This window comes from Leucobacter sp. (assembly GCF_053528595.1).
On the sequence record NZ_JAIVPF010000056.1, the window covers coordinates 1 to 56205 of the forward strand.

53 protein-coding genes, 2 tRNA genes and 1 pseudogene (1 of these 56 only partly in view) are annotated in these 56205 nt (G+C 69.9%); 16 read left to right on the top strand and 40 right to left on the bottom strand.

The features are described from left to right. Positions 1-338 (top strand): TrkA C-terminal domain-containing protein (locus ACWKZU_RS11400; protein ID WP_449282446.1); only part of this gene is annotated, 338 nt, incomplete at its 5' end. Between the two features lie 198 nt (positions 339-536). On the opposite strand, the gene ACWKZU_RS11405 is transcribed toward ACWKZU_RS11400, so the two are convergent. Continuing rightward, entirely contained in the window at positions 537-3509 is a 2973-nt protein-coding gene (locus ACWKZU_RS11405; RefSeq protein WP_449282447.1) for a cytochrome P450, read from the bottom strand. Positions 3510-3695: 186 nt separating this feature from the next. Between ACWKZU_RS11405 and ACWKZU_RS11410 the strand changes: the two genes are divergently transcribed. Together ACWKZU_RS11410 and ACWKZU_RS11415 are read left to right on the top strand one after the other, a co-directional pair. Further along, the gene (locus ACWKZU_RS11410) at positions 3696-4619 is read left to right on the top strand and encodes a LysR family transcriptional regulator (protein ID WP_449282448.1); all 924 of its coding nucleotides are present in this window, start codon (positions 3696-3698) and stop codon (positions 4617-4619) included. Between the two features lie 177 nt (positions 4620-4796). Then, positions 4797-6176, top strand: a complete 1380-nt coding sequence (locus ACWKZU_RS11415) for an MFS transporter (protein WP_449282449.1) — start codon at positions 4797-4799, stop codon at positions 6174-6176. Positions 6177-6290: 114 nt separating this feature from the next. Here the strand turns inward: ACWKZU_RS11415 and ACWKZU_RS11420 are convergent, their stop codons facing one another. From ACWKZU_RS11420 to ACWKZU_RS11465, 10 genes are all read right to left on the bottom strand, one after another. After that, entirely contained in the window at positions 6291-7715 is a 1425-nt protein-coding gene (locus ACWKZU_RS11420) for an aldehyde dehydrogenase family protein (protein ID WP_449282450.1), read from the bottom strand. A gap of 67 nt (positions 7716-7782) precedes the next feature. Next, positions 7783-8988: an ABC transporter substrate-binding protein gene (locus ACWKZU_RS11425; RefSeq protein WP_449282451.1), complete on the bottom strand. Its 1206-nt coding sequence runs from the start codon at positions 8986-8988 to the stop codon at positions 7783-7785. Next, entirely contained in the window at positions 8985-10052 is a 1068-nt protein-coding gene (locus ACWKZU_RS11430; RefSeq protein WP_449282452.1) for a branched-chain amino acid ABC transporter permease, read from the bottom strand. Before ACWKZU_RS11430 ends, ACWKZU_RS11425 begins: the two co-directional genes overlap by 4 nt. Next, positions 10052-10906: a branched-chain amino acid ABC transporter permease gene (locus ACWKZU_RS11435; protein WP_449282453.1), complete on the bottom strand. Its 855-nt coding sequence runs from the start codon at positions 10904-10906 to the stop codon at positions 10052-10054. Before ACWKZU_RS11435 ends, ACWKZU_RS11430 begins: the two co-directional genes overlap by 1 nt. A 2-nt stretch (positions 10907-10908) precedes the next feature. Further along, complete coding sequence (locus ACWKZU_RS11440; RefSeq protein WP_449282454.1) at positions 10909-11580, bottom strand: ABC transporter ATP-binding protein; 672 nt, start codon at positions 11578-11580, stop codon at positions 10909-10911. Further along, the gene (locus ACWKZU_RS11445; RefSeq protein WP_449282455.1) at positions 11577-12338 is read right to left on the bottom strand and encodes an ABC transporter ATP-binding protein; all 762 of its coding nucleotides are present in this window, start codon (positions 12336-12338) and stop codon (positions 11577-11579) included. Before ACWKZU_RS11445 ends, ACWKZU_RS11440 begins: the two co-directional genes overlap by 4 nt. 153 nt (positions 12339-12491) lie before the next feature. Next, positions 12492-13955, bottom strand: coding sequence for an aldehyde dehydrogenase family protein (locus ACWKZU_RS11450; RefSeq protein ID WP_449282456.1), 1464 nt, complete (start codon positions 13953-13955; stop codon positions 12492-12494). Continuing rightward, positions 13955-15508, bottom strand: coding sequence for a GMC family oxidoreductase (locus ACWKZU_RS11455; RefSeq protein WP_449282457.1), 1554 nt, complete (start codon positions 15506-15508; stop codon positions 13955-13957). Before ACWKZU_RS11455 ends, ACWKZU_RS11450 begins: the two co-directional genes overlap by 1 nt. Continuing rightward, positions 15505-16407: an NAD(P)-dependent oxidoreductase gene (locus tag ACWKZU_RS11460; RefSeq protein WP_449282458.1), complete on the bottom strand. Its 903-nt coding sequence runs from the start codon at positions 16405-16407 to the stop codon at positions 15505-15507. Before ACWKZU_RS11460 ends, ACWKZU_RS11455 begins: the two co-directional genes overlap by 4 nt. Further along, positions 16404-16802, bottom strand: a complete 399-nt coding sequence (locus ACWKZU_RS11465) for a carboxymuconolactone decarboxylase family protein (RefSeq protein WP_449282459.1) — start codon at positions 16800-16802, stop codon at positions 16404-16406. Before ACWKZU_RS11465 ends, ACWKZU_RS11460 begins: the two co-directional genes overlap by 4 nt. Before the next feature lie 155 nt (positions 16803-16957). Here ACWKZU_RS11465 and ACWKZU_RS11470 point away from each other — a divergent pair, with 155 nt between their 5' ends. Next, positions 16958-17974 (top strand): AraC-like ligand-binding domain-containing protein, encoded by a 1017-nt coding sequence (locus ACWKZU_RS11470; RefSeq protein WP_449282460.1) that lies wholly within the window; start codon positions 16958-16960, stop codon positions 17972-17974. 10 nt (positions 17975-17984) lie between these two features. Here ACWKZU_RS11470 and dctP read toward each other — a convergent pair whose 3' ends face one another. The 5 genes from dctP to ACWKZU_RS11495 all read right to left on the bottom strand — a co-directional run bounded on the left by dctP (position 17985) and on the right by ACWKZU_RS11495 (position 22670). Continuing rightward, on the bottom strand, positions 17985-19145 hold the full coding sequence (gene dctP, locus ACWKZU_RS11475; protein ID WP_449282461.1) for a TRAP transporter substrate-binding protein DctP: 1161 nt from the start codon (positions 19143-19145) through the stop codon (positions 17985-17987). Positions 19146-19265: 120 nt separating this feature from the next. Further along, positions 19266-20747 (bottom strand): TRAP transporter large permease, encoded by a 1482-nt coding sequence (locus ACWKZU_RS11480; protein ID WP_449282462.1) that lies wholly within the window; start codon positions 20745-20747, stop codon positions 19266-19268. Between the two features lie 39 nt (positions 20748-20786). Further along, complete coding sequence (locus ACWKZU_RS11485; protein ID WP_449282463.1) at positions 20787-21332, bottom strand: TRAP transporter small permease; 546 nt, start codon at positions 21330-21332, stop codon at positions 20787-20789. A gap of 8 nt (positions 21333-21340) precedes the next feature. Beyond that, positions 21341-22228, bottom strand: a complete 888-nt coding sequence (locus ACWKZU_RS11490) for an NAD(P)-dependent oxidoreductase (RefSeq protein WP_449282464.1) — start codon at positions 22226-22228, stop codon at positions 21341-21343. A 4-nt stretch (positions 22229-22232) separates the two neighbouring features. Next, entirely contained in the window at positions 22233-22670 is a 438-nt protein-coding gene (locus ACWKZU_RS11495; RefSeq protein WP_449282465.1) for a carboxymuconolactone decarboxylase family protein, read from the bottom strand. Positions 22671-22887: 217 nt separating this feature from the next. Between ACWKZU_RS11495 and ACWKZU_RS11500 the strand changes: the two genes are divergently transcribed. Further along, positions 22888-23838: an AraC-like ligand-binding domain-containing protein gene (locus ACWKZU_RS11500; RefSeq protein ID WP_449282466.1), complete on the top strand. Its 951-nt coding sequence runs from the start codon at positions 22888-22890 to the stop codon at positions 23836-23838. A gap of 78 nt (positions 23839-23916) precedes the next feature. Here the strand turns inward: ACWKZU_RS11500 and proC are convergent, their stop codons facing one another. After that, positions 23917-24780, bottom strand: coding sequence for a pyrroline-5-carboxylate reductase (gene proC / locus ACWKZU_RS11505; protein WP_449282467.1), 864 nt, complete (start codon positions 24778-24780; stop codon positions 23917-23919). Positions 24781-24858: 78 nt separating this feature from the next. On the opposite strand from proC, the gene ACWKZU_RS11510 reads away from it, so the two are divergent. Continuing rightward, positions 24859-25161: a hypothetical protein gene (locus ACWKZU_RS11510; RefSeq protein WP_449282468.1), complete on the top strand. Its 303-nt coding sequence runs from the start codon at positions 24859-24861 to the stop codon at positions 25159-25161. A gap of 135 nt (positions 25162-25296) precedes the next feature. Here the strand turns inward: ACWKZU_RS11510 and ACWKZU_RS11515 are convergent, their stop codons facing one another. Then, entirely contained in the window at positions 25297-25731 is a 435-nt protein-coding gene (locus ACWKZU_RS11515; RefSeq protein ID WP_449282498.1) for a nucleoside deaminase, read from the bottom strand. Between the two features lie 56 nt (positions 25732-25787). On the opposite strand from ACWKZU_RS11515, the gene upp reads away from it, so the two are divergent. After that, positions 25788-26426, top strand: a complete 639-nt coding sequence (gene upp / locus ACWKZU_RS11520; protein WP_449282469.1) for a uracil phosphoribosyltransferase — start codon at positions 25788-25790, stop codon at positions 26424-26426. A gap of 161 nt (positions 26427-26587) precedes the next feature. Here the strand turns inward: upp and ACWKZU_RS11525 are convergent, their stop codons facing one another. Then, on the bottom strand, positions 26588-27061 hold the full coding sequence (locus tag ACWKZU_RS11525) for a hypothetical protein (protein ID WP_449282470.1): 474 nt from the start codon (positions 27059-27061) through the stop codon (positions 26588-26590). A 124-nt stretch (positions 27062-27185) separates the two neighbouring features. Between ACWKZU_RS11525 and ACWKZU_RS11530 the strand changes: the two genes are divergently transcribed. From ACWKZU_RS11530 to ACWKZU_RS11540, 3 genes are all read left to right on the top strand, one after another. Beyond that, a tRNA-Thr gene (locus tag ACWKZU_RS11530) sits at positions 27186-27257 on the top strand. A gap of 28 nt (positions 27258-27285) precedes the next feature. After that, positions 27286-27362: transfer RNA gene (locus tag ACWKZU_RS11535), tRNA-Met, on the top strand. 201 nt (positions 27363-27563) lie between these two features. After that, complete coding sequence (locus ACWKZU_RS11540; protein ID WP_449282471.1) at positions 27564-28433, top strand: hypothetical protein; 870 nt, start codon at positions 27564-27566, stop codon at positions 28431-28433. Between the two features lie 823 nt (positions 28434-29256). On the opposite strand, the gene ACWKZU_RS11545 is transcribed toward ACWKZU_RS11540, so the two are convergent. Continuing rightward, a complete protein-coding gene (locus ACWKZU_RS11545) occupies positions 29257-29979 on the bottom strand; it encodes a hypothetical protein (protein WP_449282472.1) in 723 nt (240 codons plus the stop codon). A 227-nt stretch (positions 29980-30206) separates the two neighbouring features. Here ACWKZU_RS11545 and ACWKZU_RS11550 point away from each other — a divergent pair, with 227 nt between their 5' ends. Both ACWKZU_RS11550 and ACWKZU_RS11555 read left to right on the top strand, forming a co-directional pair. Beyond that, positions 30207-30764, top strand: coding sequence for a hypothetical protein (locus tag ACWKZU_RS11550; protein ID WP_449282473.1), 558 nt, complete (start codon positions 30207-30209; stop codon positions 30762-30764). A 132-nt stretch (positions 30765-30896) separates the two neighbouring features. Further along, positions 30897-31739 (top strand): DUF1684 domain-containing protein, encoded by an 843-nt coding sequence (locus tag ACWKZU_RS11555; protein WP_449282474.1) that lies wholly within the window; start codon positions 30897-30899, stop codon positions 31737-31739. Here the strand turns inward: ACWKZU_RS11555 and ACWKZU_RS11560 are convergent. The 10 genes and pseudogenes from ACWKZU_RS11560 to ACWKZU_RS11605 form a co-directional block, all read right to left on the bottom strand. Next, positions 31708-33425, bottom strand: a pseudogene (locus ACWKZU_RS11560) (amidase). The gene ACWKZU_RS11555 and the pseudogene ACWKZU_RS11560 overlap by 32 nt on opposite strands. Continuing rightward, positions 33422-34444: an agmatine deiminase family protein gene (locus tag ACWKZU_RS11565; protein WP_449282475.1), complete on the bottom strand. Its 1023-nt coding sequence runs from the start codon at positions 34442-34444 to the stop codon at positions 33422-33424. Before ACWKZU_RS11565 ends, ACWKZU_RS11560 begins: the two are co-directional and overlap by 4 nt. Further along, on the bottom strand, positions 34441-35469 hold the full coding sequence (locus ACWKZU_RS11570) for an agmatine deiminase family protein (protein WP_449282476.1): 1029 nt from the start codon (positions 35467-35469) through the stop codon (positions 34441-34443). The genes ACWKZU_RS11565 and ACWKZU_RS11570 overlap by 4 nt, the downstream gene beginning before the upstream one ends. A gap of 75 nt (positions 35470-35544) precedes the next feature. Beyond that, positions 35545-36156, bottom strand: coding sequence for a TetR/AcrR family transcriptional regulator (locus ACWKZU_RS11575; protein WP_449282477.1), 612 nt, complete (start codon positions 36154-36156; stop codon positions 35545-35547). A 49-nt stretch (positions 36157-36205) separates the two neighbouring features. Further along, positions 36206-36964 (bottom strand): ATP-binding cassette domain-containing protein, encoded by a 759-nt coding sequence (locus ACWKZU_RS11580; protein WP_449282478.1) that lies wholly within the window; start codon positions 36962-36964, stop codon positions 36206-36208. Beyond that, positions 36961-37926, bottom strand: coding sequence for an ABC transporter ATP-binding protein (locus ACWKZU_RS11585; RefSeq protein ID WP_449282479.1), 966 nt, complete (start codon positions 37924-37926; stop codon positions 36961-36963). Before ACWKZU_RS11585 ends, ACWKZU_RS11580 begins: the two co-directional genes overlap by 4 nt. Beyond that, positions 37911-38765 (bottom strand): ABC transporter permease, encoded by an 855-nt coding sequence (locus tag ACWKZU_RS11590; RefSeq protein ID WP_449282480.1) that lies wholly within the window; start codon positions 38763-38765, stop codon positions 37911-37913. Before ACWKZU_RS11590 ends, ACWKZU_RS11585 begins: the two co-directional genes overlap by 16 nt. Then, on the bottom strand, positions 38762-39709 hold the full coding sequence (locus ACWKZU_RS11595; RefSeq protein ID WP_449282481.1) for an ABC transporter permease: 948 nt from the start codon (positions 39707-39709) through the stop codon (positions 38762-38764). Before ACWKZU_RS11595 ends, ACWKZU_RS11590 begins: the two co-directional genes overlap by 4 nt. Before the next feature lie 2 nt (positions 39710-39711). Then, complete coding sequence (locus ACWKZU_RS11600; protein ID WP_449282482.1) at positions 39712-41208, bottom strand: ABC transporter substrate-binding protein; 1497 nt, start codon at positions 41206-41208, stop codon at positions 39712-39714. A 195-nt stretch (positions 41209-41403) separates the two neighbouring features. After that, the gene (locus ACWKZU_RS11605) at positions 41404-42618 is read right to left on the bottom strand and encodes a pyridoxal phosphate-dependent aminotransferase (RefSeq protein ID WP_449282483.1); all 1215 of its coding nucleotides are present in this window, start codon (positions 42616-42618) and stop codon (positions 41404-41406) included. 68 nt (positions 42619-42686) lie between these two features. Here ACWKZU_RS11605 and ACWKZU_RS11610 point away from each other — a divergent pair, with 68 nt between their 5' ends. Then, positions 42687-43058, top strand: coding sequence for a TIGR02611 family protein (locus ACWKZU_RS11610; protein WP_449282484.1), 372 nt, complete (start codon positions 42687-42689; stop codon positions 43056-43058). A gap of 50 nt (positions 43059-43108) precedes the next feature. Here ACWKZU_RS11610 and ACWKZU_RS11615 read toward each other — a convergent pair whose 3' ends face one another. From ACWKZU_RS11615 to yiaA, 4 genes are all read right to left on the bottom strand, one after another. Further along, a complete protein-coding gene (locus tag ACWKZU_RS11615) occupies positions 43109-43693 on the bottom strand; it encodes a DUF4870 domain-containing protein (protein WP_449282485.1) in 585 nt (194 codons plus the stop codon). A gap of 113 nt (positions 43694-43806) precedes the next feature. After that, a complete protein-coding gene (locus tag ACWKZU_RS11620) occupies positions 43807-44502 on the bottom strand; it encodes a winged helix-turn-helix domain-containing protein (protein ID WP_449282486.1) in 696 nt (231 codons plus the stop codon). A gap of 405 nt (positions 44503-44907) precedes the next feature. Next, positions 44908-45462 carry an orotate phosphoribosyltransferase gene (pyrE, locus tag ACWKZU_RS11625; RefSeq protein WP_449282487.1) on the bottom strand — a complete coding sequence of 185 codons (555 nt, stop codon included), beginning with the start codon at positions 45460-45462 and terminating at the stop codon, positions 44908-44910. Positions 45463-45472: 10 nt separating this feature from the next. Then, positions 45473-45961, bottom strand: coding sequence for an inner membrane protein YiaA (yiaA, locus tag ACWKZU_RS11630; RefSeq protein ID WP_449282488.1), 489 nt, complete (start codon positions 45959-45961; stop codon positions 45473-45475). Between the two features lie 179 nt (positions 45962-46140). On the opposite strand from yiaA, the gene ACWKZU_RS11635 reads away from it, so the two are divergent. Continuing rightward, positions 46141-46977, top strand: coding sequence for a Sir2 family NAD-dependent protein deacetylase (locus tag ACWKZU_RS11635; RefSeq protein WP_449282489.1), 837 nt, complete (start codon positions 46141-46143; stop codon positions 46975-46977). Positions 46978-47152: 175 nt separating this feature from the next. Here the strand turns inward: ACWKZU_RS11635 and ACWKZU_RS11640 are convergent, their stop codons facing one another. Genes ACWKZU_RS11640 through lysA form a run of 4 tightly spaced genes read right to left on the bottom strand, consistent with a single transcriptional unit; the run spans position 47153 to position 51252 of the window. Further along, the gene (locus ACWKZU_RS11640) at positions 47153-47953 is read right to left on the bottom strand and encodes an amino acid ABC transporter ATP-binding protein (protein WP_449282490.1); all 801 of its coding nucleotides are present in this window, start codon (positions 47951-47953) and stop codon (positions 47153-47155) included. Then, positions 47950-48939, bottom strand: a complete 990-nt coding sequence (locus ACWKZU_RS11645) for an amino acid ABC transporter permease (protein ID WP_449282491.1) — start codon at positions 48937-48939, stop codon at positions 47950-47952. Before ACWKZU_RS11645 ends, ACWKZU_RS11640 begins: the two co-directional genes overlap by 4 nt. Next, the gene (locus ACWKZU_RS11650) at positions 48936-49871 is read right to left on the bottom strand and encodes an ABC transporter substrate-binding protein (RefSeq protein WP_449282492.1); all 936 of its coding nucleotides are present in this window, start codon (positions 49869-49871) and stop codon (positions 48936-48938) included. Before ACWKZU_RS11650 ends, ACWKZU_RS11645 begins: the two co-directional genes overlap by 4 nt. 52 nt (positions 49872-49923) lie before the next feature. Continuing rightward, on the bottom strand, positions 49924-51252 hold the full coding sequence (lysA, locus tag ACWKZU_RS11655; RefSeq protein WP_449282493.1) for a diaminopimelate decarboxylase: 1329 nt from the start codon (positions 51250-51252) through the stop codon (positions 49924-49926). An 85-nt stretch (positions 51253-51337) separates the two neighbouring features. Between lysA and ACWKZU_RS11660 the strand changes: the two genes are divergently transcribed. Continuing rightward, entirely contained in the window at positions 51338-52969 is a 1632-nt protein-coding gene (locus tag ACWKZU_RS11660) for a PucR family transcriptional regulator (protein ID WP_449282494.1), read from the top strand. Positions 52970-53269: 300 nt separating this feature from the next. Here the strand turns inward: ACWKZU_RS11660 and ACWKZU_RS11665 are convergent, their stop codons facing one another. Then, positions 53270-54619 (bottom strand): APC family permease, encoded by a 1350-nt coding sequence (locus ACWKZU_RS11665; protein WP_449282495.1) that lies wholly within the window; start codon positions 54617-54619, stop codon positions 53270-53272. A 57-nt stretch (positions 54620-54676) separates the two neighbouring features. Further along, complete coding sequence (locus tag ACWKZU_RS11670; RefSeq protein ID WP_449282496.1) at positions 54677-55582, bottom strand: carbon-nitrogen hydrolase family protein; 906 nt, start codon at positions 55580-55582, stop codon at positions 54677-54679. An 83-nt stretch (positions 55583-55665) separates the two neighbouring features. Here ACWKZU_RS11670 and ACWKZU_RS11675 point away from each other — a divergent pair, with 83 nt between their 5' ends. Then, on the top strand, positions 55666-56205 hold the 5' portion of the coding sequence (locus tag ACWKZU_RS11675) for a FadR/GntR family transcriptional regulator (protein ID WP_449282497.1). It continues 207 nt past the right edge of the window; 540 of the gene's 747 nt are visible here — the first part of the coding sequence; its start codon is at positions 55666-55668; its stop codon lies off the right edge, out of view.

Sequence of the window (56205 nt, forward strand, 5' to 3'; positions counted from 1 at the left end):
ACGGCAAGATTCTCGAACGTATCGGGGTAAACCATGTGATCTATCCCGAGCGAGAAGCGGGCGAGCGGGTCGCGCACCTGCTCTCGGGCAGCATGCTCGATTTCATCCAGTTCGACAACAACTACGTGATCGCGAAGATGTACCCGCCCCGGTCCATCCGCGGCCGGTCGCTCACGGAGAGCGGCGTGCGCACCCGCTACCGGGTCACGGTGGTCGGAGTGAAGACGCCCGGCCAGCCGTTCACGCACGCCACCCAGGACACGGTGATCTCCCCGCACGACCTCATCATCGTGAGCGGCACCGCCGCCGACGTGGAGCGCTTCGCCGCGATCGGGTAGGCGCGGGGCCACCCGAAGCGGGAGGCCCGTCATCCTGCGCGACGAAGGAGCGGATCTCGTCCTGCTGCGCGAGCGGAGCGAGTCGCCGTACGCAGGATCCACCACGGTCGTGGATCCCGCGACCGCGCGCAGAATGCACGGAAGCCTGATGGCACGACCGACGAACGCGGGCGTCGAAGCTCTGCGGCGCCGCGGCGGCTACCCCCTGGCGGCCGCGGCCGCCACCTCTGCGAAGACCCCGGCGACCCAGTCGCGGGCCGCATCGGCGGCGGGGATGGACCCGCCCGCGTCGTGCCGCCCGTACTCCCCCAGCCGCGCGGCGCCGCAGGCCTGCAGCGCCTCGTCGACGAGCTCGCTGCCGCGCGAGTAGGTGCGCTCGTAGCTGCGGTCCCCCATCCCGAAGACGGCGTAGCGCAGGCCGCTCAGGTCGGGGCGGTCCTCGCTCAGCTCGCGGTGGAACGGCTGCGCGGCACTCGGCACCTCGCCGTCGCCGTAGGTGGCGCAGACGATGAGGTGCAGGCGCGTGGGATCGAGCCCGGCGGCGCTCGTCTCGGCGAGGTCGCGCACCTCCACGTCCGCGTCGTCGCCGAGCACGCGCGCGAGCTCGTCGGCGACGAGCTCCGCCCCGCCCGACTCCGTGCCGAAGAGGATGGTCGTCGGCACCCCCGCGCCGATCGCCGCGGCCGCGCCCGTCTCGAGCGGCGGCAGCTCGAGGCTGTCATCGCCCGCTGCGGCGAGCTGCGCCTCCCGGCTCGGCAGCTTCGCGCGCTCGCGCCCCGGGGCCGCGGTGAGGCGTTCGCGCAGGTCGATGCGGCGCCACCCGTCGAAGTCGGTCTCGCCCTCCACCTCGGGCAGCCCGGGCGCCGCGACGGTCACGGCGCCGGACTGCAGGTCGGCCGAGATGAGGCGGGCGAGCTCGCGCGCGTCGGCGCGCTGGTCGGGGATCGTGCCGCGCGGCCCCCGGCGCAGCCACCCGGCGGTGTAGAGGCCGGGCGAGACCCGGCCGTCGGGGTGCGAGCCCGGCTCGACCGGCGTGCCCTCGTCGGCCGCGAAGCCGATGGCGGTGACGACGTCGGTCGCGGGGATCCGCACCTCGCCGTCCGGGCCGCGGAACACCGCGGCCTCGACCCGGCCCTCCCCCTCGAGGCACTCCGGCGACAGGCCGAACCACCACTCGATGGTGATGCGCGGCCGGGCCGAGGACCCGTCCGCGCCCCCCGCTGCGAGCGCCCGCACGGCGTCGATGCGCGCGTCGCGCCCGTCGCCCGGCAGCTCCCCCGCGCCGTGCACGACGTGCCGCACTCCGGGCAGGCCGGCGAGCTCGCGCACCATCACCGGGTCGAACTTCGCCGCAGCCGGGCCGCTGCGCCCGACGAGGTGCACGGTGCGCACGCGCCCGGTGAAGCGCCCGTGCGCGGCATCGTCGATGTCCGAGCCGTCGAGTCCCGCGGCGTCGCGCGCGACGAGCCGGGTGATGTCCATGGCCACGTTGCCGTGCCCGACCACGACGACGCTCTCGCCCAGCGGTTCGGGAGCGGTCTCGTCGGGGTGGCCGTTGAGGAAGCGCGTGACGGCCCCGGCCCCGCGCACGCCCGCGAGATCCGCGCCGGGAACCGGGAGCCGCGCGTCGCGGTGCATCCCGGTCGCGAGCACCACGACGTCGTACGCCCGCTCGAGCTCCTCGAGCGCGACGTCGACGCCGAGCCGGCAGTTGCCGCGGAAGCGCACGCCCTCCTCGGTGAAGAGGCGGTCGAACTGGCGCGCGACGGCCTTCGTGCCCTGGTGGTCGGCCGCGACGCCGTATCGCACGAGTCCGTACGGAGTGGGCAGTTCGTCGAACACGTCGATCGGCGCGGCGGGGAGGGTGCGTCGCAGCGCCTGCGCCGTGAAGCTCCCCGCGGGGCCCGACCCCACGATCGCGACGCGGGGCGCCACCGCGTCGCCCCCGCGGTCCGCGGTCGCGGGCTCGGACGCCGCCCGGCGACCGCTCCACGTCACGGGCAGCTTCAGCATGCCCCGGAACACCCAGCCGCCGATCTCGGCGGGATCCTCCTCGACGAGCGACAGCCCCTCGAGCGATGAGAAGAGCAGCGGAAGCGCGACCTCGGCGACCTCGGCACGGGCGGCCCAGGCTCCGAGGCACACGTGCACGCCCTTGCCGAAGGCGAGGTGCGGCTTCGCCTCGCGGCGGATGTCGAATGCGTCGGGATCCTCCCAGACGCGCTCGTCGCGGTTGGCCGAGAGGATGCAGATGCCCAGCCGTGCGCCCGCCGGCAGGCGCACACCGGCCAGATCGGTGTCCCGCGTCACCTGGCGCGAGTAGAGCCCGATGGGCGCCACCCAGCGGATCGTCTCGTCGAAGACCGCGTGCCAGAGCGAGGGGTCGCTCTCGGCCGCAGCCCGCTGCTCGGGGTGGGTGAGCATGCCCCACGCGGCGACGCCGAGCGCGTCGCGTGGCTCGTTGAGCCCGCCGCCGATCGTCATCTTCACGTTGGCCCGGATGCGGTCGAGGGGCATCCGGTAGTCGGGGATCTGCAGCAGCTGGGACAGCAGCGACTCGTTCGGGTGGGAGGCGTGCCACGCGAGCATCTCGTCGAGCGCGGCGTCGACCTCGTCGAAGGACTGCTTGCCGAGCGCCCACACCTCGGGGTCGTCGGCGTAGTTGCCGGTGGCGTCGATCATGGTCTGGGACCAGCGCTGCAGATCCTCCTGCGTGGCGTTGTGCAGGCCGATGAGCTCGCGCAGGCTCTCCGCCGCGAACGGAGCCGCGAAGTCCCAGATCAGATCGGCGCCGGGTCCCTTCTCGAGCATCTCCTCGAGGTAGCGCTCGGCGTTGCGCTGGAACTTCGACTTCCAGATGCGCTGCACCGCGCCCGGCCGGAGCGCGGGCTGCCAGGCCTTGCGCTCGATGTAGTGCTCGGGATCGTCGCGCCGCAGCATGGAGTGCCCCATGGCCCGGATCTGCAGCGACCCCTCCTCGTCGGCCGAGAAGATCTCCTGATCGAGCTCGGTCTCGTGCACCGCCTCGTAGGAGGTGATCAGGTAGCGGCCCACCTGCGGCACCCAGTGCACGCCGCCCTCGGCGCGGAGCCGCTCGTAGATGGGGAAGGGATCGCGGTAGAGATCGGGGATGGTCACCCAGTCCGCGACCGGAGCCTCGTTGCTCGTCATTGCACACCTCGTTGTTCTGGACTGCCGTACGCCTCCGAGTATGCGCTCCCCATAAAGGAAACAAAAGCGGAATTATCTGCATTGCTTATTCGGAAGGGTGGGATAATGGGCGCATGTCTCCGACTCCTCGCCGCCGCAGCCCCGCCGAGCGGCGCCCCGCCCCCGGCTTCCCGGCGGGAGCAGCGCATGGCTGAGCCGTTCGACGCACCGCTGCCCGCGTTCACGCTGCGGCAGCTGGCCTACTTCGTCGCGGCCGCCGACGAGGGCACGATCACGGGCGCGGCGGAGCTGCTCCGCGTCTCCCCCTCGGCGATGTCGGACGCCATCACCGAACTCGAGTCGGTGCTGCGCGAGCGGTTGTGCGTGCGCCGGCGCGCGCACGGGCTCACGCTCACCCCGGCCGGCGAGCAGCTCGTGCACCACGCCCGGCGCATGCTGGCCGAGGCCGAGGAGCTGCACCGCTCCGTGGGCGGCGGCGGACAGCTGTCGGGTCCCGTGGTGATCGGCTGCTACCCCACGCTCGCGCCCGCGATCCTGCCTCCACTGCTCCAGGGCTTCGCCGCGCTGCACCCCGACATCGAGCTCTCCATCCGCGAGGCGACGCAGGATCGCCTGGCGGCGGATCTCGCCTCCGGCCGCATCGACGTCGCCTTCGTGTACGACATGCTCGTGCCGGGCGACACGGAGCGCGCCCGGCTCACCGAGCTGCAGGCCCACGCGCTGCTCGCCGCGACGCACCCGCTGGCCGATCGCAGGACCGTGCGGCTCGAGGATCTGGTCGAGGACGACCTGATCCTGCTCGACGCCCCGCCCTCGAGCGAGCACACGCTCTCGGTGTTCGCCGAGCGCGGCCTCCGCCCGCGCATCCGGCACCGCACCGCCAGCTACGAGGTGGTGCGCACGCTCGTCGCCCGCGGGCTCGGCTACGGCGTCCTCGTCTCGCGCGTCGCCAACCCCGACAGCTACGAGGGGCTGCCGCTCGTCGCGAAGACGATCGTGCCGGCCGTGCGACCGGTCGCCATCGACATGATCTGGGCGCCGGACCGGCCGGTCCCCGCGCGAACCCGCGCCCTCATCGAGTTCGCGCGGGGCGTCGACTGGCCCGTGTGAGCGGCACCCGGCGCGGGCGGCGATCCCAGGCGCGACCGCCGAACCCAGCGCTCACGCTCTTCACCCGTCGGATTCTCGTCCGCTCGGAGATGACCTAGGATCGACAATGCCTCCCGGCCGCGCTGCGAATGCCGCGCCGCGCGAACGAACACGATAGACGAAGGAGTCGAATCGATCATGAGCGCTTCCGCCGAGTCCAGTCTCACTCCGACCGGGACCATAGCCACCGAGACCGATCGGCGGCGAGTGGTATTCGCCACCGTGGTCGGCACCACTGTGGAGTGGTACGACTTCTTCATCTACGCGCAGGGCGCCGCGCTCGTCTTCGCGGCGCTCTTCTTCGAGCCCGCCGGGGCCGGAATGGCCCAGATCCTGTCGTTCTTCACCGTCGGCATCAGCTTCCTGTTCCGTCCGCTCGGGGCGTTCCTCGCCGGTCACTTCGGCGACAAGTACGGCCGGCGCATCGTGCTCATGTGGACGCTCATCCTGATGGGGGTGGCGACGACGCTCGTCGGGCTGCTGCCGACGTATGCGACGATCGGTGCGGCGGCTCCGATCCTGCTGATCTGCCTGCGCGTGCTGCAGGGCGTCTCGGCGGGCGGAGAATGGGGCGGTGCCGTGCTGATGGCGGTCGAGCACGCCCCGAAGACCAAGCGCGGTCTGTACGGCTGCTCGCCGCAGATCGGCGTGCCGCTCGGCATGCTGCTCGCGTCGGGCGTCATGGCGCTCGTCGCGCTGCCGGGCCAGGAGTTCTTCCTCTCGTGGGGCTGGCGCATCCCGTTCCTGTTCAGCTTCGTGCTGATCCTGATCGGCTTCTACATCCGCCGCAAGGTCGAGGAGAGCCCGGTGTTCACCGAGATCGCCGAGCGCGCCGAGGCGACGAAGAACCCCGTCGGCAAGCTCTTCCGCCGCTTCACCCCGCTCGTCATCCTCGCAGCGCTCATCTTCGCGGGCAACAACGCGGTCGGCTACATGTCGACCGGCGGCTTCATCCAGCGCTACGCCACCGACCCCATGGGCCCGCTCGGCATGGAACCCGCGCCGGTGCTGCTGGCGGTGACCGGTTCGGCCGCCACCTGGCTGATCTTCACCTGGGTCGGCGGATGGCTCAGCGACAAGATCGGCCGCCGCACCACCTACATCATCGGCTGGATCGCGTTGCTGATCGGGATCGCGGCCCTGTTCCCGCTCGTGAACACCGGCAGTATCGGCATGCTGTTCCTGGGCCTGGCGATCCTGACGATCGGGCTCGGACTCACCTACGGACCTCAGGCGGCCCTGTACTCGGAGCTGTTCCCGGCATCCGTCCGTTTCTCGGGTGTGTCGATCTCGTACGCGATCGGCGCGATCGTCGGCGGCGCCTTCGCCCCCATGATCGCCACCGCGCTCGTGCAGGCGACCGGCACCACCGTGTCGGTGCAGATCTACCTGTCGGCGCTCGTCGTGCTCGGGCTCGTCGCGACGCTGCTCGTGAAGGACCGCATGGGGATCCCGCTCGGCCCCGACAGCGAGGCCGAGCAGGCGAAGATGCCGATCTACGGCCTCTCGAAGGGCTGAGTGACTCCGATCCCGGTGCGCGGCGGAGGGACCGGGTCCCTCCGCCGCGCACCGTCGGGATTCAGACGGTGATGACCTTGGGCGCGGCCACCGCCTTCAACCCGCGCGCACCGGTCAGCCGTTGATGACCTGCGGAACCGCCACGGCTTTCAAGCCCTCCACGCCGAATTCGAGGCCGTACCCGGACCCCTTGATCCCGCCGAAGGGGATCATCGGGTGCACGCCGCCGTGGGAGTTGATCCATACCGTTCCCGCTTCGATGCGCGCTGCGATCGCCCGCGCCGACTCGGGATCGCCCGACCACACGGACGCGCCGAGACCCTCGTTCGAATCGTTCGCCAAGCGGATCGCCTCCTCCACATCGGAGTAGCGGACGATCGGCAGTGCAGGCCCGAACTGCTCCTGCTGCACCAGAGCGTTCTCGTGATCGATGTCGGCGACGAGCGTGGTCGGGAAGAAGTACCCCGGAGCCTCGGGATCGGGATCTCCGCCGATCAGCACGCGCGCACCGGAGGCCTTCGCCTGTTCGACGAGGTCGTTCACGATCGCCCACTGGTTCCGGTTGGTGAGGGGACCGAGCAGGCTCGCCTCCTCCGTGCCGCGCCCCATCACGATCGTCTGGGCGAAGGCCGTCAGGTGCGCGCAGACCTCTTCGTAGACGCTGTCGTGCACGTACAGGCGCTTCAGCGCGGCGCAGGTCTGGCCGGTGTTGATGAACGCGCCCCAGAAGAGCCCCTCCGCGATCGCGGCGGGGTCGACATCCGGCAGCACGATCCCCGGGTCGTTCCCGCCCAGTTCGAGCGTGAGACGCGTGATGTTCTCGGCGGAGTTGCGGATGATCGCCCGCCCCGTCTCGGTCGAACCGGTGAACATCACCTTGCCGATGGCAGGGTGCTCCACGAGCCGGTTGCCGACCTCGCGGTTGCCCGATACGACGGTGAGCACCCCCTCGGGGAGCGCGCGGTTCATCAGCTCGACGACGGCGAGCACGCTCAGCGGCGTGTCCGACGCGGGTTTCACGACGACGGCGTTGCCCATGCGCAGGGCGGGCGCGATCTGCCAGATGGCGATCAGAGCCGGCCAGTTCCACGGCCCGATCGCCGCGACCACGCCGATCGGGCGGTAGTGCAGCTGCGCCCGCGCGCCTTCGTCGTCGATCACGCTCTCGGGCTCGAGCGGTGTCGCGGCGGCCGTGCGCAGCCAGGCGGCGCAGCCTCCCGCTTCGAAACGCGCTCCCGGACCGTTGAGCGGCTTCCCCTGCTCGCGGGTGATGATCTGCGCGAGCGCCTCGGCGCTCCGCTCGATCTCGTCCGCCGCCCGGTTCATGGCGGCCGCTCGGCCCTCATGCCCGAGTGCCGCCCACGCCGGCTGCGCGGCCTGCGCGCGCTCGACGGCAGCATCGACGTCGGCGACCGTCTGCACGGCGACGTGGCCGACGGTGCTGCCGTCGGCGGGATCCTCCACCGCTCGTCCGGCCGAGGGGTCGACCGTGACGACGCGCAGCAGCGAATCGAAATCGAGTGGTTCGTGGGTACTCATCTGTTACTCCTGTCTGTGGGTGGTGCGATGGAAGGGGCGGGGCACGAGCAGCCCCGCCCCGTGACTCCTACTGGACGTCGGAGAACCGCTCCTCCTGCCAGGGGGTCGGGGTGAACACGCCGTCGGCGACCGTGAACACCGCGATGTTCGAGGGATCGGTGTTGTTGTGGTTGGTCGCGCTCCACTCGTACGCGCCGTTCGAGGTCACCATCGAGGTCTCTTCGAGCGCGTCGCGCACCCCGTCGCGCGAGAGCTCGGCGGCATTCCGCATCGCTTCGATGACGAGCCAGGTGCCCGCATACGCGTCGGAGGTGAACTGGGCGACATCGGTGTCGTACTCCGCGCGCAGCCCCTCGGCTAGACGATCGACCTGCGTCTTCGTTTCGCTCTCGGGCAGGAAATCGCCGATGACCGCGTTGTAGCCGTTGAGGATCACCCCGTCCGCCTCGGCACCAGCGGCATCGGACCACAGCGTCGACGCCTGAGCACCGGTGAGGAAGAGCTGGGTGTCGAGGTCGGCTTCTGCCAGCGCCTTCGTGATGATGACCGGCGCCGCTCCGGTCCCCCAGAAGAGGAATCCGTCGGGATCCGCGTCCCTCACCTTCTGGATGATGCCCGAGAATTCGGTGTCGGCGGTCTTGAAGGCCTCGTCGACGACGATCTCCACGCCGTAGTCCGCTGCGGCGGCGACGGTGTTCTCCCAGCCTCCCTCCGCGAACACGTCGTCACTCGCGTGGGCGACGGCGAGAGTCGTCATTCCGTTGTCCTGCATGTATTCGAGCAGCGGGTTCGTCCAACCGGAGGTGTCCGGCGGCACGTTGAAGATATACGGGTCCGTTTCGGCCGGCAGCGTGTCGTTCGACGACAGGGACACGTAGGAGATGCCGGCCCTCGATGCCACCGGCGCCGCCGCGACCGCCCCGTTCGAGTCGGGGGTACCGAGGATCGCCAGAACGTCGTCGTCGCCGAGCGCCGAGTTGACGTTGACGACCGACTGGTCCGCGACGGTCTTGTCGTCGAGCACCACGAGTTCGATCTGGCGGCCGTCGATGCCGCCCTCCTCGTTCGCCTGCTTGACGGCGACGGTCGCACCCTGCACATTGCCCTCGCCGAGCGGCTGGTAGGCGCCCGTGACGCTGGTGACCAGTGCGATCTTCACCGGTGCATCGCTCTCGCTTCCGCCACCGGTCGAGTCCGATGCGCATCCGGCGATCCCGAGCGCGAGCGCTGCCGCGCCCCCGACGAGGGCCGCACGCCATTGTGCTGTTCTCATGTGTGTTCTCCTTGCGTAGTGGGTGTGGATGGGTGTTGCGGTTCTTGAGCGCCCCGGGTCGAGGGCGATGGCGCGGGATCCGGGGAGGCCCCCCGCGCGCGCCGTCCGATGCGCATGATCAGCGTGCGGATCGCCGGATACACGCCGCCCGGGAGCAGCAGCATCGTGAGCAGCAGGAGCGCCGCGTAGACGGCGTAGTTCAGGATCGTCGGCAATTCGGGCGGCATGCCGGGCATCGTGCCGACGGCATTGAGCGCCTGGAGCAGCAGCATCACGAGCACGGTGCCGATCACTGGCCCGAGCACCGTGCTGAGACCGCCGACCACCGCGAAGATGACGAACTGGATCGAGAGGTTCACCGTGAAGCTCGCGGGCGAGATGAATCCGATGAAGAGCGCGTACAGCCCCCCGGCGAGGCCGGCGTAAGCCGCCGACAGGGCGAAGACGTTCCTCCGGTACGCCTCGACGTTCACGCCGGCGCTCGTCGACGCGACCTCGCTCGTCGCAAGGGCCCGAAGCGCACGGCCGGGGCGGGACAGGATCACGTTGCGGCTGATGAGCATCACCAGCAGCAGCAGGCCGAGCGCCACGAGCGCGTAGTGCTCGGGTTCGCGGATCACGATACTCCCGACGCTGAGCGGAGGGATGCCCTGCAGCCCCGTGGCGCCGCCCAGGAAGTCCAGCTGACTGAACACGGAATTGATGATGAGCAGCAGCGCCAGCGTCCCGAACGCGAGATAGTGTCCCCGCAGTTTCAGGAGCGGCAGGCCGATCAGCCACCCGAGAGCGTAGGCGATGATCGGCGCGAGCACCAGACCGAGGAGCGGAGGCAGCCCGGCCGTGGCGACGGACCCCGAGGCGTAGGCGCCGATCGCGTAGAACGCGGCCTGCCCGATGGACACCTGTCCCGCGTACCCCATCAGCATCGAGATGCCCACCGCCACCATCGCCGACAGGCCCATCAGCACGTAGACGACGACACCGGAGCGCGGGAGCAGGAAGGGGACGATCGCTGCCAGCGCGACGGCCAGGATCGCGATCGCGATCAGTATGGAACGACGCATCACACCACCTCTTCGGTTATGGTCCGGCGTCGGCCCGCCTGGACGATCATCACGATCAGCACGATCACCAGCGCACCCGAGAGCTGGTTCTCGGTGCCCAGATACCCGCCGATGAGCGCTTGCGCGACGCCCAGCAGGACGCCTCCCCACAGCGCGGGACCGACTTTGTTGAGTCCCCCGAAGACCGCTGCGGCGAATCCGTAGATCGCGAACGCGATGTCCGAGCTGAAGGCGACGGGCTGCAACGGGGTGATGAGCACCCCCGCGATGCCGCCGACCGCTCCCGCGATGGCGAAGGCGATGAGTCCCGAGCGACGGATGCTGATTCCCTGCAGCTGGGCGGCGAACGGGTTGGCCGCGGCCGCAGTCAGCCCCTTGCCGAGGTAGGTGCGATGGAAGAACCACCACAGCAACCCGAAGACCACGAGCGTCGCCACGGCCACGAACAGGTACTGCGTCTGCAGCCTGGCCCCGAACACCGACAGGTATCCGGGGATGCCCGAGAAGGACTGCGGCGTCGAGCCGAAGATCAGGATGTTGATCGCGTAGAAGCCGACACCGGCTCCGAGCGTCACCAGGAGCGCGGCGAGCGAGGTGCGCGCCGCCATCGCGAGCAGGCCGATGAGCACGCTCACGATGGCCGCGCCGAGCACCGCGATGAGTTCGGTGACGCCGCGGGGCAGTCCGGCGCTCACGAGCGCTGCACAGGCGAGTCCGGCGAACACCGGAGCGACGCCCTGCGCGAAGTTGACGATGCGGGTCGTGCGATGCACGACGACGTAGCCGACGCCGAGCAGTGCGTAGGAGCTCCCCACGGCGATTCCCGTCAGCAGATAGGTCAGGAACTGATCCATGCTCACATCTCCCAATCGGACAGGTCGCCGAGATAGGCTCGGGCGATCTCGGGGCTCGATCGCAGCTCCGCACTGAGTCCCTCGTGGCTGATCCGTCCCGTCTCCATCACGTACGCACGCTCGCAGAGTTCCAGAGCCACCGTGGCGTTCTGCTCGATCAGCAGCAGCCCGAGACCTTCTTCGCGGTTGAGCTCCCGCAGGTATGACACGAGCACGCTCACGATCCGGGGAGCCAGCCCGAGGGACAGCTCGTCGATCACCAGCACCTTGGGACGCGACATCAACGCGCGCCCGATCGCGACCATCTGCTGCTGCCCGCCCGAGAGCGTGCCGGCCTGCTGATGGCGCACCCGGACGAGCTCAGGCAGCACCTCGAAGATCGTGTCGGTCGACCGCTCGCGGCGGCCCAGCCTCCAGGCGCCCAATTGCAGGTTGTCCTCCACGGAGAGGGAGCCGAACAGCTGCCGCCCCTCGGGCACCAGGGCGACTCCCTCGACGCGAACCGTGCCCGACTTCGGGGCGATGGTGCCGGCGAGGGTCTTCGCCAAGGTGGATTTGCCGGCGCCATTGGCCCCGACGAGTGCCACCATCTCACCCGATTCGACCTGCAGGGCGACCCCGTTCACCGCAGTCGCCTGCCCGTATGCGACGACCAGGTTCTCGACGGCGATCATGCGGCGGCCTCGCTCCCGATATAGGCGGCGACCACCCGAGGATCGCGGAACACCTCGGCCGGCCGGCCCCTCGCGATCACCCGTCCCAGATCGAGCACGGTCATGGTGTCGGCGACGCGCGTCACGAAGGCGACGTCGTGCTCCACGAGCATGATGGTGATGCCCTCAGCACGCATCTCCTCGATGAGCTCGGCGAGATCGCGGCGCTCCTCGTGGCGCAGCCCGGAGGCCGGTTCGTCGAGCATCAGCAGACGTGGCCTCGCCACGAGCGCTCGAGCCACCTGCAGACGCCGCTGATGCCCCAGCGGCAGTGCCTCGGCCGGCTGATCGGCGACGGAGCTCAGACCGACCTTGTCGATGGCCGCGCGCGCGGCTTCGAAGATCTGATCCTCCTCGCGGCGATGCCTCGGGCTGCGGAACACCGCACCCGCGAACCCGGTACGGCTCCAGGTGTGAGCGCCGACCGAGACGTTCTCGAGCACGGTCATGCCCCGGAAGATCCGGGCGCCCTGGAAGACGATCGCCATGCCGAGCGCGGCGCGGCGCGACGGCGAGAGTCGTTGGATGGGCTCGCCGGCGAACGCGATCTCCCCGCTCTCCACCGGCAGCTGACCGACGATGAGATTGAAGAGGGTCGACTTTCCGGCGCCGTTCGGCCCGATGACCGCGTGCACCTCGCCGGTCGAGACCTCGAGCGACACGTCGTCGACCGCGTATACTCCGCCGAACGATCGCCGGACACGCGAAACGTCAAGCATCGGTCGCGCTCCTCGCATCGGTACGGAAAACAGCTGTGATCAGCATCGGCATACTCCTTCGCAGGCAGTGCTGTAGCCGGGCCGCCTCGGTCGAGAGGCCCTGGACGCGCTGGGAAACGGGAATCGGGGCTGCGCGAGTACCCCGCCGTGGAGTCAGATGGCGAGTCCGCCGATCCAGACCCCCTTCTCCTCGAGATACTCCTCGATAGCCGCGGCCCCCATCTCACGGCCCCAGCCGCTGGCCTTGAAGCCGCCCCACGGCGCCGCAGGATCGGGCACCGGGAGCATGTTCACGTACACGGCGCCGGCCTCGAGTCTCGCGGCGAACTCGTGGGCCTCGTTCAAGTCGGTCGTCCAGACCGCGGCTGCGAGACCGTACTCGGTGTCGTTGGCGCGTGCCACCAGGTCGTCGACATCGTCGTAGGCCATCACCGGCATCACCGGCCCGAAGATCTCCTCGCGCACGATCGTCATGTCGTCGCGCACATCGGTGACGACGGTCGGCTCGAAGAAGTACCCGTCGGCGAGGTCGCCGCCCGGACGGCCGCCACCGCTGACGATGGTGGCGCCCTCGTCTCGCGCGGTCTGCACGTATCGCTCCACACGAGACAGGTGCTCGGCGGAGTTCAGCGGACCCAACACCGTGTCCGCCGCGAGGCCGTTGCCGAGCCTGAGCTTCGCGGCTTCCTCGGCGAGTCGGCGTGTGAACTCCTCGACGATGCTCGAGTGCACGTAGAAGCGGGAGTACGCGGCGCACACCTGACCGCTGTTGAGCACGTTGCCGAGCAGATTGCCCTGCACGGCCTGTTCGATATCGGCCTTCGCGGTGACGATGCTCGGCGACTTGCCGCCGAGTTCCAGCGTGACCCGCTTCAGGTTCCCCGCCGAAGCGCGCACGATCGCACGCCCCACCGACGTCGACCCGGTGAAGCTCACCTTGTCGACGTCGGAGTGCTCGGAGAGCAGCCGCCCGGCGTCCGGGCCGCCCGTGATGAGATTCACCACCCCGGCCGGCACTCCGGCCTCGTGCAGCAGTTCCACCAGTCGCACCGTCGACAGCGGCGTCTGCTCGGCAGGCTTGATGACGACGGTGTTGCCCGCGGCGAGCGCAGGCGCCACTTTCCAGACGGTGGTCATGAATGGGAAGTTCCACGGGATGATGAGCGCGCAGACGCCGACCGGCTCCTTGCGCGTGTACTGCAGCACACCGGGCACGCTGACGGCGTTGGTCGAGCCCGCGATCTTCGTCGGCCACCCGGCGAAGTAGCGCAGATGAGCCGCCGCTCCGGGGATGTTCACACCGCGGCTCACACCCAACGGCTGTCCCACATCCCGTGTCTCCAGCTCTGCCAGCTCGTCCGCATGGGCGTCGATGAGCTCGGCCGCACGCCACAGGATGCTGCCGCGCTCCGCGGGGGAGATACCGGCCCAGGGTCCCTTGAGGGCGGCGCGGGCCGCCGACACCGCGGCGTCGACGTCGGCGGGGGTCGCGTCGGAGGCCGTCGCGAACACCGCGCCGGTGGCGGGATCGTAGACATCGAACGCCTCTCCGTCCGAGGCGGCGCGCCACTCGCCGTCGATGCAGATCGTACGTGCGGTCGAGAGTTCGGTGGACATCAGCGGGTACCTGCTTCCTCGAGACGGGAATCTTCCAGAATGAAATCGGCGACGCGCTCGCCGACGAGCACAGCCGGTCCGTGCGTGTTGCCGGAGGGCACGAACGGGAAGATCGAGCAGTCGGCCACACGCAGCCCCTCGATCCCGTGGACGGACAGACGGGGATCCACCACCGCCTGTGCGTCCCGCCCCATCTTGCAGGTGCCGGACGGGTGATGGTACGTGAGGATCTGCTCCTTGATGTACTGCTCGAGAGCCTCCCCCCGCACCTCGGCACCGGGGAACAGCTCGGCGCCCCGCTCATCGGCGAGCGCCGGCTGGTCCGCGATCTCGCGGCACTTCTCGATCGCGGCGACCATGGTCTGCAGATCGGTCGGATCGCCGAAGTAGTTGAGGTCGATCCGCGGCGCGTCATGCGGATCGTTCGAGTCGAGGAACACCCGCCCGGTGCTGAAAGGACGGATGACGCCGGCCAGGAAGGTGAAGGCCTGCTCCGGCACGTCCTTCCCACGCACAGGCATCCCGCGGGCGACCAGGATCGGCTGCAGATCCGGCGCCTGCAGCGCCGGATCCGACTTCGCGAAGAAGTGGCACTCGGTGCCGTTCGCCCGCTGCGGTTCGAGCGGGCGCGTCGCCTCGAACACGATCGGCACCAGGAAGTGATCCTGCAGGTTCTCACCCACACCGGGAAGATCGCGACGCACGGGCACCCCGATGCGGTCGAGCTCCTCGCGGGGACCGATACCGCTCAGCATCAGCAGCTGAGGCGACTGGTAGGAACCGGCGCTGAGCACCACATCACCGGCGGAGACGAGTTCGATCTCCTCGCCGCCGTGCTCGATCACGACGCCGCTGCAACGGTCGCCGTCGAAGCGCAGACGGAGCGCCAGGGAGTTGGCGAACACGCTCAGTCCCGGATCGTCCTGCACCGGCTCGAGGTAGGCGTCCCACGAAGTGACGCGCACCCCGTCGCGTGCGTTGATCTGCGCCACCGTGATCCCGATCGGGTCCTCACCGTTGTAGTCGGGGTTGTGCGGCAGACCCGCTTGCACCCCGGCCTCGATGAAGCGGTGCGTGAGGCGGTTCGGGTCGTGGTTGAGGGTGACCGGCATCGGACCGCCCGTGCCGCGATACTCGTCGGCACCGCCCTCGAAATCCTCGAGCCGCTTGTACACGGGCAGCACCTCGTCCCAGCTCCACCCCGGCGCTCCCTGGTGGGCCCACGCATCGAAATCGGCGCGCACGCCTCTGGCGTGGACCAGCCCGTACATGGCGCTGGATCCGCCGAACACCTTGCCCCGTGGCAGATCGACGACGGTGCCGGCCGAGTGCACCTGGGGCTCGGAGACGAACCGCCAATCCGTCTCGAGCCCCCACAGCTCCCAGATCCGGGTGATATCGGTGATCCGTTCATCTGCGATCGGACCGCCCGCCTCGATGAGAGCGACGGTTCGCCCCGCATCGAGCAGACGGCGGGCCGCGGCGCAGCCGGCCGATCCGGCACCGATGACGATGTGGTCGAAGACGCGACCGCTCGGAAGTCCACGGCTCATGCGCTCTCCCCTTTCCGCTGCGACTCTGCAGCACCGTGTCGCGGATCCCGGAGGTCGAAGATCCGCGTGTGATCGACATCGCCCAGCTGGGCCAACGCGTCGGAGAAGGACGAGGCGACGGTGCGCACCAGCGGCGCATCGACCCCGGCGGCTACGACGAGGTCCCGTGCGACGCCGACGTCCTTCGCGTACAGCGGCAGCGCGAAGCCCGTGTCGAAGGTGCCGGGGACCACGTGCCCGGCCATCACCACCTCGGAGACGAAGCTCCGCGCGGTCGAGCCGTTCCAGATCTCCACCATCGTGGCCGGGTCGAGTCCGTAGTGCCGACCGGCTGCGAGCGCCTCGAAGCAGGCGATCGTGGTGGCTCCGGCGACCACGTTGTTGAGGGCCTTCATCGCGTGAGCCGAACCCACCGGGCCCGTGCGGAACACCGCACGGCTCATCGCCTCGAGCACCGGCATCACCGGCGCCGTCGCCTCGTCGTCTCCGCCGAGCATGATCGCCAGGGATCCGGCTTCGGCCCCACTGACCCCGCCCGAGACCGGCGCATCGACGAGCACCACGCCGGCGTCGGAGGCGCGCCGCGCCGATGCGATGGTGTCCGAGGGGTTCGAGGAGCTCATGTCCACGATCCTCGCTCCAGCGGGAAGCGCAGCGACCACACCGCCGTCGAACAGCACCGAGGACACGATCGCGCTCGTCGGCAGCATCGTGATGACGACATCCGTGTCGGCGAAATCGCTCGCCTGCTCCCAGAGCCCGGCCCCGCATTCGGCGGCCACGACGGCAGCGGCCTCCCGATCCGCGTCGAACACCGCGAGGTCGAACCCGGCGGCAGCGATGTGGCGGGCCATCGGACGGCCCATGCGCCCGACGCCCACGACCGCGACCCGGGTCATGAGAGCGCCGCCTTCTCGTCGTCGGTGAACACCGCGTTGGCGGCGAGCGCTCCGCTGAAAGCCGCGGGAATGCCCGCGTACAAGTGCGCATGGATCATGAGTTCGCGGATCTCGTCCGGCGTGACGCCGTTCGAGAGCGCCCCCCTGATGTGCGTGCGCAGTTCGTTCTCGCGCCCGAGTGCCGTGAGCATGGCGACGGTCGCGATGCTCCGGTCGCGCAGAGATAGCGCCTCTCGCGACCAGGTCTCCCCGAAGCAGGCCTCCGTGACGATCTCCTGGAGCTTCTCGAGCATCGGATCGCCCGCCGTGATCTGCGCCGTGGTGAGCTCCTCCCCGAACATCTCGTTCCGGATGCCGCGCCCCACGCGCGTTGCGTTCTTGACCGTTCGCGCCACTTCAACTCCTCAGTACTCCATTGTTCGTGAGCTGTTACCAGCTTGACGCGCGATCGTCATCGGATCGTATCCCGGTCATGCAAACGGATTGACGATTCGCGCATCCTCGCACTACGGTTCAGATCACCGGCACCCCGATCATGGAGGGTAGAGGCATGGGCACCTCGTTCGATGAAGACACCGCTCTCGTGGGGCGCGCCCGCTCGCGCGAGACCACGACGTCGTTCGCGGACGGCTTCCGCCAGTGGCGGTCCATCATGCAGGACCGCTTCGTACCGCTCCAGATCACCGGGAACGAATCCGACGAGGCGTTCAGGGGGCGTGTGGTGAGCCGAGCGTTCGGCGACGTCCACGTCTCCCTGGTCGCATCGGGCGCGCACAGCGCCCGCCGGATGCCCGAGAGCATCCGGCCGGACGATGCGCGGTACATCAAGCTCAGCCTGCAGCTCGGAGGCACGAGCATCTACACGCAGGACGGGCGGAGCGCGGACATCGGCCCCGGCGACCTGGTGATCTACGACACCTCCCGCCCGTATGCGATGGACGCCGACGGAGAAGTCGAGTCGTTCGTCGTCATGATGCCGCCGTCGGCGCTGAGCCTGTCACGGTCGAACGTCGACCTGCTCTCAGCGCGCCGACTCGCTCCGACCACGATGGTCGGCGAGTGCGCCGAGCCGTTCATGCGGCAGTTCGTGCGACGCTTCGAGTACCTCTCGACCGAGGACGGGGGCCGGCTCATCCGCGCCTTCCTGGGGCTCGTCGACGCGGTGCTGCACGCGGAGCTCTCCTCGCTCACCGCCGAGATCTCGGATTTCGACCGGATCAGGAACTACATCGAGCACCATCTCGACGACGAGCACCTGACGCCCGCGCGTATCGCGCAGGACAACTTCATCTCGCTGCGGTCGCTCCAATACCTGTTCCAGGACCACGGCACCTCGGTCTCGCAGTTCCTGCGCGGCGAACGTCTCGATCGGTGCAGCCTGGATCTCGCGAGCCCGGCCTTCCAAGAGGAGACCGTCGCCCAGATCGCCTCCCGTCACGGTTTTCAGACCCCGGCGTCATTCTCCCGGCTCTTCAAGCAGACCTTCGGAATGACGCCGGGAGAGTGGCGCGCACGCGCGTTCGCAGCGGACGGCCCATCGGCTGGACCGCCCGCTGCGCTCGGCTAGGCGCCGCCGGTCATCGGTTCTCGAACGACGCCACGCAGGCGACGGTCGCATCGTCGTAGGCCGCGTCGTCGTAGGTCTCGAGTCCCGCGATGTAGCGGTCGAGCACACCCTCCGCGTCGTCCAGCCCCTGCTCGGTGGCGAGGTCGATCCACATCTCCTGGCCCGAGTCGCCGAGCGCGTCCTTCCAGGCCTGCGTGTCCCGCTCGTCCCAGGCGTTCAGCGACTTGACTGTCGGGGCGTCCTGCATCTGCTGGCACTGGCCGGCCGCGACCTCGTTGAACGCCGCGATGCCCGCGCCCGTGTTCAGCTCCTCGGCCACCTGATCGAACTGCTCGCGCAGGTCGTCGGGGAGCGCCTCGTACGCCTCCGCGTTGACCCACATGCCGAACGTCGAGTACTGGCCGATGCCGGGATCGGTCCAGTCGGGCAGCAGCTCCATGAGCCCGTAGTTCACCGGGAAGTCGATGGCGCCGCCGATGGTCGACACGACGCCTCGCTCGACGGCCTCGTAGGTCTCGGGCGCGGTGACGGCCACGATGTTCGCCCCCTGATCGCCGATCGCCTGCTGGATGATCGGGCCGGAGACCCGCACCTGCGCCCCCTGGAACTGCGCGACGCTCTCGATCGGCTCGTGTCCGCCGAGCAGGAATCGGCCCACCGGCCAGGTCGCCACGTGGTGCAGCCCGTTGCGCTCCATGATCGCCCGGGCGGGCTCGTACTCCTCGTGCAGGTCGTAGATCGACTGCATCGCGGCCTGGGCGTTCTGGCTCAGGAACGGAATGCTCACCATGCTCGTGGAGGGGAAGTACTGCGGCGTGTAGTCGGGCACCGTCACTCCGATCTGGGCGCGTCCGTCGCGCACGCAGTCGGCGACCTCGGGGGCCTTGCACAGCGCCTCGGTCGCCGTGCGCTCGAAGCTGATCCGGCCGTCGGTGGCCTCCTCTACGCGGTCGAGGAACCAGTTCTGCACCGCCGCGTTCGGGGTGTCGGCCTGCGCGCCGGTGACGAGCGTCCAGGTGACCGTCTCACCGCCTTCGCCGCCGTCGCCGTTCCCTGCGGAGGCGTTGTTGATGCCCGAGCAGCCGGCGAGCGCGAGGCCCGCGGCCGCGGCGAGCGCGACTGCGCCCGTGAGACGGCCGAACCGTCGGGGGTGCTGGTGTGTGGAGAACATCGTCGTCCTTTCTGGGTTTCCCGCTGCCGTTCGGAGCGAGCATGAGTTCATTGTTCAGTGGCGCGTGCGCGCTGTCTTTGGCGAGCGGCGCAGACGGGTGAGGTGTTCGCGCAAGGAGCGTCAGCCCGCTCCCTGGGCGACGAGGGAGGGCAGGAACAGGGTGATCGCCGGCACGAAGAAGAGGACCGCCGACACGACGAGATCCATGAGCATCAGCGGCAGCACGCCCTTGAAGACCGTCTCCGTGCGCACGCCGGTGGCACCGGAGACGACGAAGCAGGTCATGCCGACGGGTGGTGTCACCATGCCGATGGCCGTGAGCTTCACGATCATGAGGCCGAGCCAGATCCCGTCGAACCCGAGTTCCATCGCGATCGGGTAGATGATCGGGATCGTGATGATCAGCACCGAGATCTCGTCGAGCGCCGTGCCGAGCGGCAGCAGCAGCAGGAGCAGGAGACCGATCGTCAGGAGCGGCGGCACGTCGAGCCCCGCCACCCAGTTGGTGACGGTGTCGGGCACGTGGGCCGCGATCAGGAACGTCGAGAACACACTCGATCCGACGAGGATCATGAACACCATCGACGTGGTCTGCGCCGTGTCGAGCAGCGCGCCCTTCACGTTGCCCCACATCGTCGACCACCCGTCGCGGCGGAACTCCCAGAGCAGGATCAGGAGCGCGACGAACGCGGCGATCGCGGCCGACTCGGTCGACGTGAAGACACCCGAGAACATGCCTCCGAGGATGATCAGGAAGATCACGCTCAGGCGCACGAGGCCGCGCCAGGGCAGGGTGCGCAGCGTGCGGCCGTAGACCTGCTGCACGGCCTCGGTGTTCGGCGTGCCCGGCGGCAGGGCTGCCGCGCTCACGCCGGAGTCGCCCGAGCCAGAGCCCCCACCAGGGCCCGAGCCGCCCGAGCCGCCCGCCCGTGCTTCGGCGGCGCCGGCGTGAGCGACCGCCACGGCCTCGGCGAGCGTCGCCTCGGGCCGCACGATCTGCCGGTGCCCGACGACCAGGATGTAGACGATGTACCCGAGCGCCGAGAGGATGCCCGGAATGATGCCCGCCGCGAGGATCTGCGCGACCGATTCGCCCGTCATGATCGCGTACAGCACGAGGAAGGTGCTGGGAGGGATCACGACGCCGAGCGTACCCGCGATGGCCACGATGCCGGTGGCGAGCGCTGCCGGATAGCCGTAGGCCCGCATCTGACCGACCGACAGCTTCGACATCGTGGCGGCCGTGCCGATGCTCGATCCCGAGACCGCGGAGAAGCCGGCGCAGGCCATGACCGTGGCGACGCCGAGACCGCCCGGGAATCGGCTGACCATGTGGTTCGCGACGGCGAACACGTGCTCCGCGATCCGGGCCCGCATCGCGAACATGCCCATGAGGATGAACATGGGGATGATCGTCAGCGAGAAGCTCGCCGTGGCGCTGAAGGGCACCGATCCGAGCACGTTGGTGGTGTAGCCGGTGCCCTGCAGGATGCCGAGGCCCAGCGCGCCCGAGAGGGCGAGCGACAGGGCGACCGGCATGCGCAGCATGAGGAGCACGATGAGCAGGACGACGATCGTGAGCACGATCAGCGTGACGAGCATGAGGACCTCCCGGTCTGCGAGACGAGCTGTGTGCGGGTGCTACGCATCGAGCACCACCTCCGCGTCCTCTCCGTAGGCGGTGCGGCCCCGGATCACGCGGATCAGATTGACGAGCGCCACGAACGTCCAGAACAGCACCCCGATCGCGATGATCCAGCGCAGCGGCCAGATCGGCCACTGCACGAGGCCGAATCTGGTCTCGCTCATGCTCGTGGACTGCGCCGCGCGCATGAGCAGCGCGGCCGTCATCCAGCCGAGGATCGTGGTGTTCAGCGCCCAGATGAGCACCGAGACGGCCCGGGCGATCCCGGGCTTCAGGCGATCGGTGACGATCGTGACCGCGACGTGGCCGCCCTGGATCGAGGTCCACGCGAGACCGAGGAACACCGAGGCGACGAGCGCGGTCTCCGCGATCTCCATCATGCCGGGCAGGCTCGCCCGCGTGATCCAGCGCACGAGCACGTCGATCACCGTCGCGAGCATGAGCACGACGAGCGCGCCCGCCGCGATGACGCCGAGCGCGGCGCTGAACCGCTTCAGCCAGCGGTCGAAGACCGATCCTCCGGGTGCTGCAGAGATCTCCACGGCTCCGCCTACCGATCTCGCCAGTACTCGAAGGCACGGGTGTGGTCCACGTCTCCGAGCGCCTCGAGGGCGTCGCCCATCGTCGCGGCCACCGCGTCGCAGACGGGAGCCGCGTGCCCCGCGGCCTCCTGCACCCGCTGCGCGATCCGCACGTCCTTCGTGAAGAGCGGCAGCGCGAATCCGCTGGAGTACTCCCCCGCGACGATGTGCTCGGGCAGCACATGGGTCGTCACGAAGCTCTGGCCCGTCGAGGCGTTGAGCACTTCGACCATGACCCCCGGATCGAGGCCGAAGCGTCCGCCCGCGACGAGGGCCTCCGCCGAAGCGGTGAACGCCGCCGCCGCGACGAAGTTGTTGAGTGCCTTCATCGCGTGGCCGGTGCCGAGCCTGCCGGTGCGGAAGATGCGCGAGCTCATCGCCTCGATGACGGGGATCGCCCGCTCGGCAGCCGCGTCGTCGTCGGCGCCGAGCATGATCGACAGGGTGCCCTGCACCGCACGCTCACGGGCCCCCGAGACCGGGGCGTCGACCATGCGGTACCCCGCCGCGCTCAGCGCCTCACCCGTCTCCACGGTCTCCGTCGGATCGGAGGAGCTCATGTCGACGAAGACGGTGCCGGGACGCGCGGGGATCCGCGGGCTGCCCTCGTCGTCGAGGAGCGCCCGGCGGACGATCGCGCTCGTCGGCAGCATCATCACGATCACCTCCCGGTCCCCGAGGTCCGCGATGCTCTCCACCGCGGCGGCTCCGATCCGCTCGGCGAGGATCCGCGCGCGCTCGTGATCCACGTCGAACAGGGCCAGGTCGAATGCCCCCGATGCCGCGATGTTGCTCGACATGGGATCCCCCATGGTGCCCAGGCCGATGAAGCCGACCCGTGTGATCCGCTCGTTCATATCGTCACTCCCTTCCCTGCGGGACCCGCTGCGCCCGCGCCGACTCGCCGTCGAGATCCAGCGAGACGCCCTGCTCCTCGAGGATCTCCTCGACCGCTCGCAGCCCCTCGACCGCTGCGGGGATGCCGCAGTACAGGATCGAGTGGACGACCACCTCGCGCAGCTCCAGCGGGGTGACGCCGTTCGCGAGCGCGCCTCGGGCGTGGATCCGGAGCTCGTGCGACTTGCCCTGCGCGATGAGCATCGCGAAGGTGATCCGGCTGCGTTCCGCGTAGGAGAGCCCCTCGCGCTGCCAGATGTCGCCGAAGCAGTAGCGGGTGACGAAGTCCTGCAGCTTGTCGTTGAGGTCCGAGGTGTGCTCCACCTGGCCTTCCGCTCCCTGCGGCCCGAACATCGTGCGGCGCTGGCCCAGGCCCACGTCGTACAGCTCGTCTTGGATCACGATCCACTCCTTTGAAGATTCCCCGACGCGGCGGCCTCGCCGCGCATGCACTTCAGTGTGCCCGAGCCTCCGGCCGGCCCACTTGTTCATCGCCGCAGGTGCGATGGCAGTTCGCGCAGGCGTCGCTCGCGGTCCCCATTACCAGGTGGAGGAGTCGGGCCGATGTCCGTATTGTTAAGGGCGGACGACGATGTTCAACAGGCAGGGAGGCAGGCCGATGTCGGTGCACGATCGCCAGTATTCGATGGAGTCCCACGAGTCGGTCGGGTTCGACGAGTGGGTGCGCCTGGTCGGCAACCGCTTCGTGCCGCTCGCGCTGTCGACCGGTTCGCCCGACACCTTCACGGGCACGCTCCGCAGTCGCACCATCGGCGGCATCTGCATCACCGACATCGCCGCATCGTCGCACAGCGTGCACCGGCTCTCGAACGCCATCCGCCGGGACAAGAACGACCACCTCAAGCTGAGCATGCAGCTCGAGGGTGCGGGCCTGGTGCTGCAGGACGGGCGCAGCGCGCACCTGTGCCCCGGCGACGCCGCGATCTACGACACCTCCCGCCCCTACACGCTCGAGTACGGCGGCCCCATGCGCTCGCTCGTCATGCTCTTCCCGCACTCCATGCTGGGGCTCTCCGCCAGCATGGTGCACACGGTCACCGCGACGCGTCTCGCCGGAGACTCCGGGATCGGACGGGTGATCTGCCCGTTCATGCAGCACATGGCCGAGAACCTCGACCAGCTCGAGGGGGTGGGCGGCTCGCGCATCATGCACAGCGCCTTCGAGCTGATCACCGCACTGCTCTCCGCCGAGATCCACGCGACGTCGCCGAACGACGAGCACGGAGTGGCGTTCGAGTCGGTGCGCATGTACATCGATTCGCACCTCTCCGACCCCGACCTCAACACCGACGCGATCGCGAAGGCGCACTTCGTCTCGACCCGTCAGCTGCAATACCTCTTCCAGGAGGAGGGCCTCACCGTGTCGGGCTACATCCGGTCCCGACGCCTCGAGCGCTGCCGCATGGATCTCGAGGACTCGGCGCTGCAGGAGCGCACCGTGCTGCAGATCGCCCAGGCCGGCGGCTTCGTCGACCTCAGCCACTTCAGCAAGCTCTTCAAGTCGACCTACGGCCGCACGCCGCGCGAGCACCGGCTCGCGCACGTCTGATCCGGGCACGCGCGTTTCCCCGAGCCCGTCGAGGGGAACCCGGCGTCCCTTCGACGAGCTCAGGGCAGGGGCGCGTCCTTACTCCCCGCGCTCCAGTTCCTCCGAGCGGCGCACGTTCGCGGCGAGCGCGCGATCGAACAGCTCGCCCCAGCCGGCGCCCTGCAGCACCGCGATGGCCTGCTCGGTGGTGCCCTTCGGGCTCGTCACGTTGCGGCGCAGCTGGGCGGGGTCCTCGCCGCTCGCCTGCATGAGCTCGGCCGCGCCCGCGATCGTCTGCTGCACGAGCAGCCGCGCCTGATCCTCGTCGAAGCCCAGGCGCCGGGCGGCCCCCGTCATCTCCTCCGCGTAGAGGAAGAGGTAGGCGGGACCCGATCCGGACACCGCGGCGACGTCGTTGATCTGGTCCTCGCGCACCACGAGCACGATCCCCACCGTCTCGAACAGCCGGCGCACCGTGTCGACCGCCTCGGGGCCGGCCGAGGCGCCGGGGGCCACGCCGGTCGCCCCGCGCCCGATGTGCGACGGCGTGTTCGGCATCGCCCGCACCACCGAGACACCCTCGGGGAGCAGCTGCTCGATGGCCGAACTCGGTACGCCGGCCGCCACGCTCACAACGATCGCACCGGGTTCGAGGTCGTCGGCGATCTCGCGCACCACATCGGCGATCATCCAGGGCTTCACGCCGAGGATCACCAGCCGGGCCCCGCGCACGGCGTGGCGGTTCGCCTCCGGATCGCTCTCCGAGGCGAAGGCGAGCACGTCCTCGGCGCCCGAGAACTGCTCGGCGCTCGCGACGGAGCGCGTGGTCACCGCGATGGGACCCTCGATGCGCACGCCGGGCGCGCGCAGGCCCGCGAGGATCGCGCCCCCCATCGATCCCACGCCGATCATGGCGGTCCGGGGCAGCGCGTCGCTCTCGGGCAGGTGCTTCGTCTCGTTCATGCCGCCAGTCTAGAAGTGCGCCGCGTAGAATGTGGCAGAACAGGCCACACGAGCCGGCGTCCGGGAGGCAATCGAGTCATGAGCGAACAGCACGAGCACACCGCCGAGATCACAGCAGCGCTGCTGGAGAGCACGCACGTCCGTCGTGTGCTCGATCTGGACGTCCAGGGTGCCGACGACGCGCTGTTCGTGGGGGCGAAGATCGACATCGATCCCGACGCCACCATGCGCGAGGTCTCGGTGATCCTGTACCAGGCCAAGCGGCGCGTGCTGGCGGCTGTGCCCGCGATCGAGGCCATCTACATCGAGCCCGACGTGTACCTCGATCCCAACGCGAAGACGCCGTCGACCAGCACGATCGTGATGCTCTCGGAGGACTGAGGGAGCCGCTCCCCTCTCGCGCCCGCCAGCGCGCGCCTGCCGGTCGCGCTGCGCGCCCGTCGGTCATCCTGCGCACCCACGGATCATCGCGCGCGTCCGCCGGTCATCCTGCGCGCAGTCGCAGGATCCACCGCCCTACCGGCGCGTCTCGAAGAACTCGCGCAGCAGCGCAGCGCACTCCTCGGCGCGCACCCCGGCGACGACCTCCGGCACGGGGTGCGGCAGCCGTCCGTCGCGCAGCAGATCGTAGACGCTGCCGACGGCGCCGGCCTTCTCGTCCCAGGCGCCGAACACGAGCCGCGGCACGCGCGCCGCGAGGATCACGCCCGCGCACATGACGCAGGGCTCGAGCGTCACCACGAGGGTGCAGCCGTCGAGCATCCGATCCCCCGAGCGCCGCGCCGCCTCCCGGATCGCGAGCACCTCGGCGTGGGCCGTCGGATCCGGATCCGCCTCTCTCGCATTGCGACCCGAGCCGATCACCTCGCCGTCCGCGTCGAGCACGATCGCGCCCACCGGGATCTCCCCCTCGGCGGCGGCGCGACGCGCCTCCTCGAGGGCGCGGCCCATGGCCGCGAGCTCGGTGCGCGATGGAGGGATCGGGGTCACGGCAATAGGATAGGCCCATGCGAGTCTTCGTTGCGGATCATCCCCTCATCACCCACAAGCTCACGGTGCTCCGCGACGCGAAGACCCCTCAGCCCACGTTCCGGCTGCTCATCGAGGAGATCATGACGCTGCTGGCCTACGAGGCGACCCGCGACGTGCGCGTCGAGCCGCACGAGATCCGCACCCCCGTCGCGCCGACCACGGGCGTGCGCCTGAGCGAGCCGCTGCCGCTCATCGTGCCGATCCTGCGCGCGGGGCTCGGCATGCTGGAGGGCATGGTCAAGCTCGTGCCCACGGCCGAGGTCGGCTTCCTCGGCATGGTGCGCGACGAGCAGACCCTGCAGCCCACCACCTACGCCGAGCGCCTGCCCGACTCGCTCGCCGGACGCCAGTGCTTCGTGCTCGATCCCATGCTGGCGACGGGCGGATCCCTCGCCGCCGCGATCCGATTCCTCTTCGACCGCGGCGCCGACGACGTGACCGCCATCTGCGTGCTCGGCACCCCCGAGGGCGTCGAGGTGATCCGCGAGGCCGCCGGCGACCGCAATGTGACGCTCGTGCTGGGCGCGATCGACGACGGCCTCAACGACCAGGCCTACATCGTGCCGGGCCTCGGCGATGCCGGCGACCGCCTCTACGGTACCGTCGACCACTGATCGGACTCCGCTCCCGAGCTTCGAGCAGCCCCTGCCGTCCTGTCCACGCGCGTCAGTAGTTGTCGCCAAACCTCCTGCGAGGTAGCAACTACTGACGCGCGTAGTGGAGAGGCCGCGGGGCGGAGGAGCCGCCGGGGCGGGAGAGCGGCGGGGCGGACGGCCTAAGCCAGCGGGTGCGGGGCCATCTCCGTCTCGCCCGGGTACTCGTCCTCCTCGGGCTTGGGATCGCGCGCGTCGGCGTAGGCGAAGCCGAGCGAGGCGATCGCCAGGGCGAACGCGACGATGCCGAACGGGTTGCACAGCGCGATCGACATCTCGACCGAGAACGCCGATCCCGAGACGAGGCCGAGGATCGAGACGAGGCCGTCTGCAGTGAGATCCGGCACGGTGAGACCGAAGGCGATCGCGCACAGCCAGGCCAGGATCAGGGTGACGATCGTGCTGCGACTCGTGCGGCGCCCGCGATCCCGGGTCACCCGCAGCCGCCGCGCCAGCCAGATCTGCAGCCAGGCGAAGAGCAGCCCGATGGTGGGGAGATACCACCACGTCAGCGATCCCCCGATGCCGAACGGCCAGCGGCCCACGGACATCCACAGCGCCAAAACCACCCCGACGATCGCCACGATCCGGCTCACTCGCACTCCTCTTCTCGGCCCCTCCTAGCTTAGGCCCAGCATCGGACATGCCCGGCGCCTGCGGATTTCGCATCGCCCTGCAAAAAGTGCTATTCTCTAACGGTTGTCACCGCAGGGTGACCGCGCCCCGATAGCTCAGTGGTAGAGCACTTCCATGGTAAGGAAGGGGTCGCCAGTTCAATCCTGGCTCGGGGCTCTGACTCTGCCGGTTCTACCGGAAGTTTGGCTGAGTAGCTCAGCTGGTTAGAGCGCACGACTCATAATCGTGAGGTCGCGGGATCGAGCCCCGCCTCAGCTACCAGAGTCACACAGAACCCCTGCAACCGCAGGGGTTCTGTCGTAGATGCCGTTCGCGCGATGCGTTCCGACTCTTCCCGGACGGGGCTTCTGCGATGGCCGATCGACGTGTTGCAACGAGCCTGCGGGAGTATCGATGTCTCGGTTCAGCACCCGATCGCCCCGCCCCGCCCCGCACTACCCGACACCATGGGAGCGGCTCGCGATGATCCTCCTCCCAGACGAGGCCACGGACGAGGAGGACGCAGGCCTCTTCTCGGGTTCCTTCTCGGCGCTCGCCGCATGGCATGCCATTTTCCAGGCCATGGAGTCGCAGGTCTATTTCTTCTCATCCGAAGAAGATGTCGAACAGGTGGCGACTGCCCAGGAGATCGAAATCGTCAAAGCAGCATTGTCCGACCAGGGGATCTCTGCCGCGTGGAGCGCTCCCTTCGATCCGAGGCACCAGAGTGTGGTCTCGAAACCATCTCCAGATGGAGAGCTGAGACCCGCTGCCGTCAGCCCCCACGACCCGCAGCAGAGCCTCGTGAGCTTCATGAACGATGTCCGAGAAGGAACGGGATTCGGGACGTGGTGGACGGATCCGACCGGAATGGACATCACGCAGACCAGCGGCGCCCAACCCGGCCTCCCCGCTACGGGACTGTTGGGGAACGAAGACGACAACGCGGCCGAACGCGCTTCCCTGCTATCGGCGACCGGGGCGGAGCGACCCCTCGAGATCTACGAGATCGACTCCCCCGAAGACTGGCTTGCGCTTCTTGCGCTGGCTCCGGTCGATGTCACGAGAACACGACGCCGCACCTGGGGGAGATGGGAACCGGACACTCGATGGGAGATGCCGGATTGGGCCGCGCTTTCATCGAGCTTCGACGGGGTGCACCTCACCGTGAACGGCTACCTGCAGCTCTCGTGCTCGCCGCTGGAGACCCCTTCCGGCGCCCGAACGCTCATCGCCGGCTGGGGCCCCGATATCACCACCTGGCTCCGGAGGCCCGCACTGACCTGGGGAACACCGTTCGAGGTCAGGCGAGTGAGCGATGCGCAATGGGTGCCAGCCTCTGAGACCTGCTGAACTCGGGGAAAACCCCGGGAAGGCCAACTGCTCACGGTCTTCCGCGGCCTGGATCCGAACTGCGGCAGATGGGAGGCCCCGCGCAGCCGAAAGAAGGCCCCGGGGGCCTTCTTCGCAAACCCGGTTCCCCGCGTGTCCCCCATGCGTGGGTCATTTCCCGTGATCGCGCCCCGTTTCGGCCGCGCAGTGCATAGGCTCGCAGAAGCGCGTCCTCACACGGAGGCCGCGAAGAACCTGGTGGTGCTCCTGCACGGAGTGGGTATCCTTGGCGCAAGCCGCGCTCGGGAGCACCGCGAGGTACGCGAGTAGCCGCCGCATTCATGGTGGTGCGGAGACTCGCGTGGAGAGCGCCTGTCCTCCTCGGTGGGAGGGCGGGCGCTCTTGCATGCGCCGCGCCACCGCATCGCGCCGCCACCGCGCCACCGCACCACCGCGCGCGCCGCGCACGAACGCGCTCCTCCGCGGCGGAGCAGACCCGGAGGGCTGAAGATCCGATGCGGGCCGTCGCACGCGTCTCACCCGCCGCACATCGTTCGGGAAGAGAGGAAGAATAAGACCGGCCTCATGCCCCGCGTCCCAGGGAGTAGGGGGGGCGGGAACTGCGGAACATGGGCCGGTCACGAGACCCGCCGGCAGCACTACTCGGGGAGGAGATGGCTCATTCAGCGGACTCGGTCGCTCCTTCGGAGCGATCCTGGACGGGATACGGTCGAGGTGCCGAGAAGGGGGGTTCCAGCCGTGCGACCGATGTCCAGGAACTTCAGGCTAAGCGGCCCGGCTCGCGCACACGAGATCGGAGCCGACTTTGACCTCTTATCTGAGGTCAAACGCCTCGATCGCTTGCCGAATGGGGGTTGTTCGGGCTATAGGACCCGCGCGGCAGCGACGGGTCGAGATATCCGTCGGCCCAGGCCACCCGTCCGTAGTCGAGCTTCGACCGGACCACGACGCCGATGGCCGCGTACTTCTTCTTGACGCGATCGAGGTACTGCTTCGCGGTCTCGCGGCTGATGCTCATCGACGCGCCCACCTCCTCGATGGTGAGTCCGGAGGCGTAGAGCACCAGTGCGCGCTCCTCCTGCATGCTCAGGCCGGGCCGTTCCGGGTCCCCCGCGATGACGGACGCGAGTTCCGCGGTCACCCACTGCTCACCTCGGAGCACCGCCTGCACCGCGGCGAGGATGTCCGCCTCGCCATCCCGTTTCCCGACGACGCCCGCGACGCCGGCCTGAATGACGCTCCGCACGAGCGGCGGGGACGCGAGGGCCGAGAGCACGAGGACCAGGAGTCCTCCCCGGACCATCGCCTCGACGGCCGCCGCGCTCACACTCGGCTCGCGATCCACCATCAGGTCCAGCACCAGCAGATGCGGTCGCTCCTCGCGCGGCACGCTCCTCGCCCAGTCGAGGAACTCGGGCGCCGACGCACCGCTGAACACGATCCTGCAGGCACCGGCGCGCTTCAGCAGTTCCTCGGTCCGGGCTCGCTGCAGCAGGTGATCCTCCACGATCGCTGCGCGAAATCGTCTCGGCAACCGCTGCGTCATCGTCGTCTCCGATCACTCCCTCGCAGAACGTAGCACAACGGCCGGATCCGCCATCATCCCGTGCAACCCGTTGCACCGGGCGACCGAGGGAGAATCGAGATTCTGCGACTACTCCTTATAGGGCAGGAATCCGCCTCCGCGCAAGCGATCGCTCCGAATGGGGGTCATTCTCCGGGATTCCGGAGCGTGGTGCGTCGCAGATTCCGCCGGTACGTATGGTGTCTGCCATGCCGCATGCACCGAGTGTCGTCCCGCTGCCGTTTCGCACGACCTATCGCGTCGTCGCGCTCCGAGGCGGGCGCAGGACGGCGGATCACCTCCTCGCGCAGCGCCGGAAGGACGACCACGTCGAGCTGCTGCTCCTGTACGGCGACGACGAGGACGCGGGAGAGATCCCGCCGGCACCGATGTACGCGAAGCAGGGCGCGCGGGGAGCATGGATGCCGTTCGAGGGGGGCCGGGCGTTCCGACTGCTGCTGGCACCGGATCTCGACCGCTTCTATCTCTACGGGCAGGCGGTGGATCTCGCCGCGTTCGGCGAGATCCCGGCCGATATCGCGATCCGGGAGTACGGCGCGGCCGCGTATCAGGGCGAGACCTTCAGCTTCATGAGGATCACCGCAGACGCGCCTCGGGAGCGGATGCGCACGCCTGCCTTCCGGCTGCGCAGCGTCACGAACGAGCCGCGCCCCGCCACCCTCGTCCACGGAACCGATCGCACCCTGGACGCGTTCGTCTGGAGCACCGACCAGATGCCGCAGTACTTCATCGAGTCGAGGAACTAGGCGGGCGCACCGAGCCCGCCCGCTCGGCAGCCCGGCCCGCAGGGCTGCAACACGAGGACATCTGCGGAATGGCGACGCGGCGACCCCGGTTATCGTCGGGCGTACCGCCGTTCGACACCCCGAGGAGAAGCCATGCCGCATCCGCCCGCCGCACTCGACCCCGAAACCTTCAGCGCCGCGCACGATGCCTGGCACGCGCAGGTGGAGGCCGGCCGCACCGCACCGCACGGACCGCTCAGCGTCACCGCCCTCCACTGGCTCACCGACTCGCCCCGGCATTACGCGGGCGCACCCGGCACCTGGTGGGTCGATCTCCGCACCGGGGTCGTCACGGCCGAGATCCCCGACGAGGCGGGCGTGACGCGGGACGGCGCTCCCCTGACCGGCACCGTCCGCTTCGAGCCGCTCAGCGGCATCGAGTCGTTCGTACTCGAGTGGGGCGAGAGGCGTCTCGAGCTGGCGGCGCGGAGCGGCGGCATCGTGCTCCGGCCCCGCGATCCCGAATCGCCGGACCGCCAGGGCTACGCGGGCACCGAGACCTTTCCCCCGTCGCCCCGCTGGCTCGTCCGGGCGCGCTTCGCGCCCGCGCACCGGGAGGCCGTCGAGGTGGATTCGGCGGCGGGTCCGACGGCGAAGCAGCACTACGACTCCCCCGGCACGGCGGAGTTCGAGGTCGGCCGGCGGACGGTGCGGCTCACGCTCTTCGGCGAGCACGACGGCTCGCCGCTGCGGGCCCTCTTCGCCGACCTCACCGGAGAGGATCTCACCTTCCCCGCCGCCCGGTTCGTCGGCGTCACCCGCATCGACGACGAGACCGTGGAGATCGACTTCAACCGCACCACCAACCCGCCCTGCGCGTACTCGGCGAGCGCCACCTGCCCGTTCCCGCCGCCGGAGAACCGGCTCCCCGTGCGGATCGAGGCCGGCGAGCTGCGCCCGGGCGTCAGACGAGCGGACTCCGCAACGAGCCGGTGACCGAGCGCGGCCGGATCGCGTCGAAGGCGCCCGCGATGCGCAGCACCGCGACGTCGTCTCCGCGACGACCCGCGAAGGTGAGCCCGACCGGCATCCGGGTGTCGCGCATGAGCCCCATGGGCACCGTCGCCGTCGGAACGCCGAGGTGGCGGATCGCGAGGTTGCCGTTGGCCACCCACACGCCGTTGCGCCAGCCGAGGTCCGCCGACGCGGGGTTCACGTCCATGTCGGCCGCTCCGATGTCCGCGACCGCGGGGAAGACGACGGCGTCGAGGCCTTCGTCGTCCATCCAGGTGTCGACGTCGAGCCGCCCCGTCTCGTCGAGGCCTCGCACGAGGGCCTCGATGTGAGGGATGCGCGTCATCGACGAGACGGGGTGCGTGCGCACATGGTCGGGATACGCCCCGACGTCGCCGTCGAATCCGTCGTACCGATCGGGCAGCTCGCCGGGCGCCTTCGGCCAGATGCGGCGACCGTCCACGGCGGCGAGACCGGGCAACGAGGGATCGCCGTTCGCTCGCAGGAAGTCGTCCCACGCCCAGGCCGAGAGGTCGAGGAGCTCGCTGCGGAGCGCCTCCGGCGGCACGAGGCCGCGGGTGGAGATCTTCGGCGCCCCCGGGCGGTCGCCCTCGTAGTTGGACACCGCGGGGAAATCGACCTCCACGACTGTCGCGCCCGCGCGTTCGAGGTCGGCGCGCGCCGCTTCCCAGCATTCGAGTATGGAGCCGCGAGTGACGATCCGCCGGCCGGTCGGGCCGCCGATGCCGGGATCCGCGGCCGTTCCGGCAGCCGGATCGGCGTTGATGTACATCCGCGGCACGCCGATTCTCCGGTCGGCGAGCACATCGCCCGCGCCGCTTCGGGGGACGTGGAGCGACGGGTAGGAGCCGGGCCGCACGTCGGACGATGCGGGGAGCGGCACCCAGGGCTGCACACGCCAGAAGTCGCCGCGCCTCTCGGGATCATCGGCGACGATCACATCGAGCACCTCGAGGAGATCCGCCATGGAACGCGTGTGCGGCACGATGACGTCCATCGTGGGAACGAGCGGCCAGTTGCTCCTGACGGAGATGACTCCGCGCGAGGGCGTGTATGCGTACAGACCGTTGTTCGACGCGGGCGCCCGGCCGCTCGACCAGGTCTCCTCCCCCAGCCCGAACGCCGCGAAGCCGGCGCCGTGGCGGTGCCCGACCCGTTGGACGAGCCGGAACCGTAGGCGGAGGTGAGGTAGTCGGCGTTGTACGGACTCTCCGCGCGACCGTAGACGCCCCGCTGCATGCCGCCGTTCGCCATCGGCGGCATGTTCGTCAGTCCGATGCAGATCGCGCCGGCTCCGCGCAGCCGCTCGATCGTGAAGGCGTCGCGCTGCGCGGTGAGGTGCTCGAACGCCGGGCTGCCCGCTGCGACGGTCAGTCCGCGGACCATGTAGCTGTCCTTCGCGGTGTACGGAATGCCGTCGAGCGGGCCCAGCGCCCGGCCGGCGAGGCGCCGCGCGTCCGAGGCCGCCGCCTCGGCCTCGGCCTCGGGGTTCTGCACGACGACCGAGTTGAGGCGCAGGCCCGAGGCGTCGTGCCGGCGGATGCGCTCGAGGAAGCCTCGGACCAGCTCGAGGCTCGTCGCGCGACCGTCCTCGAGCGCCGCCCGCAGATCGGCGATGCCCGCTTCGACGAGATCGACCGCGCTCATGCCGCCATCGCTCCCGCGGCCGGCTGCTGCTGGGTGATGCAGTGGATCCCTCCGCCGTGCTCGAAGATGGCTCGGGCGTCGACGGCCAGAACCTCGCGGTCCGGGTACGCGTCCCGCAGGATCTCCAGGGCGGCGGCGTCCGCCGGATCGTCGAACGCGCACGAGATGACCCCGCCGTTGACGACCGCGTGGTTGGCGTAGTTCCAGTCGACCCACCCGTCGCCGTCGGTGAGGCGCTCGGGAGCGGGCAGGGGCCGGATGTCCCAGGACGCCCCTCTGGCATCGGTCTCGGCACTCAGGACCCGCTCGAGCAGCCGGCTCACCTCGAAGTCCGGATGGGACGGGTCCGTCTGCCGATGCAGCAGGAGGGTGCCCGGGGCGGGGATGGCCGCGACCATGTCCACGTGACCGCGGGTTCCGTACCCGACGTAGTCGGCGGTGAGCCCGCGCGGCAGCCAGATGACGTGTTCGGCGCCGACGGTGCGCCGCAGCTCCGCCTCGACCCGCTTGCGATCGGCATACGGGTTCCGGAACGGGTCGCGCTGGACGGTCTCAGTGACGATCACCGTTCCGAGTCCGTCGACCAGTATGCCGCCGCCCTCGTTCACGAGCGGCGAGGTCACCGCGGTCGCGCCGGCCTGCTCGGCGACGAACGAGGCGATCTCGGCGTCGAGATCCCACGTCGCCCAGGACCGCGCGCCCCAGCCGTTGAAGATCCAGTCGACCGCTCCCAGGCCTCCCGCGGCGTCGAGCACGAACGTCGGGCCCGAGTCGCGCAACCACGCGTCGTCGTGGGGGACGGTCACCAGGTCGATGTCGCCGCTCAACGACCGGCGGGCGGCTCCCCGCTGTCCCTCCGACACCAGCATGGTGACGGGCTCGAACCCGACCGCGGCGTTCGCGACCGCGCTCCAGGCGGCGACGGCGCGATCGGTTGCGCCTTCGGCGGGGAAGGCCATCCAGAGCCGCTCGTGGGGGGCCGTCTCCGCGGGGGCGACCCACCGGGGTGCCGAGATCACGCCTCGACTCCCTCGGCCGGGATCTGCTGGGTGATGCAGTGGGGGCCGCCGCCGCCCGTGGCGATCGTGGCCGCGCCCACCCCGACGACCTCGCGCTCCGGATAGATCTCCCGCAGCCGCGCGAGCGAGTCGGCCGCACCCGGGCCATGGTCCGTGGGAACGATCACGCCGCCGTTGACCAGGTAGTGATTCGCGTAGGAGACGGTCGCGTCGAGCGGCGGGTCGAAGGCCTCGATCTCGATGGTGCGCCCCCGGGCGTCCGGCGCGGCGGTCAGCGCGGCCAGATTCGCGCGTGCGCGATCGAACTCCGCCGACTCGGGGGACCGGGGGAGCTCGAGCATGACGCGGCCGGGAGCGACGTACTGCGCGACGCCGTCGACGTGGCCGTCGGTGCCGTGCGGACCGGTGTCCGTGCTGTGCCCGTACGGCATCCAGATCACCCGCTCCACTCCGAGGTAGTCCCGGAGTATCCCCTCGATCCGGTCCCGGCTGAGGTGGGGATTGCGATTGGGATTCAGCAGGCACTGCTCGGTCGTGATGAGGGTGCCCTCCCCGTCCACGAAGAAGGAGCCTCCTTCGAGCACCATCGGCGCCGAGAACAGCGGCAGCCCCAGGTACTCGGCGATGCGGTTCGGCACGAGCGCATCGAGATCGTGCGGGTGATAGCGGTTGCCCCAGGCGTTGAAGCCGAACTTGACCACGGCGAGATCGCCGCTGCCGTTCTTCACGAAGATGGGCCCGCTGTCGCGCGCCCAGGAGTCGTCCGTGCCGAACGGCAAAGAGGTGACGGCGGCGGAGCAGCGACGGCGGACGTCCTCCTCGGCGTCCGGCTCGCAGACCATGAGGACCGGCTCGAATGCGGAGACCGCGTTCGCGACATCGCTGTACTCCGCTCGTGCGCGCTCGATGCGATCGCCCCACAGTTCGGCCCGCGAAGGCCACTGCATGATGGTCGCCGAGTGCGGCGTCCACTCGGCGGGCATCCGGTATCCGGCGGCGGTCGGGTTCACAGGCATCATTGCCATGGGTTTCCTCCAATATGGTGTGTCCACTCATATTGGATGAAATCCAAATAAAAGTCAAGCGCCCTCGGAACGCGTTCAGCGGGGCATCGTCGCACTCTCGATTCCGAGCAGATCGGCGACCGTCGCGTCGATCAGGCGCATGATCCTCGGACGATCGACACGATCCGATCCGACGGTCAACTGGATCGACAGCCCGTCGATCAATGCCGAGATGCTCTCCGCGACATCGCTCGGAGCGCTCGTGCGGAAGGCACCGCGCTCGCAGCCGTATTCGATGACCTCCTGGAGGAGCTCGAACCAGCGCTGGTCGATCTGGCGGTGCTCGCGAGCGACGTCCTCGTCCGACATGCCGTACGCCCAGACCTGGAGCCAGAGGTTCCAACCGCTGTCCTGAACCTCGTCCGCGACCGCGCGGCTGATCAGCCAGTGCAGGCGCTCGACGGGGTCGTCGATCCCGATCATCTCCGCGCGGGACTCCTCCAGGAGGGTTTCCTCGCTGCGCCGAATGGCGAGGAGCAGGAGATCCGTCTTCGACGGGAAGTAGTACGTGACGTGCCCCGTCGTCATGTTGGCGCGCTCGGCGACGTCCGACATGCGGACATTCGCGAAGCCCAGCTCCGAGATCGCTCGCCCCGCTGCCTCGAGGACGATCTCCTCTCGCTCCTTACCCTTGGCTCGGCGACTCACGGGGACTCCTCACACGTCGTTCGACGCCGCTTCGGCGCTCGCGCCCATCCTATAAGCGCGGTACCGCGGCGAGAAGCTCCCGGGTGTAGGGGTGCGCGGGCTCGGCGAACAGGAGCTCAGCCGGGCGATCCTCGACCAGTCGCCCGCCCTGCATCACGATGACCCGCTCGCTGATGTGCTTCACGACGGCGAGGTCGTGGGAGATGAACAGCATGGTCAGCCCGAGTTCGTCCCGGAGCCTCATCAGCAGGTTCAGGATGGCGGCCTGCACCGAGACATCGAGCGCGGCCGTCGACTCGTCCGCGATGAGCACCGCCGGTTCGACGGCGAGCGCCCGGGCGATCCCGACCCGCTGACGCTGACCGCCCGACAGGCGTCGTGGCAGCGCGTGGAACGCGGAGTCGGGCAGCCCGACCATCGCGAGCAGCTCGCGGACGCGGGACTCCACCCGCGGACCGCTCGCCAGCCGGTGGAAGCGGATCAGCTCCTCGAGCATCGACCCCACCGTCATCGACGGGTTCAGCGACGAACTCGGATCCTGGAACACCATCTGCAGGCGTCTCACCTGCCCTCGCGTGCGCCGGCGGCCGATGAGCTCGCCGTCCAGGCGGAGCTCCCCGGTCGTGAGCGGAACCAGTCCGACGATCGCGCGAGCCAGGGTGGACTTCCCCGATCCGGACTCGCCGACGATGCCGACCGATTCGCCGGCCCGGACGGTCAGCGACGCCGAATCGAGCGACGGCGGGCCCGAGCGGCGGGTGCGCCCGTAGTGCACGCTCAGATCCCTCGCCTCGATCACTGCGCTCATGCCCCGACCTCCGCGAGGATCTCGCTGCGGATGCACGCCGTGCTTCCGCGTTCCGAGGACTCCAGCCGGTAGGGAGCCGACCGGCACACCTCCGCGGCGAATCCGCACCTCGGCGCGAAGCGGCACCCCGGCGGGAAGCGTCCGGGATCCGGAGGGCTTCCCGGGATCGTCTCGAGCGCGTGCCCCTGCGTGACCGCGGAGGGCGTGCACCGCAGGAGCGCGGCGGTGTAGGGGTGCTGCGGCCGGCGGAGCACGTCCTCCGACGCGCCGACCTCGACGAGGCGGCCCGCGTACATCACCGCGATCCGATCGCTGACGCGGCCGACGACGGCCAGATCATGCGAGACGAAGACCATGGCCATGCCGCGTTCGCGGGTGAGCCGTTTCAAGAGGTCGAGGACTTGCGCCTGGATCGTGACGTCGAGCGCCGTGGTGGGCTCGTCGCAGAGCAGGATCGCGGGATCGGCGCCGAGCGCGGCCGCGATCATCACCCGCTGCCGGAGCCCCCCGGACAGCTCGTGCGGCCACATGCGCGCCCGCACGGCCGGTTCGGGGATGCCGACGTCGGCCATGAGCTCGAGCACGCGGCGGTGCACCGCCGCCCGGGACAGCTTCGAGTTCGCCCGGACCGCCTCGCCGATGAAGTCGCCGACGCGCATCGTGGGGTTGAGCGCGAGCATGGGCTCCTGGAAGACCATGGCGATGCGCACGGCGCCGCTGCTCTCCTCGCCGCCGACCGCCACCCGGCCGCGGCTCCTGGCGCCGGCGGGCAGGAGGCCGAGGACGCCTCGCAGCGTCAGGCTCTTCCCCGAGCCGGACTCCCCCACGATCCCGAGGGTCTCGCCGCGCGCCACCGCGAAGGTGACCCCGTCGACGGGCGAGAGCGACCTCCCGCCGATGTTCAGCTCGATCACGAGGTCCTCCACCGTCAGCACCGCGTCCGTCATCACTTCCTCATCCATGATTCGATCCCCTCCCCGATCAAGCTGAGACCGAGGCCGAACGCCACGATCGCGAGACCCGGGACGGTCGCCAGCCACCACTGCTCCCGGATGTACGCCTGCCCCTCCCCGATCATGGCCCCCCACTCGGGCGCCGGCGGTTGGATTCCCAGCCCGAGGAACGAGAGGGCCGCGAGTCCCAGCGTCGCCGCGACGATGTCCGACGGGAGATACACGACGCTCTGCCGGATCGAGTTGGGGAGCGCGTGGCGCAGGAGCACCCGGGCCTGCGAGAACCCCGAGACCCGGGCGGCGGCGATGTAGTCGAGTTCTCGGATGCGCAGCATCTCCGTGCGGATCAGACGCGCGTAGGCGACCCACGCGACGAGCGTCATCGAGACGAGGATCGACACCGGTCCGGGACCGAGCACGAAGACGAGGGCGATGACCAGGATGTACGTGGGGAAGGCCTGGACCAGGTCGGAGATCCGCATGACGAGCAGGTCGACCCAGCCGCCGAAGTAGCCGGCGAGCGCACCCAGCAGGGTTCCGAGCAGCGCGGGGAAGAGGGCTCCCAGGAATCCGATGAGGAGGTCGATGCGCGACGCCCAGATCATTCGGGACAGGACGTCGCGACCGAGTTGATCGGTGCCGAGCGGATGCTGCCAGCTGGGCGATGCCAGCGCATTCAGGACGTCCTGCGCCATCGGGTCTGCCGGCGCGACGATCGGAGCGAGAAGAGCGGTCAGTATGAATACGGCCACGATCGCGCTTCCGGCCCACACCATCCGCGGGAGCGGATTGCCCCGTTCGCGCTTCAGCCCGGCGACCGCATTCGCCATCGTGCGTGTCGACGTCACGCGTCCACCTTCACTTTCGGATCGAGGATCGCGCCGACGACATCGGCGACGAGGTACACGAGGATCACGGCTACGGCGAAGAGCAGCGCATAGCCCTGGATGAGCGGGACGTCCCGCTGCTGGGAGGCCAGCACGATCCCGTCGCCGATGCCGGGGAGTGCGAAGGTGGTCTCGACGACCACGGCCCCGAACAGCATGTATCCGATGTTGAGCGCCAGGACGGAGACCGTCGGGGGTGCGGCGTTGCGCAGGATGAAGCGCGAGAGCACCCGCGAGGGCCGCACCCCGAGCGAACGCGCCGCGGTGACGTACTCGGCCTCCCGCACGCTGAGCAGGCTCGCCCGCAGGCTCCTCACCTGGAGCGGGGCCATGGACACGGCGAGGGTCAGAGCGGGCAGGACGATGCTCTGCAGGTGCTCCGACGGGGAGTACCCGAAGCCGCCCACGGGGAACCAGCCGGTCGGGAGCGCGACGACCAGGATCAGGATGATGCCGACCCAGAACGACGGCATGGCGAAGAGCACCAGGCCGACCGCCCGTGCCGCGTGGTCGAAGACTCCGTCCGGACGCCGCGCCGCCAGGATCGCCACCCCCACGGAGATGATCACGGAGAAGAGGGCGGCGAATCCGAGCAGCCAGAGTGTGACCGGGAGCCGTTCCGAGATGATCTCGACCACCGGCTGATGCGACTTGAACGAGTACCCCAGGTCGCCGGTCATCACGTTCCCCAGATAGCGGAGGAACTGCATGACGACGGGATCGTTCAGTCCGAGCGCATCGCGGGCCTGAGCGACCTCATCGTCCGAGGCGCGCAGGCCGACCACGAGTCGGGCCGGGTCTCCGGGTGTGATCTTCAGGATCAGGAACACCAGCAGGATCACCCCCACCAGCAGCGGGATCGAGGAGGCGAGCCTGCGGAGGACGAAACCGAAACGGCCGTGCATGGTCAGCGGTCTTCGAGAGTGATCGTGTTCATCCGGTACAGGCCCCAGGGCGTCGGAGCGAAGCCCTCCACCCGCGGGCCGGCCGCGTGCAGCGCTTGGAACTCCGCGACCGCGAAGACGGGAAGCTCCTCGATCGCGTCGTCCTGCAGCTCGCGGATGATGCCCGCGCGGTCCTCCGGAGCCTCCGTCGCGGCGTACTGCTTGAACTGCGACTCGACGCGTGCGGTGTCGGCCCCGCTGAAGAGCCAGGACGTGCCGGTGATCCACGCCAGCGGGTCGATGACGTCCGGCGAGATCGCCCCGTACGACCAGATCATCATGTCGGCGTCGAGTCCGTAGGCGCGGTCGAGGAACGCACCCGTTTCGAGCGGCGTCAGCCGGAGGTCGATGCCGATCTCGATCAGATTCTGCTTCATGATCTGAGCCACCGCGTCGTCGGCCTCGTTCGACGCGTCGTAGATGACCTCGAGAGTCTTCGGAGGCGAGGCGACGAGCGCGATCTCCGCCTTCGCCCGGTCCGGATCGAACGACGGCGGGACGGCCGTCGGCCCCGCCCATCCGGCGAGCCCGGAGGGGATGATGCCCCGAGGCTCGGCGCCGAATCCCTTGAACGCGCCTTCGATGATCGCGTCGCCGTCGACGGCGTGGGCGATCGCGGAACGCAGGTGGAGGTCGTCGAGCGGAGCGCGGGTCACGTTGAAGCTCAGGTGCTCGATCAACGACGGGGGCAGGGCGACGATCGACTCGCCGTAGGCGGCCGAGGCCTGAGGGCTGATGTACTCGGAGATGTCGGCCTGGCCGGACTCGATGAGCGCGGCACCCTGGTTGGTGTCGGTGACCGTGTCGAACACGATGCGATCCACGCCGACCTCCTCGTAGTAGTGCTCGTTCGCGCTCAGCACCGTCTGCCCACCGGTCGACCAGGATTCGACCTTGAACGCGCCGGCGCCGACCGGCTTCTGCCAGTACTCCTCCTCGTCCACACCGCCGAAGTCCTCTGGGAAGATACCCGCCGAGGTCCAGGTCAGCAGCACGGGCAGCGAGTTGTCCGGCTCCGCCATCCGGAACACGACTGTCCGGTCGTCGGGCGCGGTGACCTCGCTGATTCCGGAGAAGAGGCTGCCGTAGTTCGGACCCTCGACCCACACCCCCGCCGAGAAGAGCACGTCGTCCGTGGTCAGCGGCGTGCCGTCGCTGAACTCGACGCCGTCGCGCAGCGTGAAGGTCCACGTGTACGCATCCGGATCGTACTCCCACTCGGTCGCGATGCCGGGGTCGATGGTCTGACCGTCGGGATTGGCGCGCAGCAGCGGCTCGATCACGTTCGCGAGCGACTGGTAGGTCGAGTAGGCCGCGGCGCCATCGGGGTTCCATCCGTCGAACGACTCCGCCCGGATGACCCGGAGCGTGGACGTATCGTCGGCGGGGGCGGCGCACCCGGCGAGCGCCAGGAGCGCGGCGGAAGCGAGGAGTGCGATGGCTGTTTTGCGTCGTTGCATGAGGGCCTCAATCAAGCTTATTTGGATGATATCCAATAGTGCGGCCTGCATGCCCCGATGTCAAGTGCGGGCACGGAGGAGCCCGTCGCGCGCCAGGCCCACGACGGCACCGGCCTCTTCAGATCCGCGCGGAGAGCCTGATCGCACCCGCTTTCCAGCGCATCCCGCTCTGCGGGACGCGCTGGCTCATGCGCCTCAGCCGCGCAGTGCCTGCAGCCGCTCGATCGCGGTGGCCAGCGTACGCTCGTCCTTGACGAAGGTGAAGCGCACCCACGAGGAGAGGGACTCGCCGGTGGCGGATCCCGCGCGGCAGAACGCTGAGATCGGCACGCACGCGACTCCCGCGCGCCCGGGCAGATCCCGGGCGAAGGCGGCGCCGTCGAGCACGCCGGGAGCCAGGAACGGTGCGGCGTCCGCGCACACGAAGTAGGTGCCGTTCGGCACCACCGCCGCGAAGCCGACCTCGCGCAGGCCCGCGACCAGCAGATCCCGTCGTCGCGCGAGCGCGTCGCGCAGTCCGACGACGTCGCCGTCGCCCGCCTCGAGCGCGCGGGCGATCGCCGGCTGGAAGGGCGCCCCGCCCGAGTAGGTGAGGTACTGCTTCACCGCGAGCACCGCCTCGATGAGATCGGTCGGCCCGGTCGCCCAGCCGATCTTCCATCCCGTCAGCGAGAACGTCTTGCCCGCCGAGGAGACGGTGAGCGTGCGCTCGGCCATGCCGGGCAGCGCCGCGATGGGCGCGTGCACGACGCCGTCGAAGACGAGGTGCTCGTAGACCTCGTCGGTCACCACGACGGCGTCCGCGCGCACGGCGGCCGCGGCGATGCGCGCGAGCTCCGTCGCGGACAGCACGGTGCCCGTCGGATTGTGCGGGGTGTTGACGAGAATCACCCGGGTGCGCTCCCCCACGGCGGCGTCGAGCGCGGCGAGGTCGACGCGGAAGCCGTCCGGGCCGGGCACGAGCGGCACCGCGATGTGCGTCGCCCCCGCCATCGCGATCGACGCGGCGTAGGAGTCGTAGAAGGGCTCGAGCGTCACCACCTCGTCCCCGGGGCCCGCGAGCGCGAGGATCGCCGCCGTGATCGCCTCGGTCGCGCCGGCCGTGACCAGCACCTCCCGATCGGGGTCGGGATCGAGACCGTAGTGGCGCCGCTGATGCGCCGCGATCGCCGCGCGCAGCGCGGGGATCCCGCGTCCCGGCGGGTACTGGTTGGCGCCGTCGCGGATCGCCTGCACCGCCGCCTCCCGGATCCACTCGGGCCCGTCGCCGTCGGGGAACCCCTGCCCCAGGTTCGCAGCGCCGGTCGCGTGCGCGAGAGCGGTCATCTCGGCGAAGATCGTGGGACGGGTGGTGCCGTCCGGGGCGACGAGGCCGGCGGCTTCGGACACGGAGCGCCATCGAGCAGTCATAGCCATCAGTGTAGGGCGGCCGTCGCGCACCCGGCCGAATGCCAGGACGCGAACGTATTCTCGGATGCATGACCGACCCGTACGCCGACGACGCGGAGCGCGCGCATCGGCTCAGCCGGCGGTTCGGGCGATTCATGGAGCGCTGGCGCGCCGCGATCCGCCGCCGGCCGTGGCTCAACACGGCCTACAAGGTGATCGTCACGGTGCTCGGCATCGCGGTCGTGGTCGTCGGCCTGATCCTCGTGCCCCTGCCGGGCCCCGGCTGGCTCATCGTGTTCATCGGGCTCACGATCCTCGGCACCGAGTACCACTGGGCCAGGCGCCTGCTCGGCTGGCTGCGGCGGGTGCTGGCCCGGTTCTGGGAGCGCTGGAACCTGTGGCGCGCGGCCCGGCGCGAACGACGGGCGCAGCGGGAGCGCGGATCCGAGAGCCCCGGATAGACGAAACGGCCCGGGCCGAAGCCCGGGCCGTTCGCCGTTCAGGATCGCCGCTACTTGACGAGCGGGATGTTGAAGAGGAACTCCGGCTGCGCCCCGCGGCGGTACGCATCGGGAGCCTTGACGGCGGCGATGATGTGGAAGATGAACAGCACCAGCGAGCCGATCCACAGGACGATCGCCAGCAGCCAGCCGATGTAGGGGATGATCATGAGGATGTAGGTCGCCACGACCACGCCCACTCGCAGCAGCGAGAAGTTGAGGTTGTCCCGGTGGAAGGCGTAGGCCTGCTGGTTGCCCTTGTCCTTCTCGATGAGGTAGAAGATGAGGGCAGGGATCCAGGTGAAGAACACCGACAGCCAATAGTTCAGCGTGATGTTGCTCACCGGATCGGCGACGGGCTGGGCGTAACCGGCCTGCGGCTGCTGGTAGCCGCCGGGAGGCGGGGTCTGCGCGCCGGCGGGCGGAGCCTGGTACTGCGGCTGCGGGGGCGGAGGCGCCTGGTACTGGGGTTGCTGGGGTGCCGCAGCGGGCGGCTGCGGGGCCGCGGGCGGCGTCGGAGCCGCGGGCGGAGCATCGCTGGTGGGCTGGCCGCCAGTCTCCTGGCCTTCCTGGCCCTCAGGGGGCAACGTGGTCATCTCGGTCTCCTCCTACGAAACTACGTTCTGGTACGACGTTACCGCAGCCGACCAGCCCGCGGAAGGAGCAAAGCCCGGCGCGGCTCGAAGCCGTGCGGCGTCGGAGCCTCCGATCAGAAAGCGTCGGGGCTCGGTCCGGCGGTGTGCAGGATGGACACGTCGGCGTGACGGTCGAAGCGGTAGCCGGTGCCGCGCACCGTGCGCACGATGTCCTGGTACTGCGCGAGCTTCACCCGCAGGCGGCGGATGTGCACGTCGATCGTGCGCTCGCTCGGCACCTCCTCGGCGGGGGCGTCGGCCCACAGGCCCGTGATGAGCTCCTCGCGGCTGATGGTGCGGCCCTCGCGCAGCACGAGGTACTGCAGCAGCTCGAACTCGCGGAAGGTGAGCGCGGCGGCCACGTTGTCGAGCAGCACGCGCTTGCGGGAGAGATCGAGGATCACGCCGCTCGCCGCGCGGTCCTCCACCTCGGCCTCGTGCTGCTTCTGGCGGGCGTGCGCGGCGGGGTCGCCGAGCGCGAGGCGCACGACGTCGACGTCGCGACCGCCGGTGCCCTCGGGAGCGAGCGCGACTGCGGCGTAAGTCTCGGCGGCGGGTGCGAGCTCGGCGACGAGCTGCTTGATGCGCGTGACGATGGCGCCCAGCTTGGGGTCGCCCTCGGCGATCTTGTCGTCCGCGAGGCCGACGTAGAGGGCGAAGCCGCGCACCTCGGTGCCCTCGGGCACGTTGCGCTCGGGAGCGCTCTGGGCCGGCAGATCGGCGGCGAGGTCGGGGCGGGCGGAGCGGAGGGTCTGGGTGGTGGCGTTCATGATGATGATGTCCTTCGTGCTGTCGTTCGCAGCCGAGCGGTCCACGTCTGCGGGACTGCGCGCTCGGGGAGCGGTGCGTGCGTGCCGCGGGGATGCGGCGGAGGTGCGAGCGGGCTGCGATTCAGCCCTGAGACTCGCGGGTGCGCGGCTCAGCTGCGATCAGCGGAGTGGAGCCGGGCGGGTGTCGCTCGATATCGGCGACGGATGGAACGAGATCCGGGATTCGTTCACATGCACATTCGACAGCACATGTCACCACAACCGGCCATCATCATGCCGGTCAGCCCAAAGTTCACCTCGACGGCGGACTGGGTACGAATGGTGTCATGCATAACGCACAGTTAAGCAAAGTATTGCGGCCGGTGTCAAGCGCGAGACGGATCCGCCTCTCGCGCCGGCGCACCCCTACTGCGGCTGGAGGCCCAGGTCGTCGAGGCCGATCGCGTAGCGGTACTCGTAGCCCTCGGCCTCGATCCGCGCCTTCGCGGGTGCCTGACGGTCGACGACCACGGCCACGGCGGCGATCTCCGCGCCGACCTTCTTGAGCGCCTCGATCGCCTTGAGCGGAGAGCCGCCGGTCGTCGACGTGTCCTCGACCACCACCACGCGCTTGCCCGCGAGATCCGGCCCCTCGACTTGGCGGCCGCGGCCGTGGTCCTTCGGCTCCTTGCGCACCACGAAGGAGTCGTAGGCCTCGCCCCGGGCGACCCCCTGGTGCATGATCGCCGACGCGATCGGATCGGCCCCCATCGTGAGCCCGCCGACCGCCACCACGCCGTCGATGTCGTCGATGAGGTCGAGCATCACCTGGCCGATGAGCGGGGCCGCGCGGTGGTCGAGGCTCAGCTTGCGCAGATCGATGTAGTACGTGGCCTTCTTGCCGCTCGTCAGGGTGAAGTCGCCGTGGAAGACGGCCTCCGACGTGATGAGATCGATGAGCTGTTCGCGCGCTGAGGTCATGGTGAAGATCCTACTCGTCGTCGCCCCACCGCCCGGAGGCGGGAGCCGCGGGCGAGCCGCTCGCATCGGCCTCCTCGTCCTCCTCCGCCGCGAACCGCGCCAGGTCGCGCACGTTCTTCTGCACCGCCACCGCGGCGAACACGCTCATGGCGAAGGCCATCGCGTAGAAGCCCTTCTCGCTGAGGATGAGGCTGCCGGCGTTCCACAGGCCGATCGCGAGCAGGGACAGCGACAGCACCACCGCGAACCAGGCGAGACCGTAGTAGAGATTCGTGACTGGAATGCCCTCGTTGCGGTCGCGCACCGTCTTCTGCAGCGAGACCGCCGCGAACAGTCCGAACATGAGCACCGTGAAGTAGTAGCCCTTCTCGTTGAGCTCCATCCCCGCGTTGAAGAGGCCGATCAGGTAGGCGGCCACACCGAGCAGCAGGGCGATCCACGAGGCCCCCACGAAAGCAGCGGTCGGTTTCTGCGGCTCGTTGGTCCGGGGCTTGTCCATGATGTGTCTCCTCAGTCTTCGACCGGCGACGCTGCCGGGTTGACCACCAAGTTACGCGCCGGTCATGCAGACGCCGGCATATGCCCGCCCCGGCTCCGCATCGCAGTCGCCGCAAGGCATATGCGTGCGGCGCGGGACGCGCCGCGGATGTAGCCTGGACTCGGAGACGGGAGGACCCCATGCCGCAGCCCCACGAGACGCACCCCGTCGATGCGCTGGCCGCGCTCTTCGACCACGGACCGGTCGCCGTGCTCACCGGGGCGGGCGTCAGCACCGACTCCGGGATCCCCGACTACCGCGGCGCCGGCACACCGCCGCGCACCCCCATGAACATCTCGGAGTTCATGCACGACGAGGCCTACCGCCGCAGGTTCTGGGCCGGTGCCCGGATCGGCCTCATCCGCGCGGCGGGCGTGGCGCCCAACGCCGGCCACCGCGCCCTCGCGCGGCTCGAGGCGGCGGGGCGCATCGAGGGCGTGATCACGCAGAACGTCGACGACCTGCATCGACGGGGCGGATCCCGCACCGTGGTGGAACTGCACGGCAACGGGAGCGTGATCCGCTGCATCTCCTGCGACCGCCGCTGGAGCCGCGAGGAGGTGCTCGCCCGCTTCGACGAGCTCAACCCGGGTTTCGCGGCCGGCAACGCCGACGCCGAGATCGCCCCGGACGGCGACGCCCGCGTCGCGGACGCCTCCGGGGTGGCGGTGCCCGCGTGCCCGGTCTGCGGCGGCGTGCTGCGGCCGGCGGTGGTCTACTTCGGCGAGACGGTGCCGCCCCGCGTCTTCGAGGCCGGGGAGAGCCTGGTGCGCGACGCGGGCGCGCTGCTGCTCGCGGGCACCTCCCTCGCCGTCAACACGGGCATGCGGCTCGTGCACCGCGCCGAGCGGCGGGGGATCCCGATCGCGGTGATCAACCGCGGCCCCACCGCGGTCGACGCGCGCGACTCGGTGCGCGTGCGCATCGAGGGCGGCACCTCCGAGACGCTGACCGCGCTCGCGGAGCGGCTCGGCTGAGCGGCCGCCCGTTCACTCATTCGTCCGGCGGCTCAGACCCGCGTTTGGTGTGCGCAGATCGCCCTTTCCCGGTGGGGATGACGACGATCTGCGCACACCAAACGCGGGTGGGCGCGCGGGCGGGGGCGGGGCAGGGCGCCGGGCGCGCCCGCGGGGGCGGGCGGGATCCCTGCGCCTACTTGACGCTGTCGAGGAAGTCGCGCGTGCGGCGGCGCTGCGGGGCGTCGAGCACGTCCGCGGGCGGGCCGGCCTCGACCACCACGCCGCCGTCCATGAAGACGACCTGATCCGCGACGCCCCGGGCGAAGCCGATCTCGTGGGTCACGACGATCATCGTCATCCCGTCGCGGGCGAGTTCGCGCATCACGTCGAGCACGTCGCCGACGACCTCGGGATCGAGCGCCGAGGTGGGCTCGTCGAAGAGCATCAGCTTCGGATCCATCGCGAGTGCGCGCGCGATCGCGACGCGCTGCTGCTGGCCGCCGGAGAGCTGCGCCGGGTAGTGCTTCGCGAAGTCGGCGAGCCCGACGCGGTCGAGCAGCTCGAGCGCCCGCGCCCGCGCCGCCGCCCGGCCGCGCCGCGCGACCCCCACCGGGGCCTCCATGATGTTCTCGAGCGCCGTCATGTGCGGGAACAGGTTGAAGCGCTGGAACACCATGCCGATGTCCTGCCGCTGCCGCGCGATCTGCCGCGGCGTCATCTCGTGCGTCTTCCGGCCGGCCTGCCGGTAGCCGATGAGCTCGCCGTCGACGATGATCCGGCCCCCGTCGATGGTCTCGAGGTGGTTGACGCAGCGCAGCAGGGTCGACTTGCCCGAGCCCGACGGGCCGAGCAGCACGGTCACCGATCCGGCGGGCACCTCGAGCGAGATGTCGCGCAGCACCCGGTGCGCACCGAAGCTCTTGCGCACCCGGCGGATCTGCACGAGCGCATCGCTCTGCAGCGGCGCGGCCACTGCGGTCTCGGTCACGGTCATGCTCCGATCACCTCCACGGCGTTGGTCGGCGGCGCGGGCTGCGGGCCCGGTCTGCGCCGGTCGAGCGCCGCGCGCAGCCGTTCGAAGGGCGTGGGCGGCAGGTTGCGCGAGCTGCCGCGTCCGAAGCGGCGCTCGAGGTAGTACTGGGGCACCGAGAGCACACTCGTCATGAAGAGGTACCAGAGGCTCACCACGATGAGCAGCTCGACCTGCTTGAGGTTGGAGGACGAGATCACCTGCGCCTGCGTGTAGAGCTCCATCACCGCGATCACCGAGAGCAGCGAGGTGTTCTTCAGCATCGAGATGAGCTCGTTGCCCATCGGCGGGATGATCACCCGCATCGCCTGCGGCAGCAGCACCCGCCGGAAGGTGTAGAGCGGCGACATGCCCAGCGAGTAGGCGGCCTCGCGCTGACCCTCGTCGACCGACATCATGCCGGCGCGCACGATCTCCGAGGAGTACGCCGCCTGGTTCAGGGTGAGCGCGAGCAGGCCCGCGATGAACGGGGTGACGAGCGTGTTGGTGTCGACCGACCAGAACACCACGTCGGTGAGGGGGATCCCGAGCCGGATCCGATCGAACAGCAGCCCGAGGTAGCCCCAGAGCACGATCTGCACGAGCACCGGCGTGCCGCGGAAGGCCCACACGTAGAACCAGGCCACGCTCATGAGCACCGGGTTCGGCGAGAGCCGCATCGCCGCGATGACCACGGCGAGCAGCGTCGAGACCAGCATCGAGATGACGGTGATGAGGATCGTGAGCCACACGCCCTCGAGGATGCGCGCATCGAAGAGGAACTCCCCCACCGTGCCGAAGTCGAGATTCGGATTGGTGGCGACGGTGACGACGAACCACACGACGAGCGCGAGCACCACGGCGGCGCTGATGTAGCGCCACGGGCGCCTGAGCGGGATCGCCTCGACGTCGTCGTCCGTGGACGTCGCGGGGGCGCTCACGAGCGCCGCCCCGCTGCCTGCGCCGCTCACGAGGCCGACGTCCCCTGGTTCACCCCGGCCGAGTCGACCGCGTACGCCCCGATGTTGTTGCGCTCGAGCACCGCCTGGTAGCTGCCCTCGTCGATGAGCGCCTGGAGCGCGGCGCGGATCGCCTCGACGAGTTCGGTCTCCCCCTTGAGGATCCCGATCCCGCTGTACACGGGCTCGAAGCCGGCGGGGTTCTCCGGGTCGCGCACGATCTCGAAGGCGTCGCCGTCGTCGGTCGTCGCGACCACGTACTCGGTGACCACGGCGTCGGCCACGTAGGCCTGGCTCTTGCCGGCCCGCAGCGCGGTCTGCGCGTCGAGATCCGAGGGCAGCTCCATCACGTTCACGCCGCAGTCCATCGCGCGCAGCAGATCGCCCTGCACGGTGGCCTTCTGCACCGAGACGGTCAGGCCGCAGAGATCCCGCTGCGTCTCCACGCCCGCGTCGTTGCCCTTCTTCACCGCGATGGCGAAGCCGCCGTGGGTGTAGTTGACGAAGCTCAGGGTCTCCTGCCGCTCGGGCGTATCGTTCATGCCGCTCATGATGATGTCGTTCTTACCGGCCTGCAGCGACGGGATCACCGAGTCGAAGGCCTGCTTGTTGAGGGACACGTCGATGCCGAGCTTCTGGCCGAGCAGCCGACCGAGCTCGGGATCGAAGCCGATCTCCCGGTTGGCGTCGTCGTACATCGCCATGGGCGGGAACGGGATGTCGACCGCGACATCGATCCGCCCCTTCTCCACGATGCCCTCGGGCAGCAGCTCCGTGAGCGCGGGATCGACGGTCGTGCTCACCTCGTCCCCGACCGGGAGATCGGCTCCTCCGGCGTCGCCGCCGCCCGTTCCCCCGCCGTTCCCGCCCCCGCTCGAGCAGCCGGTGAGCAGGAGGGCGAGCGCGGCGGCGGACGCCAGCAGGGTGAGGGATGTCTTCTTCATGGTGCTCCTTCGTCGTTGGAGGATGGGGTGGGGGTCGCCGGTCCGGGTCGGCTCAGCCGGCGGACTCGATCGCGGGCAGGTGGGTGGCGAGCAGGTCGTCGTAGGTCTCGCGGCGCGTCACGAGACGGGACTCGCCGTCGCGCACGAACACGATCGCGGGCTTGAGCGCGCCGTTGTAGTTGTTCGACATCGTGTAGGCGTAGGCGCCGGTCGCGGGCATCGCCACCAGGTCGCCGACCCGGGCCTCGGGCAGCGGGGCGCCGTCGATGAAGAGGTCGCCCGACTCGCACTGGCGGCCGACCAGCTGCACGCTCTCCGTCCAGGGCTCGTCGAGGCGGTTGGCGACCAGCGCCTCGTAGCGCTGGTCGGTGAGTGCGATGTCCATCTGGTCGGCCAGGCCGCCGTCGATGGCGACGAAGACGTCTCCGGTGCGCTTCACCGACACGACGCGGTAGAGGGTGATCCCCGCGCGGGCCACCACCGAGCGGCCCGGCTCGATCATCAGCCGGGCGCCGGCCGGCAGGTGCGCGCGGGCCGCCGCGACGATCGCGTCGAGGTACTCCTCGACCGACGGGGCGACCTCGTCGTAGGTGTACTTGACGCCCAGCCCGCCGCCCACGTCGTAGACGGGGAAGGTGCCGACGGTCGAGATGTTCTCGACGGCCTCGGCGAACTGGCGGGTGTTGAGGATCTGCGACCCGATGTGCAGGTGGACACCCTCGAACTCCATGAGCGGGTGCTCCTGCATGCGCGCGATGGCGCGCTTCGCCTGGTCCATCGGCAGCCCGAACTTCGACTTGGCGCCGCCCGTGGCCTGTGAGGCGTGGGTCTCGGCCTCGACGCCGGGGATGACGCGCAGCAGCAGCTTCTGCGGCCGCTCGAGCAGCCGCTCGAGGCGATCGAGCTCGTCCTCGTTGTCGACGATGATGGTGCCGATGCCCGCGTCGAGCGCCATGCGCAGCTCTGCGTCGGTCTTCGCGTTGCCGTGGAAGTGCAGCCGCTCGGGGTCCACGCCCGCGGCGAGCGCGAGCCTGAGCTCGCCGCCGCCGGCGATGTCGACCGAGAGCCCCTCCTCCTGTGCGATGCGGTACATGCCCACGGCCGGCAGGGACTTCGAGGCGAACAGCACCTCGGAGTCGGGCCAGCGCTCGCGCAGCCCGTCGACGAAACGACGGATCTGCCGGCGCAGCCCCGTCTCGTCCATCACGTGCAGCGGGGTACCGTACTGCTCGGCGAGAGCGGTGACGCCGACACCTCCGATGGCCAGCTCGCCGCCGTCGGGGCCGTCGGCGCGGGAGGACTGCTCCGGCAGCACGCCCCACAGCTCGCCGAGTCGGGTTCCCGCGGGCGCGGGCCGGTCGAGCGTCTGATCCTGAGCCACGGTGGTCCTCCATCCTCATCGGTGCGTGACCACGATATGCGCGTTCGAGCGCGCATTCTTTGTGGTTCTCCTATATCTTCGAGAAATGGATAGACAGATTTCTCCAAACCTCGAAGACGTCGGTCTGCCGCTCGACGAGCTGCTCGAGGAGCTGGGGCCGCAGACCGCCGCGCGGCTCGGCCCGCCCTCCACGCGCATCGTCCGGGCGACCGAGTTCCACGAAGCGCTCGAGGAACTCCCCGAACAGCCGGGCACGCTCCTGCTCGCCCCCTCGGCGGTGCACGCATCGGGGATCGGACTCGCGCGGCTCGCCGAGCACGCGGCCCGGCTGGGCTACGCGGGGATCGCCGTGAAGTGCCGCGAGCGCGACGTCGAGCGGCTCGCCGCGCTCTCCGAGACCGCGGGCGTCCCGCTGCTCCGCGTCGGCGAGCGGGTGAGCTGGCACCTCTTCGACGCGATGCTCGCGCAGCTCCTCGGGGAGCAGCGCCACAGCGAGGACATGCACCGCGACCGGGGATCCGAACCGCTCTTCGCGCTCGCCAACGAGCTCGCCGAGTTCTTCGGCGGATCCGTCGCGATCGAGGATCTCGGGCGCAGGATCATCGCCTACTCCTCGGTGCCCGGGCAGGTGATCGACCGGCTCCGCACCCAGGGCATCCTCACGCGCCGCGTGCCGGACTCGCCCTTCAACGACGATCAGTACCGCACGGTGCTGCGATCGAAGACCCCGATCAAGTACCCCCGCCTCGACGACGAGGAGCCCCGCGTCGCGTTCGCGATCCACGCGGGCACCCTCCCGCTCGGCAGCATCTGGGCGATCGACGCATCCGGCACCGGACCGCTCACGCGGGCGCAGGACGAGCGCATCCGCGCCGCGGCCGCGCTCGCGGCCTCGTACATGCTCGACGACCTCCGCGTGCGACGGGCCACGCAGCAGCCCCGCGAGGACCGGCTGCGCACGCTGCTGGACGGGCACGACGTCGTCGGCTCGGAGTTCGCCGAGCTCGGCCTCTCGGAGGAGCGCGGGGCCGCGCTGCTCGCCTTCGCGCCCGAGGACGACGGCCGCTCCTTGGTGCCGGCCCAGCTGCGCTCCACCGTGCACCGCCACCTCGCGCTGCACCGCCCCGAGACCGTCACCGCGGTGCGCGGCGGGCGGGTCTACGCGCTCATCGAGCAGGAGACCTCGCGCTCCGCGAACGACCTCGTCGAGCCCCTGCTGCCGGTGCTCGACCGGCTCGTCGGCCCGGGCGTGCGCGTCGCGCTGCCGGGCATCGCCCACCGGCCCGCGGACGTCGCCCAGCTGCGCACCCTCTCCGATCGCCTCTTCGACGTCGCGCACGCCGGTGCCGCACCCGCCGGCACTGCACCCGCGTCCGCCGGCACCGGCACGGGGCGCAGTGCGGCCGCCGGCCGGCTGCTCACCGTCTCGGCGCTGCGCCCCGCGCTCGTGTTCGAGCGCACGGCCGCGCTCCTCGCGGAGGAGCCGGTGCTGCGCTCGCCCGAGCTCGCCCGCATGGCCGAGGAGGATCCCGCGGTGGCCGAGACGCTGGCGGCCTGGTGCGGCTGCTTCGGCAACGTGGCCCGCGCCGCACGCGAGCTCGGCATCCACGAGAACACCGTGCGGTACCGGTTGAGGCGCGCCGAGGAGCACTACGGCGTCGCCCTGCTCGACCCCGATACCCTGCTCGCCGCCTGGCTGCAGCTGCGCAGCGGGTAGCGGGTCGTTCCCGAGCCGAGAAGCCGTCGGATCCCGAGCCCGATGCGGGATCTCCCCGCCCGTCGTCCTGCGCGCAGTGAGCGCAGGCGCAAGGATCCGGACGTGTGGATCCTGCGCCTCGCTGCGCTCGCGCAGGATGACGGGGTGGTGGGCCGCTGCGCTCGCGCAGGATGACGGAGTGGTGCTGGGCCACGGGTGGCCGGGGTTGCACATCACGCGGCCCCGAGATCCCGATTCTCGTCGTACTCGGGACGCGAACGCGACAAGAATCGGGATCTCGGGATGGTGCGGGTGCGGCCCCTACTCGGCCTCGGCGATCGCGAGCTCGGGCGGCTGGCGGCGGAAGCCGCGGGTCGCGATCGCGAGGATCACCACGCCGACGCCCAGCCAGATGGAGCCGAGCGTGATCGCGTGCACGTCGAGCTGGATCAGCAGATAGGCGATGACGAGCATGCCGATCACCGGGAAGACGACGTAGAGCAGCACGTTGTGCGACCGGCCCTGTCGTCGCTCGCGCGCCCAGTGGACGACCACCGAGAGGTTCACCATGATGAAGGCGAGGAACGCCCCGAAGTTGATGAACGAGGTCGAGGTGGTCACGTCCATGAAGATCGCGATGAGTCCGACCGCCGCGATCGCGAGGATGCTCAGCACGGGCGTGCGGAAGCGCGGATTCAGCCGTCCGAAGAACGCCCGCGGCAGCACCCCGTCGCGCCCCATCGCGTAGAGCAGCCGGCTCCCCGCGGCCTGGGCCGCGATCCCGGAGGTGAACTGCGCGATCACCAGCGCGGCCAGGAAGACGGCTCCGAAGAACGATCCGCCGATCCGGTTCGCGATCTCGAAGGCCGCGGCGTCCGAGTTCTCGAAGACGCCGCCCGGGTGCACGAGCTGCACCGCGTAGGAGACCACGACGAAGATGCCGCCGCCGATGAGCGCGACGAGCATGATCGCCTTCGGCACCGTGCGGCGGGGCTCGACCGTCTCCTCGGTGAGCGTGGTCACCGCGTCGAAGCCGAGGAAGGAGTAGGCCGCGATGGCCGCGCCGCCCGCGATCCCCGCGAGCCCGGTGTCGATGCCGGTGAACGGCGCCGCGCTCGCGAGCGCGCCCGCCCCGTCGGCGCGCACGACGTCGGCGAAGGCCAGCAGCACGAAGAACACGATGACGAGGATCTGGAAGCTCATGAGCACGAGGTTCACCCGGTCGGCGACCTTGATCCCGATCACGTTCAGCACGGTGGTGATCACGATGAAGCCGAGGATCCAGACCGGCATCGGCACCGCAGGGAACTGGGCCTGGAGGTAGGAGCCGCCGATCAGCCAGATCACCATCGGCAGGAACAGGTAGTCGAGCATCGTCGCCCAGCCGACCAGGAAACCGACCCGGCCGTCGATCGTGCGGCGCACGTACGTGTACGCCGATCCCGCGACCGGGAACGCGGCGGCCATGCGGCCGTAGCTGTTCGCCGTGAAGAGCATCGCGATGAGCGCGAAGAGGTAGGCGCTGGCGCTGGCGCCTCCGGTCTCCGAGGCGATCACCCCGAAGATGCCCAGCACGATGAGCGGGGTGAGGTACGCCAGTCCGAAGATGACGAGCGAGGGCAGCCGCAGGGTGCGGCTGAGCGTCGGCGGGGCTGCGGTGGTGGTTGACATCGGTACTCCGTTGTTCCAATCGGGGGAACCGACGCGGGTTCGCGTCGGCGGGGGGTCTCAGGGGGTCGACGGGGCGCTGGAGGGGGAACCGGGCGCCCAGCGCGCGGGATCGATCCGCCCGCCGTACATGGGCAGCGGGATGGGATCGTCGCCGGGCGAGAACTGCGCCCAGAGCCGATTGGTGCCGCTGGTGCCCGTGCGGCGCACCCGGGCGACGCGCTCGGGGTCGTAGTGCACGATCAGGGTGTCCTCGCCCAGCCCGGCCTCGCCGAGCACCCAGCCCTCGGGGTCGACGGCGATGCTGCGGCCGCGACCGGCCGGTGCCGCGCAGTTCACGCTGAGCACGTAGAGCTGGTTGACGATCGCGTTGGCGCGGGCGAGTACGAGCTCCTGCTCGCGGTCCTGGCTGGTGGTCTTGACCACGTTGACCACGAGGTCGGCGCCGAGCCACGCGAGCTGCCTCGTGTGCTCGGGGAACCAGGCGTCGTAGCAGTTGGACAGGCCGACCGCACCGTGACTCCGGTCCGCCGCGGCGAGCTCGGCCACCACGAATTCGGTGCCGGGCCGATGCGGCTCGTAGGGGCGCCACGGGAACATCTTTCGGTATCGGGCGCGCAGCTCGCCTCGCGGATCGAAGAGCAGCTCGGTGTTGAAGTACCCCTCGTCGGAGCGCTCGCCGATGCTGCCGGGCACGAGCCAGATCCCGTGCGCCGCCGCGATCTCGCCGAGGGCGGCGACGAAGGGGTCGTCGAGGGGCACCGAGGCCGCCTCGAGCGCGGCTGCCCGTTCCGGTTCGGGGAGGTGCCCGGCGTCGTGCAGGTGCATCTCGGGGTAGACGAGCATCTCGATCTCCGGGTGCTCCCGAAGGGTCGCGGCCACGTCCTCGCGGAACCGCTCCAGGCTCCCGCCGACGGGGAGCGGGGTGCGCTGCGCGAGCCCGATCACGAGCCTGCCTCGGGTCATCGACGGCCTCCTCACCTCAAACTGATCATAATGAACATGATCAGTTTGATCAGTATAAGCAGACCGATCGCTAGACTCAAGTCATGGCCGCCAGACGCACGACCTCAGACGCCGATGTCGAGCTCGCGCTCTTCACCGCGCCCGGGTCCGCGGCGATGACGCGCCTCTCCGCCGTCGAGACCGTGCGCGCGCGGATCCTGCTCTCCATCGAGCACGCCCTGCTCGCACCGGGCAGCAGACTCCCCCGCACCGAGCTCATCGCCGCGGGCCTCGAGGTCAGCACCATCACCGCACGACGCGCGCTCGAGAGTCTCGTCGCCGACGGCGTGCTCGTGCGGCGGCCCGGCCGCGGCGGCGGCACCTTCGTCGCCGACGCACCCCCGCAGTTGCAGGACTCGTCGGTCTCGGCCTACCGCGCCGACGGCCAGGCGATCCACCGCCTCATCGATCAGCGCAGTCTCATGGAGAGCGCGCTCGCGCACGAGGCCGCTCTGCGCGCGACGCCGGAGCAGTGCGACGAGCTCGACGCGCTCATCCTGCAGTCGCAGCGGGCCGCGGACTGGATGGAGCACCACGTGCCCGACTCCCGCTTCCATCACCTCGTCGCCGAGATGAGCGGACTG

Coding starts and splice junctions, on each gene's coding strand:
- ACWKZU_RS11585 (WP_449282479.1), bottom strand. CDS start 37,926: ATGGATGAGGAAGTGATGACGGACGCGGTGCTGACGGTGGAGGACCTC.
- ACWKZU_RS11650 (WP_449282492.1), bottom strand. CDS start 49,871: ATGAAGAAGACATCCCTCACCCTGCTGGCGTCCGCCGCCGCGCTCGCC.
- ACWKZU_RS11620 (WP_449282486.1), bottom strand. CDS start 44,502: ATGAACGCCACCACCCAGACCCTCCGCTCCGCCCGCCCCGACCTCGCC.
- ACWKZU_RS11515 (WP_449282498.1), bottom strand. CDS start 25,731: ATGGGCCGCGCCCTCGAGGAGGCGCGTCGCGCCGCCGCCGAGGGGGAG.
- ACWKZU_RS11490 (WP_449282464.1), bottom strand. CDS start 22,228: ATGAACGAGCGGATCACACGGGTCGGCTTCATCGGCCTGGGCACCATG.
- ACWKZU_RS11595 (WP_449282481.1), bottom strand. CDS start 39,709: ATGCACGGCCGTTTCGGTTTCGTCCTCCGCAGGCTCGCCTCCTCGATC.
- ACWKZU_RS11450 (WP_449282456.1), bottom strand. CDS start 13,955: ATGTCCACCGAACTCTCGACCGCACGTACGATCTGCATCGACGGCGAG.
- ACWKZU_RS11670 (WP_449282496.1), bottom strand. CDS start 55,582: ATGACCCGAGGCAGGCTCGTGATCGGGCTCGCGCAGCGCACCCCGCTC.
- ACWKZU_RS11445 (WP_449282455.1), bottom strand. CDS start 12,338: ATGCTTGACGTTTCGCGTGTCCGGCGATCGTTCGGCGGAGTATACGCG.
- ACWKZU_RS11405 (WP_449282447.1), bottom strand. CDS start 3,509: ATGACGAGCAACGAGGCTCCGGTCGCGGACTGGGTGACCATCCCCGAT.
- dctP (WP_449282461.1), bottom strand. CDS start 19,145: ATGTTCTCCACACACCAGCACCCCCGACGGTTCGGCCGTCTCACGGGC.
- ACWKZU_RS11605 (WP_449282483.1), bottom strand. CDS start 42,618: ATGACTGCTCGATGGCGCTCCGTGTCCGAAGCCGCCGGCCTCGTCGCC.
- ACWKZU_RS11660 (WP_449282494.1), top strand. CDS start 51,338: ATGGATAGACAGATTTCTCCAAACCTCGAAGACGTCGGTCTGCCGCTC.
- ACWKZU_RS11425 (WP_449282451.1), bottom strand. CDS start 8,988: ATGAGAACAGCACAATGGCGTGCGGCCCTCGTCGGGGGCGCGGCAGCG.
- ACWKZU_RS11540 (WP_449282471.1), top strand. CDS start 27,564: ATGATCCTCCTCCCAGACGAGGCCACGGACGAGGAGGACGCAGGCCTC.
- ACWKZU_RS11435 (WP_449282453.1), bottom strand. CDS start 10,906: ATGGATCAGTTCCTGACCTATCTGCTGACGGGAATCGCCGTGGGGAGC.
- ACWKZU_RS11430 (WP_449282452.1), bottom strand. CDS start 10,052: ATGCGTCGTTCCATACTGATCGCGATCGCGATCCTGGCCGTCGCGCTG.
- pyrE (WP_449282487.1), bottom strand. CDS start 45,462: ATGACCTCAGCGCGCGAACAGCTCATCGATCTCATCACGTCGGAGGCC.
- ACWKZU_RS11545 (WP_449282472.1), bottom strand. CDS start 29,979: ATGACGCAGCGGTTGCCGAGACGATTTCGCGCAGCGATCGTGGAGGAT.
- ACWKZU_RS11480 (WP_449282462.1), bottom strand. CDS start 20,747: ATGCTCGTCACGCTGATCGTGCTCACGATCGTCGTCCTGCTCATCGTG.
- proC (WP_449282467.1), bottom strand. CDS start 24,780: ATGAACGAGACGAAGCACCTGCCCGAGAGCGACGCGCTGCCCCGGACC.
- ACWKZU_RS11500 (WP_449282466.1), top strand. CDS start 22,888: ATGTCGGTGCACGATCGCCAGTATTCGATGGAGTCCCACGAGTCGGTC.
- ACWKZU_RS11570 (WP_449282476.1), bottom strand. CDS start 35,469: ATGGCAATGATGCCTGTGAACCCGACCGCCGCCGGATACCGGATGCCC.
- ACWKZU_RS11600 (WP_449282482.1), bottom strand. CDS start 41,208: ATGCAACGACGCAAAACAGCCATCGCACTCCTCGCTTCCGCCGCGCTC.
- ACWKZU_RS11410 (WP_449282448.1), top strand. CDS start 3,696: ATGGCTGAGCCGTTCGACGCACCGCTGCCCGCGTTCACGCTGCGGCAG.
- ACWKZU_RS11455 (WP_449282457.1), bottom strand. CDS start 15,508: ATGAGCCGTGGACTTCCGAGCGGTCGCGTCTTCGACCACATCGTCATC.
- ACWKZU_RS11615 (WP_449282485.1), bottom strand. CDS start 43,693: ATGACCACGTTGCCCCCTGAGGGCCAGGAAGGCCAGGAGACTGGCGGC.
- yiaA (WP_449282488.1), bottom strand. CDS start 45,961: ATGGACAAGCCCCGGACCAACGAGCCGCAGAAACCGACCGCTGCTTTC.
- ACWKZU_RS11640 (WP_449282490.1), bottom strand. CDS start 47,953: ATGACCGTGACCGAGACCGCAGTGGCCGCGCCGCTGCAGAGCGATGCG.
- ACWKZU_RS11415 (WP_449282449.1), top strand. CDS start 4,797: ATGAGCGCTTCCGCCGAGTCCAGTCTCACTCCGACCGGGACCATAGCC.
- ACWKZU_RS11580 (WP_449282478.1), bottom strand. CDS start 36,964: ATGAGCGCAGTGATCGAGGCGAGGGATCTGAGCGTGCACTACGGGCGC.
- ACWKZU_RS11440 (WP_449282454.1), bottom strand. CDS start 11,580: ATGATCGCCGTCGAGAACCTGGTCGTCGCATACGGGCAGGCGACTGCG.
- ACWKZU_RS11470 (WP_449282460.1), top strand. CDS start 16,958: ATGGGCACCTCGTTCGATGAAGACACCGCTCTCGTGGGGCGCGCCCGC.
- upp (WP_449282469.1), top strand. CDS start 25,788: ATGCGAGTCTTCGTTGCGGATCATCCCCTCATCACCCACAAGCTCACG.
- ACWKZU_RS11550 (WP_449282473.1), top strand. CDS start 30,207: ATGCCGCATGCACCGAGTGTCGTCCCGCTGCCGTTTCGCACGACCTAT.
- ACWKZU_RS11420 (WP_449282450.1), bottom strand. CDS start 7,715: ATGAGTACCCACGAACCACTCGATTTCGATTCGCTGCTGCGCGTCGTC.
- ACWKZU_RS11635 (WP_449282489.1), top strand. CDS start 46,141: ATGCCGCAGCCCCACGAGACGCACCCCGTCGATGCGCTGGCCGCGCTC.
- ACWKZU_RS11610 (WP_449282484.1), top strand. CDS start 42,687: ATGACCGACCCGTACGCCGACGACGCGGAGCGCGCGCATCGGCTCAGC.
- ACWKZU_RS11665 (WP_449282495.1), bottom strand. CDS start 54,619: ATGTCAACCACCACCGCAGCCCCGCCGACGCTCAGCCGCACCCTGCGG.
- ACWKZU_RS11555 (WP_449282474.1), top strand. CDS start 30,897: ATGCCGCATCCGCCCGCCGCACTCGACCCCGAAACCTTCAGCGCCGCG.
- ACWKZU_RS11510 (WP_449282468.1), top strand. CDS start 24,859: ATGAGCGAACAGCACGAGCACACCGCCGAGATCACAGCAGCGCTGCTG.
- ACWKZU_RS11460 (WP_449282458.1), bottom strand. CDS start 16,407: ATGACCCGGGTCGCGGTCGTGGGCGTCGGGCGCATGGGCCGTCCGATG.